The organism is Ilumatobacter sp., from assembly GCF_039969435.1.
Lineage (GTDB): Bacteria > Actinomycetota > Acidimicrobiia > Acidimicrobiales > Ilumatobacteraceae > Ilumatobacter_A.
Map to the genome: position 1 here is coordinate 1 of NZ_JBDVNU010000017.1, position 57412 is coordinate 57412.

53 protein-coding genes and 3 tRNA genes are annotated in these 57412 nt (G+C 66.2%); 34 read left to right on the forward strand and 22 right to left on the reverse strand.

Annotation, left to right across the window (positions count from 1 at the left end; genetic code table 11):
- Window positions 1–352: 352 nt before the first annotated feature.
- A complete protein-coding gene (locus tag ABJK40_RS08925; protein WP_348480412.1) occupies window positions 353–655 on the forward strand; it encodes a metalloregulator ArsR/SmtB family transcription factor in 303 nt (100 codons plus the stop codon).
- The gene (locus tag ABJK40_RS08930; protein ID WP_348480413.1) at window positions 645–1316 is read left to right on the forward strand and encodes a cation transporter; all 672 of its coding nucleotides are present in this window, start codon (window positions 645–647) and stop codon (window positions 1314–1316) included. The genes ABJK40_RS08925 and ABJK40_RS08930 overlap by 11 nt, the downstream gene beginning before the upstream one ends.
- Before the next feature lie 698 nt (window positions 1317–2014).
- Here ABJK40_RS08930 and ABJK40_RS08935 read toward each other — a convergent pair.
- Window positions 2015–3103 carry a GGDEF domain-containing protein gene (locus ABJK40_RS08935; RefSeq protein WP_348480414.1) on the reverse strand — a complete coding sequence of 363 codons (1089 nt, stop codon included), beginning with the start codon at window positions 3101–3103 and terminating at the stop codon, window positions 2015–2017.
- A gap of 503 nt (window positions 3104–3606) precedes the next feature.
- Between ABJK40_RS08935 and ABJK40_RS08940 the strand changes: the two genes are divergently transcribed.
- The 6 genes from ABJK40_RS08940 to ABJK40_RS08965 all read left to right on the forward strand — a co-directional run bounded on the left by ABJK40_RS08940 (window position 3607) and on the right by ABJK40_RS08965 (window position 11270).
- Window positions 3607–4020: a hypothetical protein gene (locus ABJK40_RS08940; protein WP_348510238.1), complete on the forward strand. Its 414-nt coding sequence runs from the start codon at window positions 3607–3609 to the stop codon at window positions 4018–4020.
- Window positions 4021–4586: 566 nt separating this feature from the next.
- Window positions 4587–7154: an ATP-binding cassette domain-containing protein gene (locus tag ABJK40_RS08945; RefSeq protein WP_348480416.1), complete on the forward strand. Its 2568-nt coding sequence runs from the start codon at window positions 4587–4589 to the stop codon at window positions 7152–7154.
- Window positions 7151–8299, forward strand: coding sequence for an ABC transporter permease (locus tag ABJK40_RS08950; RefSeq protein WP_348480417.1), 1149 nt, complete (start codon window positions 7151–7153; stop codon window positions 8297–8299). The genes ABJK40_RS08945 and ABJK40_RS08950 overlap by 4 nt, the downstream gene beginning before the upstream one ends.
- On the forward strand, window positions 8296–9432 hold the full coding sequence (locus ABJK40_RS08955) for a substrate-binding domain-containing protein (protein ID WP_348480418.1): 1137 nt from the start codon (window positions 8296–8298) through the stop codon (window positions 9430–9432). The genes ABJK40_RS08950 and ABJK40_RS08955 overlap by 4 nt, the downstream gene beginning before the upstream one ends.
- A 73-nt stretch (window positions 9433–9505) precedes the next feature.
- Window positions 9506–10189, forward strand: a complete 684-nt coding sequence (locus tag ABJK40_RS08960) for a nucleoside/nucleotide kinase family protein (protein WP_348480419.1) — start codon at window positions 9506–9508, stop codon at window positions 10187–10189.
- 73 nt (window positions 10190–10262) lie between these two features.
- Window positions 10263–11270, forward strand: a complete 1008-nt coding sequence (locus ABJK40_RS08965) for a LacI family DNA-binding transcriptional regulator (RefSeq protein ID WP_348480420.1) — start codon at window positions 10263–10265, stop codon at window positions 11268–11270.
- 674 nt (window positions 11271–11944) lie between these two features.
- Here the strand turns inward: ABJK40_RS08965 and ABJK40_RS08970 are convergent.
- The 5 genes from ABJK40_RS08970 to ABJK40_RS08990 all read right to left on the reverse strand — a co-directional run bounded on the left by ABJK40_RS08970 (window position 11945) and on the right by ABJK40_RS08990 (window position 16961).
- The gene (locus ABJK40_RS08970) at window positions 11945–13222 is read right to left on the reverse strand and encodes a dienelactone hydrolase family protein (protein WP_348480421.1); all 1278 of its coding nucleotides are present in this window, start codon (window positions 13220–13222) and stop codon (window positions 11945–11947) included.
- A gap of 110 nt (window positions 13223–13332) precedes the next feature.
- Window positions 13333–14775 (reverse strand): DUF4389 domain-containing protein, encoded by a 1443-nt coding sequence (locus ABJK40_RS08975; RefSeq protein ID WP_348480422.1) that lies wholly within the window; start codon window positions 14773–14775, stop codon window positions 13333–13335.
- Between the two features lie 33 nt (window positions 14776–14808).
- Window positions 14809–14976 (reverse strand): hypothetical protein, encoded by a 168-nt coding sequence (locus ABJK40_RS08980; protein WP_348480423.1) that lies wholly within the window; start codon window positions 14974–14976, stop codon window positions 14809–14811.
- A gap of 244 nt (window positions 14977–15220) precedes the next feature.
- Window positions 15221–16081 (reverse strand): hypothetical protein, encoded by an 861-nt coding sequence (locus tag ABJK40_RS08985; protein WP_348480424.1) that lies wholly within the window; start codon window positions 16079–16081, stop codon window positions 15221–15223.
- Between the two features lie 169 nt (window positions 16082–16250).
- Complete coding sequence (locus tag ABJK40_RS08990) at window positions 16251–16961, reverse strand: hypothetical protein (RefSeq protein ID WP_348480425.1); 711 nt, start codon at window positions 16959–16961, stop codon at window positions 16251–16253.
- A 489-nt stretch (window positions 16962–17450) separates the two neighbouring features.
- Here ABJK40_RS08990 and ABJK40_RS08995 point away from each other — a divergent pair, with 489 nt between their 5' ends.
- From ABJK40_RS08995 to ABJK40_RS09010, 4 genes are all read left to right on the forward strand, one after another.
- Window positions 17451–18593 carry a sensor histidine kinase gene (locus tag ABJK40_RS08995; RefSeq protein WP_348480426.1) on the forward strand — a complete coding sequence of 381 codons (1143 nt, stop codon included), beginning with the start codon at window positions 17451–17453 and terminating at the stop codon, window positions 18591–18593.
- Window positions 18590–19255 carry a response regulator transcription factor gene (locus ABJK40_RS09000; RefSeq protein ID WP_348480427.1) on the forward strand — a complete coding sequence of 222 codons (666 nt, stop codon included), beginning with the start codon at window positions 18590–18592 and terminating at the stop codon, window positions 19253–19255. Before ABJK40_RS08995 ends, ABJK40_RS09000 begins: the two co-directional genes overlap by 4 nt.
- 140 nt (window positions 19256–19395) lie before the next feature.
- Window positions 19396–20301 (forward strand): ATP-binding cassette domain-containing protein, encoded by a 906-nt coding sequence (locus ABJK40_RS09005; RefSeq protein WP_348480428.1) that lies wholly within the window; start codon window positions 19396–19398, stop codon window positions 20299–20301.
- A 32-nt stretch (window positions 20302–20333) separates the two neighbouring features.
- Entirely contained in the window at window positions 20334–21191 is an 858-nt protein-coding gene (locus ABJK40_RS09010) for a hypothetical protein (protein WP_348480429.1), read from the forward strand.
- Between the two features lie 911 nt (window positions 21192–22102).
- Here the strand turns inward: ABJK40_RS09010 and ABJK40_RS09015 are convergent.
- A complete protein-coding gene (locus tag ABJK40_RS09015) occupies window positions 22103–22996 on the reverse strand; it encodes a hypothetical protein (protein ID WP_348480430.1) in 894 nt (297 codons plus the stop codon).
- The gene (locus ABJK40_RS09020) at window positions 22993–23445 is read right to left on the reverse strand and encodes a sigma factor (protein WP_348480431.1); all 453 of its coding nucleotides are present in this window, start codon (window positions 23443–23445) and stop codon (window positions 22993–22995) included. Before ABJK40_RS09020 ends, ABJK40_RS09015 begins: the two co-directional genes overlap by 4 nt.
- Before the next feature lie 63 nt (window positions 23446–23508).
- On the opposite strand from ABJK40_RS09020, the gene ABJK40_RS09025 reads away from it, so the two are divergent.
- Window positions 23509–23664: a hypothetical protein gene (locus ABJK40_RS09025; protein WP_348480432.1), complete on the forward strand. Its 156-nt coding sequence runs from the start codon at window positions 23509–23511 to the stop codon at window positions 23662–23664.
- 866 nt (window positions 23665–24530) lie between these two features.
- Here the strand turns inward: ABJK40_RS09025 and ABJK40_RS09030 are convergent.
- A tRNA-Ser gene (locus tag ABJK40_RS09030) sits at window positions 24531–24618 on the reverse strand.
- 33 nt (window positions 24619–24651) lie between these two features.
- Entirely contained in the window at window positions 24652–25935 is a 1284-nt protein-coding gene (locus ABJK40_RS09035) for a DUF445 domain-containing protein (RefSeq protein ID WP_348480433.1), read from the reverse strand.
- A 64-nt stretch (window positions 25936–25999) separates the two neighbouring features.
- Between ABJK40_RS09035 and ABJK40_RS09040 the strand changes: the two genes are divergently transcribed.
- The 6 genes from ABJK40_RS09040 (at window position 26000) to ABJK40_RS09065 (ending at window position 31604) form a co-directional block, all read left to right on the forward strand.
- Window positions 26000–26084 (forward strand) — tRNA-Ser (locus tag ABJK40_RS09040).
- Between the two features lie 169 nt (window positions 26085–26253).
- Complete coding sequence (locus ABJK40_RS09045) at window positions 26254–27873, forward strand: LysM peptidoglycan-binding domain-containing protein (protein WP_348480434.1); 1620 nt, start codon at window positions 26254–26256, stop codon at window positions 27871–27873.
- 81 nt (window positions 27874–27954) lie between these two features.
- Window positions 27955–28027: transfer RNA gene (locus tag ABJK40_RS09050), tRNA-Arg, on the forward strand.
- Between the two features lie 102 nt (window positions 28028–28129).
- Entirely contained in the window at window positions 28130–29629 is a 1500-nt protein-coding gene (locus ABJK40_RS09055; RefSeq protein ID WP_348480435.1) for a GGDEF domain-containing protein, read from the forward strand.
- A gap of 11 nt (window positions 29630–29640) precedes the next feature.
- The gene (locus ABJK40_RS09060) at window positions 29641–30816 is read left to right on the forward strand and encodes a pyridoxal phosphate-dependent aminotransferase (RefSeq protein WP_348480436.1); all 1176 of its coding nucleotides are present in this window, start codon (window positions 29641–29643) and stop codon (window positions 30814–30816) included.
- Window positions 30813–31604 (forward strand): nitrilase-related carbon-nitrogen hydrolase, encoded by a 792-nt coding sequence (locus ABJK40_RS09065; protein WP_348480437.1) that lies wholly within the window; start codon window positions 30813–30815, stop codon window positions 31602–31604. The genes ABJK40_RS09060 and ABJK40_RS09065 overlap by 4 nt, the downstream gene beginning before the upstream one ends.
- A 16-nt stretch (window positions 31605–31620) precedes the next feature.
- Here ABJK40_RS09065 and ABJK40_RS09070 read toward each other — a convergent pair whose 3' ends face one another.
- A complete protein-coding gene (locus tag ABJK40_RS09070) occupies window positions 31621–32118 on the reverse strand; it encodes a GNAT family N-acetyltransferase (RefSeq protein ID WP_348510239.1) in 498 nt (165 codons plus the stop codon).
- A gap of 252 nt (window positions 32119–32370) precedes the next feature.
- On the opposite strand from ABJK40_RS09070, the gene msrA reads away from it, so the two are divergent.
- Entirely contained in the window at window positions 32371–33027 is a 657-nt protein-coding gene (msrA, locus tag ABJK40_RS09075) for a peptide-methionine (S)-S-oxide reductase MsrA (RefSeq protein WP_348480540.1), read from the forward strand.
- Between the two features lie 123 nt (window positions 33028–33150).
- On the forward strand, window positions 33151–33348 hold the full coding sequence (locus ABJK40_RS09080; RefSeq protein WP_348480439.1) for a hypothetical protein: 198 nt from the start codon (window positions 33151–33153) through the stop codon (window positions 33346–33348).
- 72 nt (window positions 33349–33420) lie between these two features.
- Here the strand turns inward: ABJK40_RS09080 and ABJK40_RS09085 are convergent, their stop codons facing one another.
- Together ABJK40_RS09085 and ABJK40_RS09090 are read right to left on the reverse strand one after the other, a co-directional pair.
- Complete coding sequence (locus ABJK40_RS09085; RefSeq protein WP_348480440.1) at window positions 33421–34578, reverse strand: CoA transferase; 1158 nt, start codon at window positions 34576–34578, stop codon at window positions 33421–33423.
- A 418-nt stretch (window positions 34579–34996) separates the two neighbouring features.
- On the reverse strand, window positions 34997–36874 hold the full coding sequence (locus ABJK40_RS09090; RefSeq protein ID WP_348480441.1) for an ABC transporter ATP-binding protein: 1878 nt from the start codon (window positions 36872–36874) through the stop codon (window positions 34997–34999).
- 76 nt (window positions 36875–36950) lie between these two features.
- Here ABJK40_RS09090 and ABJK40_RS09095 point away from each other — a divergent pair, with 76 nt between their 5' ends.
- The gene (locus tag ABJK40_RS09095) at window positions 36951–38546 is read left to right on the forward strand and encodes an alpha/beta fold hydrolase (RefSeq protein WP_348480442.1); all 1596 of its coding nucleotides are present in this window, start codon (window positions 36951–36953) and stop codon (window positions 38544–38546) included.
- A gap of 158 nt (window positions 38547–38704) precedes the next feature.
- On the forward strand, window positions 38705–39823 hold the full coding sequence (locus tag ABJK40_RS09100; RefSeq protein ID WP_348480443.1) for a phosphotransferase: 1119 nt from the start codon (window positions 38705–38707) through the stop codon (window positions 39821–39823).
- 27 nt (window positions 39824–39850) lie between these two features.
- On the opposite strand, the gene ABJK40_RS09105 is transcribed toward ABJK40_RS09100, so the two are convergent.
- A complete protein-coding gene (locus ABJK40_RS09105; protein WP_348480444.1) occupies window positions 39851–40855 on the reverse strand; it encodes a nucleoside hydrolase in 1005 nt (334 codons plus the stop codon).
- 159 nt (window positions 40856–41014) lie between these two features.
- Here ABJK40_RS09105 and ABJK40_RS09110 point away from each other — a divergent pair, with 159 nt between their 5' ends.
- From ABJK40_RS09110 to ABJK40_RS09120, 3 genes are read left to right on the forward strand one after another with little or no spacing between them, the layout of a single operon-like run.
- Window positions 41015–41701, forward strand: coding sequence for a TIGR04283 family arsenosugar biosynthesis glycosyltransferase (locus tag ABJK40_RS09110; RefSeq protein WP_348480445.1), 687 nt, complete (start codon window positions 41015–41017; stop codon window positions 41699–41701).
- Window positions 41698–42315 carry a TIGR04282 family arsenosugar biosynthesis glycosyltransferase gene (locus ABJK40_RS09115; RefSeq protein WP_348480446.1) on the forward strand — a complete coding sequence of 206 codons (618 nt, stop codon included), beginning with the start codon at window positions 41698–41700 and terminating at the stop codon, window positions 42313–42315. The genes ABJK40_RS09110 and ABJK40_RS09115 overlap by 4 nt, the downstream gene beginning before the upstream one ends.
- A complete protein-coding gene (locus tag ABJK40_RS09120; RefSeq protein ID WP_348480447.1) occupies window positions 42312–43364 on the forward strand; it encodes a phosphotransferase in 1053 nt (350 codons plus the stop codon). The genes ABJK40_RS09115 and ABJK40_RS09120 overlap by 4 nt, the downstream gene beginning before the upstream one ends.
- Window positions 43365–43421: 57 nt before the next feature.
- Here ABJK40_RS09120 and ABJK40_RS09125 read toward each other — a convergent pair whose 3' ends face one another.
- Entirely contained in the window at window positions 43422–44075 is a 654-nt protein-coding gene (locus ABJK40_RS09125) for an FMN-binding negative transcriptional regulator (RefSeq protein WP_348480448.1), read from the reverse strand.
- A 124-nt stretch (window positions 44076–44199) separates the two neighbouring features.
- On the opposite strand from ABJK40_RS09125, the gene ABJK40_RS09130 reads away from it, so the two are divergent.
- Both ABJK40_RS09130 and ABJK40_RS09135 read left to right on the forward strand, forming a co-directional pair.
- A complete protein-coding gene (locus ABJK40_RS09130; protein WP_348480449.1) occupies window positions 44200–44679 on the forward strand; it encodes a glutathione peroxidase in 480 nt (159 codons plus the stop codon).
- 174 nt (window positions 44680–44853) lie between these two features.
- Window positions 44854–45246, forward strand: a complete 393-nt coding sequence (locus ABJK40_RS09135; protein ID WP_348480450.1) for a VOC family protein — start codon at window positions 44854–44856, stop codon at window positions 45244–45246.
- Window positions 45247–45414: 168 nt separating this feature from the next.
- Here ABJK40_RS09135 and ABJK40_RS09140 read toward each other — a convergent pair whose 3' ends face one another.
- Genes ABJK40_RS09140 through ABJK40_RS09150 form a run of 3 tightly spaced genes read right to left on the reverse strand, consistent with a single transcriptional unit; the run spans window position 45415 to window position 48398 of the window.
- Complete coding sequence (locus ABJK40_RS09140; RefSeq protein WP_348480451.1) at window positions 45415–46950, reverse strand: AMP-binding protein; 1536 nt, start codon at window positions 46948–46950, stop codon at window positions 45415–45417.
- Complete coding sequence (locus tag ABJK40_RS09145; protein ID WP_348480452.1) at window positions 46947–47399, reverse strand: hypothetical protein; 453 nt, start codon at window positions 47397–47399, stop codon at window positions 46947–46949. Before ABJK40_RS09145 ends, ABJK40_RS09140 begins: the two co-directional genes overlap by 4 nt.
- A gap of 9 nt (window positions 47400–47408) precedes the next feature.
- Window positions 47409–48398, reverse strand: coding sequence for an LLM class flavin-dependent oxidoreductase (locus ABJK40_RS09150; protein WP_348480453.1), 990 nt, complete (start codon window positions 48396–48398; stop codon window positions 47409–47411).
- A gap of 222 nt (window positions 48399–48620) precedes the next feature.
- Here ABJK40_RS09150 and ABJK40_RS09155 point away from each other — a divergent pair, with 222 nt between their 5' ends.
- Entirely contained in the window at window positions 48621–49352 is a 732-nt protein-coding gene (locus tag ABJK40_RS09155; RefSeq protein ID WP_348480454.1) for a response regulator transcription factor, read from the forward strand.
- Window positions 49349–50629: a GAF domain-containing sensor histidine kinase gene (locus tag ABJK40_RS09160; RefSeq protein WP_348480455.1), complete on the forward strand. Its 1281-nt coding sequence runs from the start codon at window positions 49349–49351 to the stop codon at window positions 50627–50629. The genes ABJK40_RS09155 and ABJK40_RS09160 overlap by 4 nt, the downstream gene beginning before the upstream one ends.
- A gap of 8 nt (window positions 50630–50637) precedes the next feature.
- On the opposite strand, the gene ABJK40_RS09165 is transcribed toward ABJK40_RS09160, so the two are convergent.
- Window positions 50638–51036: a hypothetical protein gene (locus ABJK40_RS09165; protein WP_348480456.1), complete on the reverse strand. Its 399-nt coding sequence runs from the start codon at window positions 51034–51036 to the stop codon at window positions 50638–50640.
- Between the two features lie 246 nt (window positions 51037–51282).
- Between ABJK40_RS09165 and ABJK40_RS09170 the strand changes: the two genes are divergently transcribed.
- Window positions 51283–51876 carry an SRPBCC domain-containing protein gene (locus ABJK40_RS09170; protein ID WP_348480457.1) on the forward strand — a complete coding sequence of 198 codons (594 nt, stop codon included), beginning with the start codon at window positions 51283–51285 and terminating at the stop codon, window positions 51874–51876.
- Between the two features lie 482 nt (window positions 51877–52358).
- Here the strand turns inward: ABJK40_RS09170 and ABJK40_RS09175 are convergent, their stop codons facing one another.
- Genes ABJK40_RS09175 through ABJK40_RS09185 form a run of 3 tightly spaced genes read right to left on the reverse strand, consistent with a single transcriptional unit; the run spans window position 52359 to window position 53175 of the window.
- Entirely contained in the window at window positions 52359–52655 is a 297-nt protein-coding gene (locus ABJK40_RS09175) for a DUF2442 domain-containing protein (protein ID WP_348480458.1), read from the reverse strand.
- A 9-nt stretch (window positions 52656–52664) separates the two neighbouring features.
- Window positions 52665–52925, reverse strand: a complete 261-nt coding sequence (locus ABJK40_RS09180) for a DUF4160 domain-containing protein (protein WP_348480459.1) — start codon at window positions 52923–52925, stop codon at window positions 52665–52667.
- Window positions 52926–52929: 4 nt separating this feature from the next.
- Window positions 52930–53175 (reverse strand): helix-turn-helix domain-containing protein, encoded by a 246-nt coding sequence (locus ABJK40_RS09185; protein ID WP_348480460.1) that lies wholly within the window; start codon window positions 53173–53175, stop codon window positions 52930–52932.
- Window positions 53176–53635: 460 nt separating this feature from the next.
- Between ABJK40_RS09185 and mobF the strand changes: the two genes are divergently transcribed.
- The 3 genes from mobF (at window position 53636) to ABJK40_RS09200 (ending at window position 57406) form a co-directional block, all read left to right on the forward strand.
- The gene (gene mobF / locus ABJK40_RS09190) at window positions 53636–56374 is read left to right on the forward strand and encodes a MobF family relaxase (RefSeq protein ID WP_348480461.1); all 2739 of its coding nucleotides are present in this window, start codon (window positions 53636–53638) and stop codon (window positions 56372–56374) included.
- A 503-nt stretch (window positions 56375–56877) separates the two neighbouring features.
- The gene (locus ABJK40_RS09195; RefSeq protein ID WP_348480463.1) at window positions 56878–57087 is read left to right on the forward strand and encodes a heavy metal-associated domain-containing protein; all 210 of its coding nucleotides are present in this window, start codon (window positions 56878–56880) and stop codon (window positions 57085–57087) included.
- A gap of 7 nt (window positions 57088–57094) precedes the next feature.
- Window positions 57095–57406, forward strand: a complete 312-nt coding sequence (locus ABJK40_RS09200) for a metal-sensitive transcriptional regulator (RefSeq protein ID WP_348480541.1) — start codon at window positions 57095–57097, stop codon at window positions 57404–57406.
- Window positions 57407–57412: the final 6 nt, after the last annotated feature.

Sequence of the window (57412 nt, forward strand, 5' to 3'; positions counted from 1 at the left end):
CACCCCCTCCTCGCGGTTCTGGGCGACTCTCACGACATCGTCGCGGAACTCCTTCGGGTATGGCTTCGGCACAGCAACATCCTTCCAGGCCCACCCCGAGGGCAAGCCAGATCAGATGTCACCGAACCGTGCAGCAGCCCCCAATCCGCTCGGAATGCTCTAGATATAGCGTCCACACAGACGCTCGTGAACGGCACCTCGGCGCTCGGGCAGGCGCTCGATATGAACTCGATGCGGTGACGTTTCCGTGTCACCACGGAGAGGGTTCGGTGAAGGGCAGGCGGTCAGCAAGACGGCATGGATTGCTTCCACGGGCGAAGCGGCATTCAGGCGTCGCTGTATAGTTCAGGCTGTGCTGACGCTTACGGATCGCCATGAAGCGCTGCATCGGATTGGGCGAGCGCTCGCTGACCCTGGCCGCTGCAACATCCTCGTTGCCCTTCTCGACGGGCCGGGCTACCCGGGTGAGTTGGCCGCAACGCTCGGCTTGACCCGATCCAACATGAGCAACCATCTCGCGTGCCTGCGGGGGTGCGGGCTCGTGAGCGCAACCGCCGAGGGACGCCAGATCCGTTACGACATCGCCGACTCGAATCTCGCTCATGCGATCCGCAACCTGCTCGAAGTCGTCGTGGAGACCGACTGTGAGCACTGACCTCGCCGCCGTCGACACCGTCGACCGAACGGTGACCCTGCAGCGCCGGGTTCGCTGGCTCGTCGGCGCCGTGATCGTCTACAACGCTCTGGAAGCGGCGACCGCGATCACTGCCGGCGCGCTTGCGTCGTCGACTGCGCTCATGGGTTTCGGCCTCGACTCCATCGTTGAGGTGACATCGGCCCTCGCGATCACGTGGCAGTACGCCCACCACACACCGGCTGATCGCGAAGACCGCGCCCTGCGCATCGTGGCGTTCTCGTTCTTCGCGCTCGCCGCCTACGTCAGCATCGATGCTGTGCTGTCCTTGGCGGGAGGTCGCGAGGCAGCGCACAGCTCGCTCGGGATCGGCCTTGCTGCGCTCAGCCTCATCATCATGCCGATCGCCTCGATTCTGGAGCGCCGCACCGGTGAGGAACTGGGGTCAACCAGCGTGGTCGCCGACTCCAAACAACTCCTGTTGTGCAGCTACCTGTCCGCCGTCCTTCTCGTCGGCCTGGTGATCAACTCGAGGCTGGGGTGGAGTTGGGCCGATCCTCTGGCCGGGCTCGTCATCGCTGGACTCGCAGTGCGCGAAGGGCGCAACGCGTTGGGAGGCGATGTTTGCTGCGCCCCGCCCACAGCGTTGCTGACAGAGTCCGCCGACGAATGCTGCTCATGAACACCGACGGGGCCGATCAGCGCGCCGCTTACCGGAACGAACGAGATCGTGCTCGTCGAGCGTTCGCTCGAGACCAGACAGCGGACGGATGGCACCATCTGGAGCGGGCACACGTTCTCGCTCAACCTGACGCGATCATTCACATCAGCAGTCACCTGGCGATGCTTCGCCGTGGAGTCATCGAACGCGATCCGACAGAGATCGTCGGACAAGTCGTGCGGGCGCTCCTTGCCGGGCCAGCGTCGCTGACCGGCCGAATCCCGATCGGGAACGACGGACGAGCCCGAACTCCACTCTCGAAGCGAGTGACCATCCCTGCCGACCTCGAACAGCACGCCGTAGACCGCGCCCTGCCGCCCCGGTGACGCCGACGCACCGGCAAGGAACGCACCCATCGGGTGGCAAGCCGTTCACGCCGCAGCCGACCGAGACTGGCACGCCAAGATCGAGCAACTGCTGGGCATGAATTGGGCCGTCGAAGATTGTCAGGCACCCACGCACAACAACACCGTCAGGGATTGGCCATGACCCCTCAGGATCGGCACCTCGGAGCTCGGCCAAGTGCTCGAGATTGTGCGACGACCCGACGACCTCATGGATGCGATTCTCACTGCCGGATCCAGGATGGGTCCGATCAGGGTCGGTCGATGTCGATATGCGCCCTGATCCGGCGTCATCCACGTCAACGTCGTCGAAGGTCAGGTGTGGATCGTGTCACCGGGCCAAATGTCACGAATTCGTCGCCCCTGCGGCGGATCTAGGGTCTCGATGCTTTCGCTCAGCTCCTTCGCATCCGGTCCGATCACACGGTTCCGACCTGACTTCTTGGCGCTGTAGAGCGATGCGTCGGCCCGGGCGAGCACCTCATCGATCCCATCTGATCCGACGGCAACACCGAAAGAAGCGGTGACGCTGATTCCATCGGCCAAGGTCGTTTCGATGCTGCTCCGAAGCTTCTCCGCGATCGTCAGTGCATCGACGGGCTCCGTGTCGGGCAGCACCACGACGAACTCCTCGCCGCCGACTCGGAACATCAGCTCAAACCGTCGAAGTTGTTTACGAGCAACGTACGCGACGTTCTCCAGCACGTGGTCGCCCGCAGCGTGGCCCCATTGGTCGTTCACCGCTTTGAAGTGATCGATGTCGAAGCTGATGATCGCCACCGCTGCACCGGTCAGGCGGGCCTGCGCATCGAGCTCAGCAGCGTGATCTTCGAACGAACGCCGGTTGAGGCAACCCGTGAGAACGTCGAGGACGGCGCTGCGACGTTGGATCTGCTCGACCTGGACCAGTTGTCGAACGATCAGCGGCAGGTATCCGGCAATCACGGCCGCAGCCGTGAAACCGAACGGTTCGATCGCCTCGCCGCGGGCGAGGTCGACAACGGCGATCATCAAGAACGCAACGAGGCCACCGACTTTCGAGAACAGGACATTCGGAAACGTGGCTTGCGCGAACAGCCCAATGAGACCGGCGAAGTAGACGACGGGACTGCCGAGCCCGCCCGACGTCGCGGCGCCACCCACGACCGACGCGGTGATGATGCTGATCAGTGCGGCGTTCCACCTGCGAAGTCCGATCAAGCGTTGCAGGCGGAGGAAGCGCCGCCCGATCCACCACAGCAGTGGAAGGGACGCGAAGGCAAGGAACTCCGCACCGAAACGACCGAAGAACAGCACGGCAGCTCCGGCCACTACGACGGCAATCGTCATGTTCAAACGCTTCAACGCAGAGTCGATCTCGACGAAGCGTCGTTCGTCGACGCTCTCGATCTCTTCTGCTCGCATGTCTGTTCATCGGACACGAAGAGCTCGGCTTGAATCAGACTCGCTTCAATCCGCAACTGGCTCAGACGTGAGACGTTCAAGAGACGGCGCAATGCCGGGTTCCGACGACGAACACAGCGTCAGCCCGCCAGTAGTGGCCTGCGCTCGGCCATTTCCGATCGCATCCACCGACACGCGACCCGCTCGATATCGCGCTCCGATCTCAACGCACCACTGCTCGCGATCGGCAGCTCGGCGAGCGGGTACCCGCTCGGTCGTGGTCGTCGGCGGGCGCGGCGAGAAGTGTGTGAGATCGCAGAACCGGTGGGTGCTGGGGAACGTCTGAGAAGGGGCGCCCCGACTTCGACATGCTCGAGTCACCGCGACGATGCCAAGGCGGAGGGTCGTTGGCTGACGGTCCGATGTACACGACAGTTGATGAGATCGTCTCCGACGCCCGACCGGACCAAGAGGTGGCGATCATGCAGGTCGTGTCAGCGAGCGATGGAGTGATGCTCACATCGATGCAAGAAGTGGACGCGATGCCTGACGTTGCTCCCGATGAACTCGGTGTCGACACCGTCGACGTTGTGTACCGGGTCCTCGAGTTGCTGTCGCGAGATCCACCCGTGAATCCGGGCGACACGCTCCGGATGGCTTTGGCCAACGATTCTCGTGACAACAACGACTGCACCGGTGACCAGCCCGACGTCGGAACCGTCGAGATCAACTTCTTCACCCGCGACCTCTCGAGTTGCAGCGGGGTCAGCCCGGCGGTCGATGCCGATGCGATCACACTCTCGCGTGTGGCGATTCACTGCGGCTCGATCAACGCCTTCATTCCGCTGATGTTCAGGTTTCAGTCGATGGCGACCTTCGACAGGACCAACGCCGCAGACTTCGTCGACGATCTCGCTGCCGCACTCGCAACAACGTGATTCGTCGACGATTGTCACCGAGAGCCCAAGGCCGCCTACGCCGTGCCGCGACACGAGGTCAGGTCCGGCATTCGCTGACTCTGCTGGTCACAGCCTGATTGACCGAACCCACGCATGTTCACGTCTCTCCGCACGGCGGTATGCCGATCAGTACGGCACGTCGGTGCTCGGCCGGGCGCTCGGGAATGCGCGGGAGCTGCGTGCGGGTTGCCGGTTGGACGCCGTCGGGCGACTGAGCTCTGACGAGGCAGGTCGACTCGTCGAGACGCTGCCGAAGTAGCTCTCACGCACGCTTCGTCACTGATCGCTCGACGCGCAGGGCGATCAATCGCGGGGCCATCCCACACAAACTTGGCCCTGGCTGGCGGATACGACGCCGAAGCATACGTTTGCGCAACCGTATGCTTTCTGTTATCTTCACATCTGTTGCCCAGCTCGGCCCCTGAAATTGGGAGGTGCTGGAGCGGCGATGGGGAAGCTAAGGGGAATGTGCGATGGGGAAATCATCGACTTCGGTCATCGATTCGAGCCGGAAGACGAACCGTTCGACGCGACCCGTCGCCGGGGTGCGCGACGTCTGGAAGATCTTCGGGCCGACGGTCGCTGTGTCCGAGACGACATTCGACTTGTACCCGGGCGAAGTTGTTGCGCTCGTCGGTGAGAACGGGGCCGGCAAGAGCACGTGTGTGAAAATGCTCGCTGGCGTGTATCCGCCCGACGTGGGCAGCGTCACCCTGGACGGCGACGACGTCTCCTTCCACTCGCCGCTCGATGCGCAGGCACACGGCATCGCCATCGTGCATCAGCACCCGAGCCTGTTCGGTGATCTCAGTCTCGCCGAGAACGTGTTCGCTGGCCACCCACTCACCGATCGCTTCGGCCTCGTCGATCATCAGGCGATGCGCGTCCGCTCACAAGAACTCCTGACGATGCTCGGCGTCCGCTACGACCCGTCAACGCCAGCCCGTCAGTTGCGCACATCGGAGCAGCAACTCGTCGAGATCGCCAAGGCCTTTGCCGCCGACGCAAAGGTACTCGTGCTCGACGAACCCACGGCAGCGCTGACCTCCGGTGAGGTGGAACAGCTCTTCCGCGTGGTCTCGCAACTGCGAGACAAGGGCGTGGCAATCATGTTCGTCGGCCACCGCCTGGAGGAGGTGTTCGCCATCTCAGACCGCGTCACGATCCTGCGCGACGGCACGTTCGTCACCGAGCTCCGCACTGCTGAGACCACCCGGAACGAGGTTGTTCAACACATGGTCGGGCGCCACGTCGATCTTGACGCCAAGCGTGCCGCGTACGCCCCAGGCGACGTGGTGCTGTCGGTCGATTCGCTGTCTGTCGACGGCGAATTCCGCGACGTCTCCTTCGAAGTTCGAGCCGGCGAGGTGCTCGGTCTCGGTGGGCTCGTCGGCGCCGGTCGCACTGAGATCGCTCGGACCATCTTCGGAATCCAGCAGCCCGATGCCGGGACCATCCGGCTGTTCGGCGACCACGTCCAGATCACCTCGCCCGCCGACGCAATCCACCGGGGAATCGCCTACGTGTCGGAGGACCGGCGCGGCCAGAGCATCATCAACGAGTTCCCGATTCTCGACAACGCCTCGCTGCCGATGATCGACCACACGACCCGGCAGGGTCTGGTGCGCCGCTCGGAGGAACTCGACCTGGTCGGGGACTCGCTCGACCGGATGAAGCTCCGCTTCCACAGCTTCCTGCAGCCAATCAGTGCGTTGTCGGGAGGCAACCAGCAAAAGGTGGTGCTGGCCAAGTGGCTCGCTTCGAATCCGAAGCTGCTGATCCTCGACGAGCCGACCCAGGGCATCGACATCCAGGCGAAGGCCGAGGTGCACAAGATCATCGACGAACTGGCGTCGACCGGAATCGCGATCATCGTGATCTCGTCGGACATGCCCGAATTGATCGCCAACTCCGACCGGGTGCTTGTGCTCAAGCACGGCGACGTGACCGCCGAGTTGGAAGGTGACGACATCACGCCGATCAACATCGGGCTTGCCGCCACCGGCTCCGCGCCGGACGACCAACTCGACGACCTCACCGGCGTCGCCGATCGTTCATCGTCAACTACCGACCCGGTCATCGACACACCCGACACGGCATCGTCGTCGAGCGCTGAAGCGACGTCAACTGCGACATCGCTGGTTCGTCGATTCGTCAAGCAGCGCGAGTTCGGCCTTGCCGCCGCCCTGGCGGTGATCGTCGTTCCGCTCACGCTGTACAACACGAACTTCTATACCGGCGCCAACGTACGTGACTTGTTCATCTACGCCTCGCTGATCGGCATCGTCGGCATCGGGGAAATGATGGTGATCATCACCCGCAACATCGACCTGTCGGTCGCGTCAACGCTCGCGCTCGCCGCGTACGGCGCTGCGGCGACCATGCGGAGCTCACCGAATTCTTCGATCTTTCTCGGCATCGGTGTCGCACTGGCGATCGGGCTGGCGGCCGGCCTCGTCAACGGCTTGCTCGTTGCATACGGCGAGGTTCCATCGATCGTGGTCACACTCGGCACGCTCGCCGTCTATCGAGGGATCCTCTCGGAGTGGTCGAGTGGGGACCGTGTGACTCCGGGAGACGTCGAATCGGGTGGATGGCTCGACTGGACCCGCCACGAACCCTTCGGCATTCCGATCATCGCCATCATCGGCCTCGTCGTGTTCGTCGGTGTCGGCTTCGCCATGCGCCGATTGCGACGCGGACGTGAGACCTACTGCGTCGGATCGAATCCGGAGGGCGCTGCACTCGTAGGAATTCGGGTGAAGCGTCGAGTGCTCGGCTCCTTCACCGCCTGCGGTGTGCTCGCTGGCCTTGTCGGAGCGATGTGGGCATCGTTCTACCCGTACGTCGACGGTCAGGTCGCCTACGGGCTCGAGCTCACTGTCATCTCGGGTGTCGTCGTCGGCGGCGTTGCGCTGCGTGGTGGTGCCGGCACCGTGGTCGGTGTCGCCGTCGGCACGCTCGGCCTGCTCGCCATCCGCAAGTCCCTCACCATCGCCGGAGTCGACGACCAATATCTCCTCGCGATCTACGGTGCGGCGATCATCGTCGCCGTCTCCGTCGACGGGATCATCAAGTGGTTCAGCGACACGAGAAAGGCGGTCGCGCGATGAGCTCCGACACCCCGACCGTCACCCCGCCAACAGCCACCCTGCCCGCCGATGCGGAGACCCCCGCCCGGGAGGTCCCCCGAATCGGTTTCGTCGAGCGAGCCACCTCGTGGGACTGGCTACTCGGAGCGTTCGCGATCCTCGTCATCATCGTCGCCGTCTTCACCACCGACAACTTCACCAACTCGTTCAACCTGGAATCGTCGCTCACCCGAATGGCGGCCAAGGCGCTGATGGTGCTGCCACTCGCAATGCTCATCATCGCTCGCGAGATCGACATCTCGGTGGCGAGCATCGGTGGCCTGTCGGGCATCTCGTTCGGGATGAGCGTCGAGGCCGGAGCACCGTTCCCCCTCGCCATCGTCGTCGCCCTCCTGACGGGAGCGGCGTGCGGCTCACTCAACGGCGTCCTCGTCACCAAGCTCAAGTTGCCGTCGCTCATCGTCACCCTCGGCACGCTCGCGATGTTTCGTGGACTGTGCTACGTCCTCGTCGGTGGCAGCCCCGTCAGCGGGATGCCCGAGCCACTGACCGACTTCGTCAACGGGTCGGTGCCCGGCACGTTCATCCCGTACGCGATCGTCCCGTTCCTACTCCTGCTCCCGATCGCCGGGATGATCCTGCACCGCACGGTCTTCGGGCGGCGGGTGTATGCGATCGGTGGCAACCCCGACACAGCCCGCTACTCAGGCGTGCGCACCGAATCTGTTCTGTTCCGGCTGTTCGTCGCATCCGGCCTCGCCGCCGCGATCGCAGGAATCATCCAGACCGGCATCACGTCGTCAGCATCACCCGACGGACTGTTCGGCTTCGAGCTCGACGTCGTCACCGTCTGTTTCCTCGGTGGCATCAGCTTCCTCGGGGGTCGTGGTCGCCTGACAGGGGTCGCCTGGGCACTCGTGGTCGTGATCGTGCTGCGCAGCATCCTGCAACTCCGAAACGTCGCCGCCTTCGGCCAGGCCGCCGTCGTCGGCGTGGTCTTGATCGTGTCGCTGTTGCTCGTCAACGTCGCCGCGAAAGTCGGCGCCGCTCGCGCCACCAAACGAACCGTCGCCGAGCGTTCGTTCGACAACACCAGACCGCATGACATCGGACCTGATGTCGCGTCCACCGCCACACCAACCCATAACCAGAGGAGCACCTCATGAATCCCACGAAACCACACCGGCGCCGGCTCAGCGGAGTCGCCGTCCTCGCCACGCTCGCACTTGCGGTCGCAGCGTGCGGCAGCGACGCCGACACCGCCACCGAATCATCCGACGCTCCCGCCGACGACGTCGAAACCACCCAGGAGCCGGCCGACGACGCAGGAGTCACCGAGGAAGCAGGAGACACGGAGGCCAGCGGGGAATGCGAGTCCGGCCCGATCACGGTCGGGATCATCCCGAAACTCGGTGACGACCCGTACATGACGACCGTGCGTGACGGGATGCAGAAGGCGGCGGACGAACTCGGCCAGGGCGACGAGATCATCTACACCTCGCCGAGCGAGGCGACCGGCGCCGCGCAGATTCCGTTCGTCCAACAGTTGATCAGCTCCGAAGTCGACGTGATCGCAATCGCGGGGAGCGACCTCGACAGCGCCAGGGCAGAACTCGCCGAGGCTCGTGAACGTGGAATCGACGTCATCGCCTTCGACTCCGATGTCGCCACCGACTCCCGGACCCTTTTCATCAACCAGGCCGAGGCGTCTGAGCTCGGGACGAAAATGCTCGACAGCATGAACGAACTCCTCGACGGTGAAGGACAGTTCGCGATCCTCTCGTCGACGCAGACCGCAGTGAATCAGAATGCCTGGATCGCCAACATGGAGGAACGTCTCGCGGCCGACGAGTTCCCAGGCCTGGAGTTGGTCGACGTCGTCTACGGCGAAGAGAAGGCTGACCTGAGCGCCACCCGCGCTGTCGAACTGGTCACCCAATATCCCGACCTCGGGGGCATCATCATCCCGGCCGGGATCAGCCTGCCGGCAGCGGCGACCGCCCTGTCCGACTCCGGAGACCTCGGTGACGTCAAGCTCACCGGACTCGCTCCAGCCTCACTCATCTCGGACTTCATCAAGACCGGCGACGTGCAGGACATCTGGTGGAACGTCACCGACCTGGGCTACCTGACGATGTACGCAGCCAAGGCGGTCTCACAATGCGGCGTCGACGGCAGCGCCGGCACCATGTTCGACGGCGGCGAACTCGGCGAATTCGAGGTGGGTGACGACGGCGAGGTCATCCTCGGCCCGGCTCAAATCGTTACTCCCGAGAACGTCGACGAATTCGCCTTCTGATCGAGACGATCCTGCAGCCCACGAGAGGGTCGACGGCGCAACTGCGCCGTCGACCCGTCAGGCTTCGACCCACATGACACCACCCCCCGACATCAGCGCACTGATCCACCGACTCACCCGGCTCGAACCACATGAACGCCATCTGATCGGCCTGACCGGGGCGCCGGGTGTCGGCAAGTCAACCGTCAGTGCGCGTCTCGTCGACCAACTCGGTTCGAAGCTCGTGGTGGTGCCGATGGATGGATTCCACCTGGCGTCGTCGGTGATCGCAGGCACGCCGCGCGACAGGCGTCGCGGCGCACCCGACACCTTCGACGCCGACGGATTCGTCGCTCTACTGCGTCGTCTACGCGATCAATTCGAGCCGGTGGTCTACGCCCCACGGTTCGACCGAGGAATCGACGACCCCATCGCCGGGTCGATCGCAGTGCGCAAGGAGGTGCCCATTGTCTTGGTAGAAGGCAACTACCTTCTCCACACCGCTCCGCCATGGTCAGACCTCTCAGAGATCCTCGACGAGACCTGGTACCTCGAACTGAACGATGACTCGAACCGAGTCGATCGGCTGATCGCCCGCCACGTCGAGTTCGGGAAGACGGTCGAAGAGTCGGAACACTTCGTACGGGGCAGTGATCAATCGAACGCCGATCTCGTCGCCGCCACACGCAGCCGCGCGGATCTCGTCATCATCGAGCACGGAGATGGCACACTGACTACAGCGAGACCAACGTCCCCGAGCGACGAACGACAGGGATGATCGAGACAACCAAGCGGAACGACATCGGCACTGCGACGGAACATCGGTAGGAGACAACGGCGAGATGGTGACAATGCACGACGTGGCCAAGCGCGCAGGCGTCTCCCAAACCACCGTTTCCCATGTCATCAACGGGTCCCGCCATGTCAGCCCCCAGGCATTGGAGGCAGTACAGCGCGCAATCGAGGACACCGGCTACGTCAACGACAGCATTGCCCGCTCTCTGCGCACGGGTAAGACCGGCACAATCGGGTTGAGCATCTCCGCGATGTCGAACCCGTACTTCGGGACCTTCGTACACCTGATCGAACGTCAGGTCACCGACGACGGGATGAGCTTGATCCTCGTCGACACCCACGACGATCCACAGCGCGAGTTGAAGGTCACCAGTGAATTGTTGGCCCGGCGCCCTGACGCAATCCTGCTGGCACCGTCAGCCGAACCGGAACGCACCATCGACGCAATCGCCAGGCGCTCGATCCCGATGGTCCTCATCGACCGGGTGCCTCCCTGGGCGCCCGACGATCGGTTCGACGCAATCGGGGTGGAGAACACCGAAGCGATGTCGGCAGTGGTGGAGCACCTGGTCGCACTCGGCCACCAACGCATCGGTCTCATCGCCGGCAAGCGCGGGCTCTACACGACCGAAGAACGCGTCGCCGGATTCGAAACGGGTCTGTCAGTAGCCGGCAGAGCATCGCAGGGCACGGTGGAAAACGGTGTCGAAGATGACGAACTCGACACCCACGCGGTCGAGCGACTGTTGGCGTCGGCCGACCCACCGACAGCGATCATCGGTGGAAACAACCTGATCACGATCGAGGTCGTACGTCAACTGGTATCGCTCGGCAAGAAGATCCCGGACGACATCAGCCTGGTGTCGTTCGACGACTTCGAATGGGCCGACCTGTTCCACCCGCGCCTGACTGCCGTCCGCCAGCCCGTCGAGGAGCTTGCGGAGCGAGCGGTCCAACTGCTCCGCGATCGGTTGACTGAACCCAATATGGCCGGCCGGGTCGAGCGCATCGCGCCTCAAATGATCGTACGCAGCTCAACAGTGCCGCATCCGGCTGACGCCTGAGTGGTCGGCCAGACGGCGTCGACTGGTGGTGATTGGCTGATCGGACAACAGTCTGATCTGCGTATCGAGCCCTCGATCGTTGGAATGGAGTTGACCTGATTCCTTCGCACCGACTCACCGAACGCCGCCACGTCACCCGACCGCGGGCGCGACAACAGAACAGGGTCCTCATACTCAGCAAGTTCGACAGGACGCACCAGTTCTCACAGTCTGATACCCATCCGACACCACCACCAGCCCGCCGGTTCCCAACGAGTCGACCATCGCCGCCGACGCAGGAGCGCACAGCAATGCGACCGAAAGAAGTAGTGCATCTTCGCGGACGCCACATCCCCCGCCGACCGAGCTCGTGGACGTCTCGAACCGCAAGAGTGACGGGAAGGTCGGTAGGTGTGATGCCGTAAAGGAGGTTCGCGTCGAGGACCGCGGTGAGCCGACTCACTGTGGAGTGGCTGCCCACAGGTCCATGCCGGTGTCGTCGGCGAGCTGCTGAATCTCTGCAAGCGCGACCCAGCTTGCAGCGTCTCGTGGCGCCTTGCACGGGAGGCCGGGCCGTCCGGCGTCACTGGACGGCGCATGAAAGCGGACGGCGAACACCCGGCGATTCAATGGAGAGCCCCATCCGACGCCTTCTACGCAGCGATGTCTTCGCGGGCCTCGATCGGCGGGTCTGGTCAGATTTCGCAGACGACGTCGAGGTCGCCGAGATCACTCAGCGGTCCGGTGATGTCGTCGCTGTTTCCTCGTAGTGTCGCATCGAGGAAAAGCAGCGTTGCACGCGATGTGATGTCGTGCGCGTGGCGTCTTCCGCCCGAGCCGATCAGAGAAGGGAGTGGTGGCAGGATCATCGGTGCATCGGTGAATGACAGGTGAGAGGCCCCGTCGACGGTGAGGCAGAAGCCGCCGCCGTCGCTGTTGCGGAGCACGTCGTTGAGCGTTCGACGATACGTGGCGTCGCTTCGTTCGTTGCCAGTCCCGCGGCCTGCGACGACGGCCAGTATCGGCTGCGGGAAGCGTTGGGGCACGACGTTGCGAGGGAGTCCGTCGAGATTGATGATGGCATCGACGCGTGGGTCCTGCTGTGCGACTTGAATTGCGGCCGCACCGCCGACCGAGTGTCCGACGGCAGCGATTGATCGAGTGTCGAGCAGACCGGTGAAGGATGATCGAAGCGCACCGCCCTGCAGTGCGTCGATCTGGTCGAGCACATAGCTCAGATCTGCGGCTCGCACGTCTGTCAGCTGATCGGTGACCTGATTGTCGGTCGTGCGGTTGCCGGTGCTGCGTACGGTCGTGGCGATGACGCTTCCGTCGTCGAGGACCACCGCAGGCGAGTCGTACGGGTGGTCGACTGCGACGACGAAGTAGCCGTGGCTGGCCAGTTCCTGCGCCCAAGCTGTGTTCTGGGCGCGCGAACCAGCGAGGCCCGGTGAGAACAGGACGATGGGCCACCGCTGCTCATTCCGCTCGGGTGCGGCGTCGAGGTAGGCGCGGGTGCGAGCGACAGCGGCTTCGTGGAGCAGCAGAGCGGGCACACCGTAGGTTGCTGCGATGCCAGCCGCTGTCGTGGCGGCTTCTTCAGATGTCCGGCCGAGGTACAGCGCACGACGGTCGTCTGGGCGCGGGCGGGCCGGGTACCACGCCTGCACGACGACCGTGCGGTGATCGTTCGGGTTCGATGTCGCAGGCTCGCCTCTGCTCTCGTCGGTCCACTCGAACCGGGTCGTGCCGACTTGGGCTGGACCCGTCGTCTGCGGAAAGGTGACGCGTGGCAGCGCCCACAAACCCAGAGCAGCGAGAGCCGTCAAGACGACCGAGCCGGATACGGCGAGCGCGCGCCGCACCCGGTGATGGAGCCTGAAGGCCGCCAATGCGGCGACGAGCAAGCCGACGGCGAGGAGGGCGAGAGGGAACCGGAGGCGATCGATCACCGCGACAAGGACTCCGATCACGACCGCACTTCCAATCGCGAACGCGCAGACGCGACGGCGAACGGCAGCGCTGAGGCACCCCGAGGTGCCTGCAACAGCAGCACACAGCACGATGAGAACCTCCGCCACGGTCATGACACACCATCCGCGAGTTCGAGGTCAGCAATGGGCAACGGACTGGGACGCCCGTCGACGGGCGGTTCCGAGCCGCCCTGGTCGAGTCGGAACGGCGGGTAGTCGTCCGTCATCAGCGCCACATAGATGACGACGCGGTACGACCAGCGCATTGCCCCCATGATCAGGTCGTACAGCCCGATCGGAGAGCGTCCCGTGAAGAGGAGGATGAACGCGGCGATCGTGACCGTCAGACCGAGCAAGCCCCCGCTGAACACGAATGGCGCTTCGTCGTCGCCCCAACTGGTCGTCGCTGCCCACACGATGAGGAGGTGCGGAATCGCGAGAAGCCATGACTTGACCAACACGAGAGGCCGTGACAGGCGCTCCGGGTAGGCGACATCGAGCGTTGCCGGGTACTCCACGTCCTTCAGGGTGAAGGGCGGATACCGATCGGTCCCGAGAACGTTGGTCGCGTAGTACGCCACCCGCCAACTCCATCGCAAGACACCGACATTGAACTCGAAGATCGAGCGCGGATATCGACCCGTGAACAGGATGGCGAAGAATGCAACCAAGGTGAGCGCCACGAAGGCGGCCCAGAGGAACACGAGTACCACGAAGTGGGGGATGGCCAGGAACCACTTCACCAGCCATTTCCAGCGGCTCAGGTCAGGGTCGAGTCGGCCCTCAATGCGTAGCGGGGACGCGACCAACGATGTGTGTCGAGCAACAGGCTGAGCCGTTCCGATGGGCAGCGGGACAGCCGGTTCGGTGTCGGAGGCCACCTTGGCGCGCCCGACGCCGACGATGATCATCGCCGCTGCCATCGCGAGCAGCACGATGCCGCCGATCACCAGACCGATCGCGATCGGAACGAGGTAGCCGACCTGCCAGCCGAGTTCGATGTCGGCGACGACACCGGGCGTCGCATCTGGGTTCATCACCACGATTGCCCATCTGCCGGGCTCGAGGTCCCAGGTGAGGCTGTGGCCGGGCTCGCCCGTCGCCTGGGCAACCCAGAATGTCTGGTCGGTTGGAGGTGCCGGCGTGGAGGTCCCACCGCCGTTCTCCCGGCGGTAGTCGACCGAGAACGGATCAAAGCCGACCTCGGTGATGTCGTCGTGGGGGATGCCGGCGAGGAAGGCCTCCACATCGGATGCGGGTCCGATGCCAACGAACACGGGGCGAGTGGCGGCGTCGTCGACGGTGATCCGAACCGTCGCGAGGTGGCGGTCGGCCCACCAGTCATCGCGACCTGGCTGACCGAGGTCGATCTGGTCCGAGGTCAGCGCGTAGCTGTCCGTCTCGAACCGCTCGTTGGATGTCGTGAAGAATCCGGCATCGTCGCGCTGGGTGCCGTACGCCCAGCCGACGCTGGCCCCCGCAGCGAGCAGCCCCGATCCAACCACCGCGATGATCGACGCCAGGACAAGTGCGATGACGCGTCGTGGTTTCATGAAGTAGCTCCTACTGTCGTAGCCCGTCGCCGGTCAGGGCTGATTGGTCGTGACGTACTCGACGTTGTCGAGGCGGGGCTGCCGGCCGGCGAGTGCGGCCCGAGCTTCGGAGTCGGCGTCGGGCGTGTCGCGATGGAACGCGGTGGTGTAGTGCGCGACGATGTCGAGAGGTCGTTCGTCCCAGATGGCATCGGTGCACATCGCGTCGCCGTAGACCGAGTTCCGGACCCAGGGCAGGTTCTCGCACGGGTCGACGAAGAGAAAGTGGCCGGCGCCGGGAAAGGTGATGAGCGTCTTGTTGTCGCCTGTTGCGTAGTCGTAGGTGGGTTTCGCACCCCACGAGTAGGGAGTGCTTCGTCGACGGTTCCGCCCATGGCCATGACGGGAACCTCGAGCTCGGCGAGGCCGCGTTGGTCGAAGAGGTATGAGTCGCCGGCCATCGAGATCACGGCCGTGATTCGCGGGTCTTCGAGCGACGGCCACAGACCGGGGGGACCTCGTCGAGTCCGGCTCGCATGGCCATGTCCGCCTCGTTGGGAACGGGAGCGCAGAAGAAGTTGAGGGGATCATCTGTTGCCAGTGCCGCGCAGCAGACCGTGAAGGCGGCGAAGTCGAACCGTGCACCCCCGGCCGCGAGTGCGGTGCACCCGCCGTAGGAGTGGCCGACGACGGCGACGTTGTCGATGTCGATCAATCCGGCCAACGGTGCTCCGGGCTCGGTGAGTCGTTCCGCCTCGTCGATGGTTCGACCGATGTCGACAGGCCTGTCGATCAGTTCCTCACAGAATCCGTCGAGCGACCCGTCGAGGGTCTCGTTGTGTTCGGGAGCGAGCACGACGTAGCCGTTCGACGCGTAGTGCTCGACCAGCGTGCTGTGGACGATCGGGCTGAGCGCGTCGCCGTGGGAGAAGACGACGAGCGGGTACGGCTCATCGGTCTGTTCCGGTTGAGCGTCGGCGATCGCGCAGCCGACGCTGGTGATCTCCTCGCCGGGCGTGATCTCTTCGCCGAACTTGTCGGGCGCCGTGTACGTGATCGTCGCAGGCTGATCGTCGTCGGGACGAAGTGCCGGGTACCACGTGCGCAGCGTGAGGGGTTGCTCCTGGGCGCCGGTGGTGGTGAGGACCTGATAGCCGACCGCATGCGTGCCCTGTGTTGCGTAGGTGAGCGAAGGCGTCGAGGGCTCCGCCGTTGCTGAGGTGGTGGCTGATGTGGCGGAGAGTTCGTCCGATCCGCACCCGGTCAGAAGCGCGAGGGCTGCGAGGCCGTAGACGGCTGCGACGAATCGGTCGCGGTGGTGATTCATGGGTGTCCCTTCTGGGCGATCGTGTTGGAATGGAGTGGAGATGCCAGAGGTGGAGTCGGTCGGTGACACGAACCCGTCGATCAGGGCTGCTGCAGACGAGACGTGCGACGCGTGATTCGTGTCGTCGAGTTCCGTGCCGAAGCACAGTCACCGGCCGTTCAGCAGTCCCCTAGTCGTCGGAGCAGCCGAGGTCGAACACGCCGCCGTTCGTGTCGAGGCTGATCGTGAAGGTGCCGTCGACTTCGTCCACGCCGAGGTCGATATCGCCGAGGTGAATGTCCTTCCAGTCGAATCCTTCCTCGGTGAACTCTGCGCTGAGCTCGCAGTGACCGTCATCGGTCGTGAGGTCGAAGCTTGCCTCGCCGTGGAACACGTCGTCCGGGTCGATGCCTTCCCCGAGCGCGACCCCGAGGTCGCATTCGACACCTTGGAACTCGGCCGTGAAATCAGCATCGTCGTCGAATGACACGTTCGGGTCGTCGATGGCGACGGTCACGGCGTCGATGACATCGGAGCGGCGGGTCTGGTCGACCTCGACGACGATGTACGTTGCTGCGCTCCACAATGCTCCGACGGACACCCGGTCCTGCTCATCGACGATGGAGAGTTCGACGCCATCGTGGACGATCGATTCGGTGGCCTCGGTCGACATCGCCGCACTGAGTTCACGTGAAGCGTTCCCGCCGGCGACGGTGACGCTGTACATGCAGTCGGTGTCATCGATCGCGGCAACGTCGCTGGTGCGGGCGATGTCGGAGCTCTGCGTCGCACTGGCGGTCGACCTCGTACCCGATGACGCATCGGCGGCAGCTGCGATCGAGATCGAGACGATGGCGGCACCTGCGATCAGCGGAGCCCAGCGTGTCGCGTTCTGCCGCAATGATCTTGCCGATCTCGTCGATTTCGGGTGTTCGTACATGGTTCGGTCTCCTGAAGGTCCGTTCGGAGCCGTGTGCCCCGTTGCGTGCCATGATCCCGGGAGGCCCGGCAGTGCACATCAGCCGATTGGTCAGAAGGCTCCTGGCCGGACGGCCAGGAGCGCCTGTTGGTGGTGATCCGTTCGAACCCTGCGCCCAGCAGTGCGCGAGTACCCGGTCCGGTGAGTCCCGATGACGCCGACGACACCATGATCGGCTGAGAGTCCCTCCCGATCGACGTCAGCCGGGCCGGTCGGCGGTCGCGTCCCGTCGATGGGGCGTCGATCTTGTCGTGAGCGGCCCGGGAGGCGGCGAGCTCAGTCATCTGAATCGTGCCGACAGGCTGCGGCGGTGTCAGGCCTCGGGTCATTGCCCCTCCTGGCCGATCGGCCAGAGCGGACCCTGCACTTTTGGCCGATCCGCTCGTCATCGGAACTCTCTACTCTGGAGTCGTGGTAGCGAACATCGTGCGCGACGTGTGGGCCGAGCCGGCTGCGCCTGACCCGCCGGGCGCATCTCGCTGGGACACGGTTGTCGTTCCGGGTCTGATGGCTGTCGGCCTTGCCGAAGGACTGCTTTCCTCGGAGGTCGCGTGGCGTGCGGCAACGATTGCGGTCGTCGTGCCGATCTCGGTCGCATTGCTGTGGCGGCGAACTGATCCGCTGCGCACCGCCGTGATCGTGTTCGGCGCGTACACCGTCCTGTACGGCGCGATGCTGGCAGCGGGCGTGACGAGCACGTTCGTCAACTTCGGCGTGATCACGCTCAGCGTGTACTCGTTGGTGCGTTGGGCCTCGGGACGCGACGCGATCATCGGCCTGAGCGTTGCCAGCGTGGGGACGGGGGTGGTGGGCAGCACGGGGGATCTCCGTCAACAAGACGGCGCAATCGGTTTGCCGGTGGTGTTCATCCTGATCGTGCTGACCGGCTTCGCGGTCCGCTCGATGCGCGACAGGCGCGCGGCTGGGATCCGTGAGGTGAAGATGTCGGAGCGCAATCGCATCGCTCGGGAACTGCACGACACCGTCGCCCACCACGTGTCGGCGATCGCGGTGCAGGCTCAGGGTGCTCAGGAAGTGCTCTCGAGCGATCCACAGGCTGCGGCGCGGGCCTTGGCAGTGATCGAGGAAGCGGCGTCACAGACGCTGGCCGAAATGCGAAAGATGGTGGGCGTCCTCCGCGACGGTGAGCGACCCGAACTCGTTCCTCAACCCGGTCTCGACGACATCGTTCGCTTCGGTCAGAGCACCGGGCCCGGGCCTCGCGTCGATGTCGAGTTGTCTGGCGATCTGGGCAACCTGAGCCAAACACTCGAAGCGGGCCTGTTCCGCATGGTCCAAGAAGGGGTCACGAACGCCCGCCGCCACGCCCGCCACGCGACCTCCGTGGCGGTTCGCGTCGTCGGACGCGCCGGTGACGTGCACCTGACCGTGTCCGATGACGGCGACCCGAGCATGCGGAGCAGTTCGGGCTACGGACTCATCGGGATGGCGGAACGAGCCTCACTGCTCGGAGGCACGTTCCAGGCCGGACCGTCACCCAACCGCGGTTGGACCATCGAAGCAACACTTCCTCGAGCGGTCGTCTCCACGTGACGATCCGGGTGCTCATCGCCGACGACCAGGACATCATCCGCAGCGGGCTCAAGATGATCCTCGACGGCCGACCCGACATCGAAGTCATCGCAGAGGCCGACAACGGCCGCGAAGCTGTCCATCTCGCTCGCAAGCTGCGCCCCGACGTGTGTCTGTTCGACATCCGGATGCCGGTGATGGACGGAATCGAAGCCACCAACCAGTTGGCAGGTCGCGACGTCGATGACCCCCTCGCGATCATCATCATCACCACCTTCGACCTCGACGAACACGTCCACGGCGCCCTCAAGGCCGGAGCGAGAGGCTTCCTGCTCAAGGACGCCGGCAAGGAACTCCTCGTTCAGGCAATTCATGCAGCTGCCGAGGGCGACGCACTGATCGCCCCCAGCATCACCGCCCGTCTGCTCGCCACCTTCTCCCGAACACCGACCACGACGGCGCCACCGCAGCCGATCGAACCACTCACGGCACGAGAGGAAGAAGTACTGACAACAGTCGCACGGGGCCGAACGAATGCCGAGATCGCCGACGAACTCCACATCAGCCTGAGCACCGTCAAGGCCCACCTCGCCAGTCTCATGAACAAGCTCGGCGCCCGGAACCGCGTCGAGATCGCGATGTGGGCGTCCGAAACCGGACGGACGCAAGCCCCGCCCGACTAGGTGTCAGGGGCCGACGAGCCAGCATCTCGCCGCACCTGGATGCGGCGGCACCTTCGCTCGACCGGTTGGCCGAAAGGACAACTCCGATGGGGCCGATCAGCCGATGTGTCGACGATCCCACCTCGTGATCATGGAACCCCATGATCACCGTCTCGTCTCTCACCAAGCACTACGGCGACCGGGTCGCCGTGGACGACATGTCCTTCGACGTCGCAGCGGGCCGTGTCACCGGCTTCGTCGGTCCGAACGGCGCCGGCAAGTCCACCACGATGCGCATGATGGTCGGGCTCACCCGACCCGACCATGGCGGCGTCCGGTATCAGGGCGTCGACTACACCCGGCTCCTCCGCCCGGCAAGGGTCGTCGGTGCCGTGCTCGACGCTCGGTGCATGCACCCGGGCCGCACCGCCCGGAACCACCTGCGCGCGACCGCAGCACTCAGCGCCATCCCCGTCCGGCGAGTCGACGAGGTACTCGCCGAGGTCGGGCTCGAGAAGGCCGCCGACCAGCGCGCCGGCACCTTCTCCTTGGGGATGCGCCAACGTCTGGCGCTCGCCGGGGCCTTGCTCGGCGATCCCGAGGTGCTGTTGCTCGACGAGCCGTCCAACGGTCTCGACCCCGATGGGATCCGTTGGCTACGCAACTCGCTCACGGCGTTCGCGAAGGCCGGTGGGACCGTGTTCGTGTCGAGCCACCTGATCGGTGAGCTCGAGATGTTCGCCGACGACCTCGTCGTGGTCGGCGGTGGACGGTTGCTGGCCGCCGAGCCCGTCGCCCGCACACTCGCCCGGGGCCACTCAACGGTAATGGTCCGCACACCCCGGTTTGCCGAGCTCGCCGAACTGCTCGAGCGTCGCGACCTCGAGATCGAGGCGATCGATGTGATCGACCAGCGACTCTCGATTGGCGGTACCACGACCGCCACGGTGTCCCAGATCGCGTTCGACCATCGCATCCACGTGATCGAGATCAGCGAGACCTCACGCTCGCTCGAAGAGATCCTCCTCGACATGACCGGCACCACCGCCGAGTACGCCTCCGCGTGAACCCCCACCCGAAACAACCACTCGAGAGAACGATGACCATCACCACACCCCCCACCATGTCGTCGGCGCCACCCGACTCACTCCCGTTGCCGAAGCACTCAGTCGGCGAACGTGACCGACGCGACGAGGTCGCATCGATGCCCACCGCCCTGCGAAGCGAGTGGATCAAGCTCACGACGCTCCGGTCCAACGTCAGGATCGTCGCGCTGACACCGGTCATCGGTTTGCTCCTGTCGTGGATCCTCGCCGTGTTCGTCGAGATCGACCCCGACACGGACCAGCCGTACAACATCGCTGAGACGTTCGTCTTCTCGACGTGGCTCACGATCGTGCTGGCGGCCGTCGCCGGCGCCTTGATGTTCACTTCCGAAGTTCAGCACGGCACGATCGCGACGTCCATGACCGCGCAGCCAGCCAGATGGGTGAACGTCGCCGCCAAGGGCTCGATCGCAGCGTGCTTCGGCCTGACGATGGGCGCACTGGGAATGATCGGCGGCCTGAGTGGAACGCTGCTCGGCGGCCTCGGCAGCGGCGACACCTCCACGATGCCGGCCAAGGCACTATGGGGGCTCTTCGTCGCCGCACTCGCCCCGCTCCTGGGTCTCGGGATCGGGATGATCCTGCGCCACAGCGCATCGGCGGTCTCGATCCTGCTCATCTGGGTGTTCGTCGTCGAGATCACCATCAGAGCCCTCATCCCGGCCGACGTCCACCGGTTCCTGCCGTTCAGTGCCGCCAACGGTCTGCTCGGCACCGCAACAGGAACCGACAGTCCCGAGATGATCGCCGCCGAACTGAGCAAGTTGCAGAATGCGTTCCTGTTCGGTGGCTACGCAGCATTGGCACTGGCGGCCGGGACGGTGCTCCTCTACCGACGCGACGTGTCCTGATCACGGTCGATCGGTGCCGAACCTCTGGGAAAGCCTCCCGCACCGCCACACGGTGCGAACCCTGGTTGTGGAAGCACGCGTCATGACGAGCCGCAAGAAGATTCGCTCGAAGGCGACCGATGCGACACCGTCGACTCGGGGTTGGCTCGTCGATGGCATCGCATGGGAAACTCACACGACACTGGTTGCCATTCCAGCGCTCATCGTGGCGGGAATCGCAACGTTGCTGTTCGATGTGTCGATCACCATGATCCTCGTCGTCGCAGTTGGCGCAGCGCTGGTGATCCGCTTGGTGCTGGATGGTTGGCGGCGACTCGAGTCAGCTGACCCCGACCGAACTCGGACACCGGACGAGGATCGGTAGCGCATCGCCGCTCACACGTCCGTCGCCGGGCCCGTCCGACCGGATGGTTCGAATTGTCGACCGGCTGTGGGCCAGTGACCCGACTGCGTCTGCCGCGTCGCTGTCCAGTGTCGCCGAGTTACCCCTCAGGTTTCGAGCCGGCATCGTGACGTGCACCATCACCGTGACCCTCCCGAGGGTTGCAGCGACGGTTTCGTACACGCCGTTCCACCCGTGGCTCGACGACGACGGCTGGGGCAAGTTGCCGCTCAGCGGCACCGTCCAGGCGATCGGCTTGAGTTGGCGCTGGTCGACGGGCTGGTTCCGGCCGGCCCTTTGCTCGCAATCGCTTCGCTCCGCGTCATGATTGCGTTCGCGCGCGCTACGGCCGCTTGACGTCGCTCTCATTGGCCCGGTGAGGCTCGGGTCATCGGCACGACCGGGCAGTTCTGACGGGCACACCGGCGAGATACGCGTGCGAAAGACGTGAACGATCCGACCGGTGAGGAGCCGGGTGATCCCGACGCTGCTACGACCTGGCTGTGTGTGAGGTGAGCGGTTGGCGATGTCAGCCCGGTTGCGGGGCACCGGGCTGATCGATGCCGGTCAGCGTGCCGTTGTCGAACGTCAGAAGGAAGCCGTAGCCGCTGCTGAACATGAAGCCGTCGGGCGCGGACGGTGAGGCCGTCGATCCGTTGACGAGTGCGATCAACTCCGTACCGGAGATGCGGTAGTTCGCATCGCTTGCGACGTTGCGAACCGAAATGGGGATGTCGGTGACTGCGAGGTCGAGTTGATCGACCCGTCCGGTGACGTCGGTGCCGAACGGAGTGCAGACATCGGGTGAGTCGTCGCCGAACCGGTCGATGCAGGCTTGACCTGAGTAGGCCTGGACGACGTCGAATCGGAGTTGCAGCGGACCGTCGGGCATCGGACCTTCGTGGAGGTAGGCGAAGTGGACGCCGTCGTAGTCTCTGCCCAGCGCCGGAATCGGTTCGGTCGCTTCGGGGAAAGTGGGCGACGGGACGACCTGGTACTCGCCGCTCGGGCTCGGCTCGAGCGCTGTGACCGGGGGGTTGCTGTCGACGGGCTCGACGGACGCGATCGACTCGGTCGATGTGACCGGGTCCGGGCTTCCTCCGGTCTCCTCTCGGATGAGGATCGGTTCGGAGTTCTCCGCCGTTGGTGTCGTGGCGGCGGACGGTGCTGTCGTGGCGATCTCGGACGAAGAGGGCTGGTCGGAGGTGGAGATCGTCGGGGCGGGGCCGTTGCGCTGTGTGTACGCGACCATTCCGAGTGCGGCGACGACCAGGACCGACGCTGCGACGGCGAGGAGTCTGGTGCTGCGTGGTTCGCGGTCGGACGTGAAACGCACGATGGGGCTCGGAGCCGAGGGTGGTGGGGGAGCGGCGTCGACGAGTTCGTCGAATGCGCGGCGGATCTGGTTGTCGAGGTCGTTCATCGAAGGAGCGCTTTCATGTGGCGGCGGGCGGTCTGGGACTCGCGTTGGACGGTTCGGGTGGAGAGGTCGAGCCGGTGTGCTGTCTGGAGAACGTCGAGATCGAGCCAATAGAGACAGAACAACACGGCGCGTTGGCGTGTGGTCAAGGCGTTCATGACGGCGAGCACCTCGGGTCGGACACCGCTGTCTGACGTGTCGTCGGTCCGGTGCGTCGTAGCTTCTCGTCGTTGCCGACGGCTGTTGCTGCGGTGGCGGTCTCGGACCTGGTTGAGTACGGCCTGGTAGAGGTAAGCGCGTCGGTCCTCGATGGCGGGCCACCGCGATGATGCGAACGCGGCGGCGAAGGCGTCGGCGACGACATCGTCGGCGTCGGTCGGGCCTGCAATCGCAGCGGCGTAACGGGTCAGTTCGGCGGCGTGTTCACGAAACGTCGCTTCGTCATCGGTCATCGTCATCGATCGCATGCCTGTTGGAACGGCACCGCCAGGGGATCTGCGCCAAACTTTCTGAACGTGGTGTCGCTGGCCACGGTCTACCGCTCCTTCCACGAAGTCGACCGCATCGTCGATGTCGCCTTCGTCGCACGTGCAGATGCCTCCACCAAAGTCGTGGAAGCAGGCTCTGGCGACCCCCACCGACTGTTCGCCTTGATGGACCTGGGGGCCTGACCATCGAGTCGGCTCGTCCCTTTGGATCTATCACGAAGTGACTGCATGGCCGATCGGCCGTAGCTGCACGTTCCATCGCATGGAGTTCGTGGTCGACGAGCTCGAGACGCCGGTCAGCGGGTTCCTTCCTTCTCGCTCGATGATCGTTCTACATGGAAGGACAGCGTCTGTGCGGAACAGCTACTCTCACAGGCGACTCTGATCGCGGCGTCGGTGGAGTCCGAGAGCTGCGCCCGCAGTCGCGAGCAGTTTCCAGATCACCGCCCCCGATCAAGGCCGGGTCGAGCAGCCAGATCAGGAACAGAACTGGCGCACCGCTGATTGCAGATCCGGTCAGAACGCGAAGGGCGATCGACGATGGGGATGCCTGCCGCTGTGAGACAGAGAGCAGCGATGACCAGTCGGTTCGGAATCCGGCCGCTCAGTTCATCGACGAGCGCCGCCGCGAGCACGACAGTGGACACTGCGAGCAGCGGTGCGACGACGAGGCCGAGCCGGAGCAACAAGAGTCCGAACGAACCTGCGATCACGACGCCGATGGAAACGAGGCGAGGCGACACGACGACACCCGAGGGTGCGGTAGTTGTGGTCTCTGGGATTGGTCGAACCGTCATCGCTCCTCCTGCAACCCAACATGAACGTCCTGCGCCCGTCAGATCTGAGAAGGGAATTGACTATCGGCTTCCCACGAGCCGATCGCTTGGCACCTCGGCAGGGTCCAGCGAGATGTTCGCACGCTCGACGGTCCGGTGCAACCGGGAACCCGAAGAAGATTCCGGGTCGGTTTCGAGCGAGAGACAGTGCCAGATCGTGCCTGTACCGATGGCTCTGCCATCGGTTCAACGCCTGGTCACAGCACTACTGATTGGCGGAACGGGGGGGATTCGAACCCCCGGAGCCTGTCGACTCGTCCGCTTTCAAGGCGGGTGCATTCGTCCGCTCTGCCACCGTTCCGTCCACCACGCTAACGGCTCGCAGTGGCAACCTTCAGAGGAGTTGACCGACGGCGTGGATGACGAACCCGGCCATGCCGCCGACGATCGTGCCGTTGATCCGGATGAACTGCAGGTCGCGGCCGACCTGGAGTTCGAGCTTGTCGGCGGTGGACTCCGCATCCCACCGCTCGACGGTCGACGAGATGATCTCGCTCACCTCGGTGCGGTAGTTGACCACGAGGTGTCCGAGCGCCGAGGCGACCCACTCGTCGACCTTCGTCTGCAACTCCGGTTCGGTTGCCAAGCGGTGGCCGAGTTGCTGCAGGCTCCCCACGATCCGACGTCGCAGCTCGCTCTCGCGGTCGTCGGCGGCCGACAACATCCCCTGCTTCACCTCGCCCCACAGCGATTCGATCCAGCGCCGGACCTCGGGGTGGTCGAGCAACTCCTGCTTCCACACCTCTCCCTTGGCGTGCATCTCGGGGTCGTGTCGGAGGCGATGGGCGAGATCGGCGACCCGGACGTCGACGCTGCTGCGGAGTTCGTGGTCCGGTGAGGAGCGGACATCGGTGATGAGGCGCTCGGCGATGTCGTAGACCTTGGCGAAGACGCGGTCGTCGATCCGCTCGGGCACCCAACGCGGTGATTCGTCGTGGAGGCGCTTGCGCAACGTCTCCCGGTTGTCGTCGAGGTACTTCCCCAGCCCGCTGAGCACACCGTCGAGCAGGCGTTGCACGTACCCGCCGTCGGCCGTCAGCTCGACCGCCCGACCGACGAGGGGCGCGACCTGCGTGGCGTCGATCCGCGTCCGCACGACGTGTTCCAGCCCGGCCTGGATCTCCCCGTCGTCGAGCACTTCGAGCCCACCGCGCACGACGTCGGCGATCGCGTCGCCCGCGCGCTCGGCGTGGGACGGGTCGGCGAGCCATTCGCCGGCGCGCCGACCGATCTCGGCGCCTCGGAGTCGCTCGTCGATCACCTCGACGGTCAGGAAGTTGGACTCGACGAAGTCGCCGAGGCTGCGGCCGATGTCGTCCTTGCGCTTGCGGATGATCGCGGTGTGGGGGATCGGGAGTCCGAGCGGGTGGCGGAACAGAGCCGTGACCGCGAACCAGTCGGCAAGTGCGCCGACCATCGCCGCCTCGGCCACCGCCCGGACGTAGCCGACCCAGGTCGCGGAGTCCTCGTTGATCTTGGCCACGACGTAGATCACGGCAGCGACGACGAGCAACGCGGTGGCGACTGTCTTCATGCGACGCAGATCGTGGCGACGACCTGCGTCGACAGGACTGTCGAGCAGAGCCTGATCGGAGGTCGCGGCCATCGAGGCGGTCATCGCCCGGACGGTAACGGCGAGCGGTACACTCGCCGCTTCGAGTCGTCCCTCGGGTCGGCCCGATGGAGAGGTGCCAGAGCGGCCGAATGGGATGCCCTGCTAAGGCATTGACCCTCCGGGGTCCGTGGGTTCAAATCCCACCCTCTCCGCTCCAGGCGAATGACATCGATGTGGTGTGTGTTTCTGTCAAATGACATCCATGTCGCGTCGGTGTCAGCCGCGTTGCGGTTTGATGACGAACCGACTAGACATCCCGGAGCGCACGCGACTCAGCGGCCCGAACGGGGCCGGGAGCGAGCGTCATTCGAGACCCACCCCATGATCGATGTTGGGCACGAGCAGGCAGCAGGTGACGAGATGAAGCACGAAGACATGGACCGGAACGCAGCAACGGGTCGCGACGAGTTCTGGGGTGGCACACCCGACTGGAGCAACACGCCGCAGCGTCCCCGACGCACGAAGCGTTCCGGTGACGTGACCGGCGCGATCAAGGGCCTGTGGGCGAGTGCGATGTCCGCCGGAGCGGACGGCACCCGCGAACATCGTGTGCTCGACGCCACCGCTCCGCTCCCCGCCGACGAGTTCGAGGTCGGCCCGCAGATGTTCGACGACCTCGACGACGACTCCTCCGATCGCTTCTCTCCGAGCGACTCCTTCCACCGGGACGTTCCGCACGCCATCCCGAGCGAGCGGGCGGTGCGGAACACCAGAGATCTTCCCGTGATCGACGTGTTCCGCGACGAACACTTCGACGACGACCGGTTCGACGACGACCGGTTCGATGATGACGCCGTGGCCGCGATGACGCCGGTCTCCGTGAGCGAGCGGGAGGCTCGCACGAGGCGGTCGAGCGCGATCGACCCGCTTCTCGTACGTGTCGGCGCCGTCGCCCTCGCAACGACTCTGCTGGTCCCGTTGGCGATGGGACTCTCCTCGGGCGGCGACGACACGGGTGACACGCTGGCGTCCGCAACGACGCAGGTCGCGGCGACCACCGAGACCCTCGACACCACGCCGATCGCCGATGTGGCGGACACAGCCGCCGAGGTCACCACCACTCCCGCCGTGCTCGACCCCGAGTCGCTCCCTCGGGCGGTTCCCGTCAACGGTGATTCGACGACCTCGTCGACCACCGACGCCTCCGCGGAGTCCGACGCGGCCGACGAACTCGCGACCGAATCGTCCGACAGCGACTCCGCCACGGCATCGGTGGGAGTCGACGCCATGCAGATCGAGTCGGCGAACACCGACGACGCGGACATCGACGAGGCGGCGAGCGCCGGCGACGGTGCCGAGCGCGTGACCAACTGTGCGACGGAGTACACCGTGGTCGCCGGCGACTTCTGGTTGCGGCTCGCCGACGCAGCCGACGTGTCGCTGGCGGAACTGCTCGAAACCAACGGTGCGACCGTCGAGACACCGCTCTACCCGGGCGCAGAGATCTGCCTGCCGGCGGGAGCGACCACCCCCGCCCCTCCGTCCGAGACCACCACGGCACCGACCACGGACGCGCCGACGACGACGGACGCGCCCACTTCGACGGCGCCGACCACCACCGAACCCCCGAGCACGACGACGCCCGCCACCACGACCCCGGTGACCTCCACCCCCGACACGGCGGTGCCGACGACGGGAACGCCGAACACCGGCGCATCGGCCGACGAGGTCAAGCAGATCATCCGCGACGTGTGGCCCGACGAACTCGAGGAGCGCGCACTCGAGATCGCGTTCCGCGAGAGCCGATACGTGCCGACCGCCAAGAACTACTGCTGCTACGGCATCTTCCAGATCTACTGGAGCGTCCACCGGTCGTGGCTCTCCGGCATCGGCATCACCAGCGACCAGCAGTTGTTCGACCCCGCCACCAACGCCCGAGCTGCCTACGCCCTCTACCAGCGGGCCGGCGGATGGGGCCCCTGGTCGCAGACCAACTACTGATTTCTCGTCGATCGCGATCGATGCAATTCGACGTTCGCATCGCGAAGGTTCGGGCGTAGACTCCCCGACGCCGACGGCACTGCGCCCGTAGCTCAATGGATAGAGCATTTGATTACGGATCAAACGGTTGGGAGTTCGACTCTCTCCGGGCGCGCTGAACCGATCCCCCGCCTCGAGCGGGGGATCGCTTCGTTTTCGTCGCCTTCGTGTCACGATTCGTCCTCAAGCTCATGCCTCGATCTGCCGATAGCCGCTCATGAGGTTCATCCGGCTCGCCGCGCTCGTCGGCAGTCTGGTGCTGCTCGTCGCAACGGCGGTGTCGGTCGTCCACCGACGAGGCGACCTCCGTGACGATCAGGTGGCGCGAGTCGAACAGTCGTCGTTGCTGTTGGCCCAGTCGGTCCGGACGAGCATCACCCGCGCTCGTGAGGACGTCCACCTCGCGGCGATCGCCTCGGAGGACCCGACGCTCGACGATCGTGCGCTCGCCGAGGAACTGGTCCGCTTCTTCCCCGAGGCGGAGGCGTGTGTGGCTGATGCGGCGGGCTGTACCGGAACCGACCTGTTCGCGCTGAGCGACGTGAACGACCTCGCCGAGCTGTCGCTCGAGTCCGACGCCGCCATCGACGGTGTGGTGGCCCGAGCTCAGATCGGAGTGGACGACGCGAGCGAGTCACTGCTCGTGGTCCGCAGGGTGTCGACCGGCGACGGTGAGGGAGTCGTCGCGATGCGGATTCCGGTCGCCGGTCTGGTGTCCGACGCCACGCAGAGTTGGATCGACGAGGCGGACGTGTCGTCGACCGTCGTGACCCGGACCAAACGCTCCGCCGACGTCGTGAACGATCTGGAGGTCGACGGCAACCGACGCTCGATCGACCAGACCGTCGGGTCCCCGTTCGCGTTCGGGTCCCTGGACCTCTCCGTCGAGGCGACCCGCTCCGTCGGGATCGCCGGGGAGGCCACCGCCCGCTACGCGACGCTGCTCACGCTGGGATCGGTCCTGCTGCTCCTCGCGGGGTGGACGGTTCTCCTCGAGGGTCGCCAACTCGAGAAGCGTGCCAGCACCGACGAGTTGACGGGCCTCGTGAACCGGCGCGAGTTCGAGCGCATCAGCGAGGAAGCGATCGACATGGCGGACCGGTTCAACACCGGACTGTGTGTGATGGTGATCGACCTCAACGGGTTCAAGCAGGTGAACGACACCCTCGGTCATCAGTTCGGTGACCTGGTCCTGGCGGCGTGCGCCGAACGTCTGGTCGAAGCCGTGCGCGACACCGACGTCGTGGGCCGGTGGGGCGGCGACGAGTTCGTCATCCTGCTGCCCGGGCTCGCCGAGCGCACCGCGGTGCGCAACAGTGCCGAACGGATCTGGAACCGGCTGTCGGGAACGCCGGTGGTGGGTGACACGACGATGACCGCCAGCATCGGCGCCTCCATCTTCCCCCGCCACGGGACGTCGCTGGACGCTCTGATGCGCACCGCCGACCTCGCGATGTACGAGGCCAAGTCCACGGGGGTGAGTCATCGCATCGCCGACACGATCGAGGCCACCGAAGCGCTCCTCGCCGAGCAGCACCACACCACCGGCAGCGGTGAACCGGCACCTGTCGATGCGGCACCGCCGGTCGTGTCCGACGACTACGTCGGCGCCGACCGCCGGCGCTCGCCGGTCCCTCCGCCGCCGATGCCGCCAACGGCTCCGATGCCCCCGCCGGACACGGTTCGCAGCCCGGCGTCGACGACATCGGAGTCGTAGACTCGGGCGCTGTGCCGCGCGACGTCCTGACCACCAAGCTCGCCGGGTTCGGGACCACGATCTTCGCCGAGATGTCGGCGCTCGCCAGCTCCACCGGTTCGATCAACCTCGGCCAGGGCTTCCCGGACACCGACGGCCCGAGCGAGGTGCTCGACGCCGCCGTCGATGCGATCCGCTCCGGTGTCAACCAGTACCCGCCCGGGCTGGGTGACCCCGACCTGCGTCGCGCCATCGCCGAACACCAGCAGCGGTGGTACGGCCTCGATGTCGACCCCGATACCGAGGTCGTGGTCACCGCGGGAGCCACCGAGGCCCTTGCCGGCGCCATGCTCGGGATGCTCGACACCGGTGACGAAGTGGTGCTGTTCGAGCCGATGTACGACAGCTACCAGGCAGGGATCGCACTCGCGGGTGCCACGCCCGTGCCCGTGTTGCTCGCACCCGGTGGTGACGGACGGTGGACGTTCGACCCCGACGCGCTGCGCACGGCCGTGTCTCCGCGCACGAAACTGATCCTGCTGAACACACCACACAATCCGACCGGGAAGGTGTTCGATCGCAGCGAACTCGAACTGATCGCAGCCGTCGCGATCGAACACGACCTGACGGTGGTGACCGACGAGGTGTACGAGCACCTCGTGTTCCACGGGTCGCAGCACCGTCCGCTGGCCACGTTGCCCGGAATGTTCGAACGGACCCTCACGATCTCATCGGGTGGCAAGACGTTCCACACCACGGGGTGGAAGATCGGGTGGATGACCGGTCCGGCCGAACTGGTGACCGCAGCGCGACTCGCCAAGCAGTACCTGACCTACGTCAACGGCGCTCCGTTCCAGCCGGCCACCGCCGTGGGTCTGCGCCTCGGCGACGACTACTACGACCGTCTGAGCGCCGGCCTCCAGACCGCCCGCGACGGCCTCGTCGACGGCCTGGAGCGAGCCGGGTTCACGACGTACCGACCCGAAGCGAGCTATTTCGTCACCGTCGACATCGATTCGATCGGATTCGAGGGCGACGCCATGGACTTCTGTCGGGCCCTGCCGGCGACGGCCGGCGTCGTGGCGGTGCCGGCGTCGGCCTTCTACATGAACCCCGAACACGGATCGCACCTCGTGCGTTTCGCCTGTTGCAAGCGACTCGACGTGATCGAGGCCGCGGTCGACCAGTTGGTCGGAGCCTTCCGATGAGTCTGCGGGTCGCCGCGATCCAGCACGACATCGAGTGGCACGACCGCGAGGCCAACTTCGCCCGGCTCGCCCCGACCATCGCCGGCGCGGTCGCGGGAGGCGCCGGGCTCGTCGTGCTCACCGAGACGTTCTCCACCGGGTTCTCCTTCGACACGCCCGGCATCGGTGAACCCGAGGGCGGACCGTCGTCGCAGTTCCTCTCCGAGCAGGCCACGACCCACGACGTGTGGGTCGGAGGATCCTGCCCCGAGATCGATCCGACCTTCTCGGGGGCGGACCCTGCGGGCGACGACGAGCGGCCGTCGAACTCGTTCGTCCTCGCCGGACCCGACGGCACGGTTCACCGGTATCGCAAGATCCACCCGTTCACCCATGCCGGGGAGGAGAAGTACGTGCGGGCGGGCACCGAGTTCGTGACCGTCGAGGTCGCAGGTGTGCGCCTCAGCCTGTTCGTCTGTTACGACCTCCGCTTCGCCGACGAGTTCTGGGCGCTGGCTGCCGACACCGATGCCTACCTGGTCGTCGCCAACTGGCCCGCGAAGCGGCGACTCCACTGGCAGACGCTGCTGCGCGCCCGGGCGATCGAGAATCAGGCGTACGTCGTGGGCGTGAACCGTGTCGGCACCGGTGGCGGCATCGAGTACGTCGGTGACAGTGCGATCATCGATCCTCTCGGCGAAGTGCTGGCGTCGGGCGCGGGCGGTGAGACGGTCCTGTTCGCCGACCTCGACCCCGAGCACGTCGTGTCCACCAGGTCGCACTTCCGTTTCCTCCAGGACCGTCGCTGACCGACTGCGGGTGGCGTCAGGTCAGCGGACGGTGCATGAGTGACACCTCGATGCCCTTGGACATCTGGCGACCGACTTCGGTGAAGCCGAGCGCCGCGTGGAACGCGAGCGAGGGTTCGTTCGGTGGGTCGATGTTCACCTCGAGTGTCAGCCCCGTCGCATCGGGGTGACGGGCACGGATGCGTCGGTCGACCTCGGCGTACATCTCCGTTCCGAGGCCGCGTCCGTGGAACCGCTCGTCGAACGCCACCCGGTCCAGGTACATCGTGGTCGAGTGGTGCTCCATGAACCACCGATAGTTGATCGAGTCGTAGTCGGCGCCTGCCGCGAACACGATGCAGAAGCCCGAGATCCCGCTCGTGGAGTCGCCGTCGGTCTCCGAGACGAGCGCAATCGCACTCTGCGCCACCAGGTGCGCGAGGTGGCTCCGCGTGGCGGAGCCGACCGCCGGGACGTTGGCCTGGTTGATCTCCAGGACGCGGTCGAGGTCGGTGTCGGTCAGGTCACGGAGCACGAGGCGAACGTAGCCGGATGCGGGCGGGCCTGGTGTCGGTGTGAGGATCGCCCCGTTCCAGGGCGGGGTGATGCTCACGTCAGGGTCGGGCCTGGTGTCGGTGTGAGGATCGCCCCGTTCCAGGGCGGGGTGATCCTCACGTCGGGGTCGGGCCTGGTGTTGGTGGTGGTGTTGGTGGTGGCGATGGACAACACCGTGGAAACTGCGGGTGCGGCCCGGATCCCGCAACCGGACCGGGCGTATCCTGAGCACATGTTGTTCCGCAAGAGTGCCACGATGGTTGCCCCCGAAGACGCACTGCCGGGTCGCACCGATCAGACCATGCCCGTTCCCGATGCCCACTTCGTCAACGGCAACACGCTCACCGCGCCGTTCCCCGACGGCATGGAGATCGCCGTCGTGGGCATGGGGTGCTTCTGGGGTGCCGAACGGATCTTCTGGCAACTCGACGGGGTGTACAGCACGTTCGTCGGATACGCCGGGGGCTTCACCCCGAACTGCACCTACGAGGAGAACTGCACGGGACGCACCGGGCACGCCGAAGTCGTGGGCATCGTGTTCGACCCCGAGGTGATCAGCTTCGAGCGGATCATGCAGGTGTTCTGGGAGGAGCACGACCCGACCCAGGAGATGCGCCAGGGCAACGACATCGGCAGCCAGTACCGCACCGGCGTGTGGGCCACCCAGGAGAGCCAGCTGCCGATCATCGAGGCAACCAAGGCGAGGTTCCAGGAGCGGCTGACCGAAGCGAAGAAGGGCGAGATCACGACCGAAGTCGGCCGGATCGACTTTCACACCGACTTCTACTACGCCGAGCCGTACCACCAGCAGTACCTGGCGAAGAACCCGAACGGCTACTGCGGGATCAAGGGCACCGGCGTCAGTTGCCCCATCGGTACCGGCGCCTGATCACGGCGTCGACGGCTTCGTCGACGCCCGGATGCTCGTGAACTATCGTGTGGGCGACCCCCGACACCGACGGGTGAGCACCATCGACCCCGTCGATCGACCGACACGAAAGCGAGCACCCTCATGAGCATCTTCGACAAGGCCAAGGACGTCGCCGGCAAGGCCAAGGACATGGTCGACGACCAGGTCGAGAAGCACAGCGACAAGATCCCCGACAAGCTCGAGAAGGCCTACGACAAGGCGAGCGACGCCGCCGAGAAGGTCATTCCCGGCAAGGACGGCGAACCATCCGAGTCGGAGAAGCTGATCAAGGGCGACTGACCCCGAGAGATCGGGGCCGAGATCCGGGCCGTATCAGGCGGACGGTGGCCGACTCCCGAGGTGCTCGGTGGGTCAGTGCCAGCCGGACTCACGGATCTCGTCACCGTCGGCGTCGAGGCTGCGGCCGGCCCAGCGCAGCACACCCGGTGTGGCCGACAACCGGGCGATCACGCTCTGCATCGGGGTGCCGTCGACGAGTTCGACGGCACCCCGCTCCGCGTAGTGGGGGTCGATCGAGATGTCGGCGATGTCCATCACCGGGCCGATCGCGGCGTTCGCTGCGTCGAACGTGGCCACCACTTCCGCTCGGTCTCGGGCGGCACACCAGTCGGTCATCAGCGCTTCGAGTTCGAGGCGATGTTCCGTGCGGCCGTCGAACGTGGCGAAGCGGTGATCGTCGCCCACGCCGAGCAGATCCATGACCCGTGCGGCCACCGAATCGCTGCTGGTGGAGATCGCCACCCACCTCTCGTCCGCACATCTGTAGGTGCCGCGCGGAACCGTGTAGGGCAGACCGGAACCGAGGCGCGGCTGCTGCTCGCCGGTGAGCGCGAAGAGCGACGCCAAGGGGCCCATCAGGTGGAACATCGTCTCCAGCAGGTTGGCGTCGACGACCTGCCCGACGCCCGTGGCCGTGACGTGGTGGAGTGCGACCATGGTCGCGAAAGCGGCGGCGAGGCCGGTGACCTCGTCGGTCAGGGCGATGGGCGGGAGCAGGGGAGCGCCATCGGGCTCCCCGTTGAGCGATGCGAACCCGGACATCGCCTCGGCGATCGTGGCGAACCCCGGGCGCTGTGCGTAGGGGCCGGTCTGGCCGAAACCCGACACCCTGGTCATCACCAGCGACGGGCGTCGGGTCAGCAGTTCGTCGGGACCGAGGCCGAGACGTTCCATCGTGCCCGGCCGCGAGTTCTCGACGAGCACGTCCGCGTCGTCGACGAGTCCGAGGAAGACCGACCGATCCGCCTCGTTCTTGAGGTCGAGCACCACGGTCCGCTTGTTGCGGTTGACCAGCTTCCACCACAGGCCGGTGCCGTCGCGCGGGTCGCGCCACGCCATGTTTCGCAGGCTGTCGCCGTCGGGTCGTTCGAGCTTGATCACGTCGGCCCCGAAGTCGCCGAGATACCGGGCACAGTTGGGTCCGGCCAGGACCGTCGACATGTCGATCACGCGCAGGTTCGACAGCGGGCCGCTCGCGTTCGCTCCACTGTGCGTCGGGTCGTCGATCATGGCGTTCATCATCGCACGCTGCACGAAATCCACGGTGACCTGGCCTTTCGTCAAGTCCGCTCCACCACCACGACGACCACCACGCCGTTGCCGCCGACCACGTTGCCGCCCGGCACCAACTACTGCAGCACCTTGCCGAGTGGCGGTTGGACGTACGGCGGATGGGGTCCGGGGAACTGGACGGCTCAGCACTATCGACGACTGGGGTGACCACTCGTACCAGACGAGGGAAGCGAGCGTCACCCTGTCGCCCGGGGTCCACACCCTCGTCTTCGAGTTCTACGAGAGGGGCGGAGACGCCCGGGCCACCCTCGAATGGCGTCGCAACTGACAGCCGACTGAACTCGGCCCGACGAACTCGGCGGCCCCGACATCGACCTGCACGGTCGGTGTCGGGGCCGTCGTGCGTCGTCGGACGTCAGCCGGGAACGACCAGTTCTCCGGCGGCGAGCTGTCGGGCGTACTTGCCGCCGGCGGCGAGCAACTCGTCGTGGGTGCCGATCTCGACGATGCGACCGGCCTCCAGGAACGCGATGCGGTCGGCCGAGCGGATCGTCGACAGTCGGTGCGCGATGACGAGAGCGGTGCGACCCTCCAGGGCGTGTTCGAGCGCCTCCTGGATGTGGGCCTCGTTGTCGTTGTCGAGGTGACTCGTCGCCTCGTCGAGGATCATGATCGTCGGGTTCTTCAGCAGGAGGCGGGCGATCGCCAGACGTTGCTTCTCCCCACCGGACAGGCGATACCCGCGCTCGCCGACGATCGTGTCGTAGCCGTCGGGCAGCGCAGCGATCGTGTCGTGGATCCGGGCGGCCCGCGCCGCAGCGATCAACTGGTCGATCGTCGCGTCGGGGTCGGCGTACCGCAGGTTGTCGCCGATCGTCTCGTGGAACAGGTGCGGGTCCTGGGACACGACGCCGATCGACGTGCGCAACGTGTCGAGGGTGAGGTCGCGGACGTCGATCCCGTCGATGCGCACCGCACCGCCGGTCACGTCGTAGAGCCGGGGGACCAGCGAGATCGTGGTGGACTTGCCGGCACCCGAGGCGCCGACCAGCGCCACCGTCTCGCCGGCCGCGACCGACAGGCTGAGGCCACGCAACACGTCGACGTCCGGGTCGCTGTCGCCGCCGAGACCCGCGTTCTGCTCCATCGAGGCGATCGCGGTGGCGTCGGCCGCCGGGTAGCGGAAGACCACGTCGTCGAACTCGATCGTGCCGGTCGCGTCGACGAGGTCGACGGCGCCCGGCTTCTCCCTGATCGCCTCGGGCGCGTCGAGCACCTCGAACACACGCTCGAAGCTGACCATCGAGGTCATCAGGTCCACCCGGGCGTTGGTCAGCCCGGTGAGCGGTTGGTACACGCGGGTCACCAGCGCCGCCAGGGCGACGAGCGTGCCCGTCTCGATGGTCCCGTCGACCACCATGACCGCGCCGATGCCGTAGATCGCTGCCGTGCCGATCGCAGCCACCAACCCGAGCGCCACGAAGAACACGCGGCCCACGATCGCGGCGCGGATGCCGGTGTCGCGGACGCCGGCTGCACGCCTGTCGAACGACGAGCGCTCGCGATCGCCCGATCCGAAGAGCTTCACGAGCATCGCTCCCGACACGTTGAAGCGCTCGGTCATCTGCGTGTTCATCGCTGCGTTGTGACCCATCTGCTCGCGGGCGATGCCCTGCAGTCGCATCCCGACACGTCGTGCCGGGACGACGAACAGCGGCAGCACGATCAGCGTCAACAGCGTGAGGCGCCATTCGAGGAAGATCATGGCGCTGAGGGTCGTGACCAGCACGATCACGTTGCTCACGACGCTGCCGAGCGTGCTGGTCACCGCCGACTGGGCGCCGATCACGTCGTTGTTGAGCCGTGACGTGATCGAGCCGGTGGGAGTGCGGGTGAAGAACGCGATCGGCAGGCGCTGAACCTTGGCGAACAGCGTGCTGCGCAGGTCGAAGATCAACCCTTCACCGACGCGTGCCGAGCACCAACGTTGGAGGATGGCCAAACCCGCGTCGGCGAGCGCAGCGGCCACGGCGAGGGCGGCGAGGATCGCGATGGGGCGGCGGTTGCCGTCGGCGATCGCGTCGGGGATCGCATCGTCGATGATCGCGCGGATGACGAACGGAGGGACGAGCGCGAGGAGTGCCGAGGCGACGATCGCCCCGAGGAAGACGATGATCGTGGTCCTGTACGGCTTGGCGAACTGCCACACCCGACGGAACGTCCCCTCCGCCAACCGCACGTCCTTCACCGAATCCGAGTCACCGGGCATCATGCTGTGGGGGGACATCCGCATGAGGCAACGCTACGGGCGCACAGGAGTGGGTGGCGGCCGATCCGGGTTGCGGGTCGTGACCTCGTACGCTGGCGGGGTGCGGTCGACACGGAATCCAGCGCTCGCCGCGACGTTGCTCACCGCCGCGATGCTTCTCGTCGCGTGTTCCGGCGGGTCGGACGAAGCCGAGCCTCCACCGGCCACCAGGGAGACGATCGCGCCACGGGTCACCGCGGCCGAGCCCGAACTGGTCCCGGCCGACAGCGCACCGCAGGTCGAATCAGAGCCCGACTCCACGGTCCCGCCCGTGCCCCTCGACTATGCGATCGAGTTCGAGGATCTCGGCGCAGGGGTCGACGGTGGTTGGTTGACCGTGCCCGTGGACTATGCCGACCCGCAGGGTGCGACGCTCGACCTGTGGGTCACGCGTCACCGCACCACACAGACCGACGACCGCATCGGCATCCTCTTCACGAACAACGGCGGGCCCGGCGTGCCGGCGAGTTCGATGGCGGCCAGCGTCCGCGGGTGGCTGATGGACCCGCTGGTCGAACGCTTCGACGTCGTGTCGTGGGATCCTCGCGGCACCGGGGTGAGCGGCGGTTCGGTCGACTGCATCGAGGACTCCGAGTACGACACCTACTTCGGATCCAGCGACATCACGCCGGAGACCGACGAGGAACGTCAGGCGTTGGTCGACCTGGCGCAGGATTTCGCCGCAGCGTGCGAGGCGCAGGACGGCCAGTTGCTCCCGTTCATCGGGACGAACAACTCGGCGCGCGACATGGACGCCATCCGCCAGGCGCTCGGCGAGGACCAGGCGAGCTTCCTCGGCTACAGCTACGGCAGCGAACTCGGCGCCGTGTGGGCGACCCTGTTCCCCGACACCGTGCGCGCCGCCGTCCTCGACGGTGCTGCACACCCCGACTCCGAGGGCCTCGAACCCGTCAAGCAGCAGCAGGTCGGATTCGAGCAGGTGTTCAACGGCTTCCTCGCCCAGTGCAGCGCCGAGCCGACGTGCCCGTTCCACAACGACGGTGACGCCGAGGGGGCCTTCGACCGACTGCTCGCCGATCTCGACGAGAACCCGGTCCCCGGACCGGAGGGGCGACCGCTCGTCGGCCAGGAGATCGCCATCGGTGGAGCGGTGCAGGCGATGTACTCCGATCGGCGATGGCCGGCACTCGAGCGGGCGCTCGACGACGCAGCCAACGGCGACGGCTCGGGTCTCCTCGCGTTGCACGACAGCTACTTCCAGCGCGATCCGGACGACGGCAGCTACACGGATCTGCTCGAGTCGTTCCAGGCCATCACGTGCGCCGACGACCCCGAGCGCCTGACGCCCGAGGAGTCCGACGAGCGCGAAGCCGAACTCATCGGCATCGCCCCGCGTCTGTTCCCGTACACGACCGGCTCGTACACGTGCGACTTCTTCCCGGCGTCGGCCGACCCGCGTGCCGCGATCACCGGCGAACGAGCCGGCCCGATCGTCGTGATCGGCACCACCGGCGATCCGAGCACCCCACTCACGTCGAGTGCGGCGATGGCCGAGGCGCTCGATGAGGGGACGCTCGTCACCGTCGAGGCGAACCAGCACACGGCGTACCGGTCGGGCGACTGCATCAACGACCTGGTGCACCAGTACCTGATCTGGCTCGAGGTGCCCGCACCCGACGCCCGCTGCGCCTCCTGATCACGCCCACCACCCGGAGCTCCACGCCTCGCTCCGCTCGGCGTTCGCTTGCAGAATGAGCAACCGAGGGATCGTCCTTGCCGTCCCGGCACGTGCGTGACCAGGTCCCCCGATCGTTCGTCTCGTCTCGGTCGTACGGTGCTCCGTACGTTGGGCCGATGGGGACGACGGGGAACATCGCGGGCATCGAGATCGGGTTGCCGAGTGGCATCGGGGAGGTGACCGCCGAGTGGATGACCGCGGCGCTCCGCGCCAGCGGTGGGATCGGCGCGGAGTCGACGGTCGCCTCGGTGCGCAACGAGCCCTTCGTCGCCGGTGGGCTGCTCAGCCTGCTGTACCGATCGACGATCGAGTCCGAGGATCCGGACGCTCCGGCCACCGTGATCGTCAAGTTCCCGACCGACGTTCCCCAGTTGCGCGCGATGGCCGACGCGGTGAACGTCTACGGACGCGAAGTCGCGTTCTACCGGGACATCGCTCCGCGGTCGACGATCGCCATGCCGATCGTGCACGCGGCGATGTCGGCCGACGACCACTCGAATTCCTGCATCGTCATGGAGGACCTGGCTCGGCTGCGCCAGCCCGACCGGACCGCGGGGATGACGTGGGACGACGCCGTGCGCGGCGCGCGTGCGCTGGCCGCGTTCCATGCGGGTTGGCAGGGGTCGCCGGAACTCACCGAGTTGATGGACACGTACATGTCGATGGGCTCGCCGCTCAACCGGACCGTCCTGCCGGGCGTGGCAGGAGCAGGCTGGCCGGCCGCCAAGCTCCACCGCGGACACACGCTGTCCGATGACGTCGTGGCGGTGGGTGACATGTGGGTCGACGTGCTGCCGAAGATGCTCGATCGGATGGAGCTGCGACCCACGCTGTGCCACGAGGACTGGCGCGCCGACAACATGTTCTTCGATGCGAACGACGACGTGGTGATGATCGATCCGCAACTCGCAGGTGTGTGCAACGGTGCATTCGACCTGGCGTACTTCATCAGCCAGTCGACCGAACGCGAGATGCTCGACGGTCGTCATGCGGAACTGGTCGCGGAGTACCTGTCCGTCATGGCCGAGAACGGCCACGATCTGGACCCCGAGGTGTTCTTCTTCGACACCCGCGTCGCTGTCGGACTGGTGCTGATGTACGGGTTCGCCTCGTATCCGGACTACGAGGCGCTGACGGACGAGGGCAAGGCCATGACCGACAAGATCCTGCGGCGCGGCGCCGAGGCGATCGAGGACTTCGAGTCGCTCGCCGCCTTGCGCTCACTCGTCGACTGACGAGCATCGCTCACCGGCTCGTCGGGCTCACTCCGCGGCGTGGAGTCGGGTGACGAAGTCGCCGAAGATGTCGTTGCGGCGCGCCCGGTACGCCTCGGTCATCGTCCCCGGTGCTGCCTCCCAGGTGTGATGTGGGGTGATCTGCGCTCGAGGCGTCTCGAATGTCGGCGACCAGGCGGGATCGAGGAGCCACGCGACCGGAAGGATGTCCCACATCACCCAGGCACGACCCGGCCGAGCCACGTTCCGGTCGATCGGGTTCGCGACGTAGAGCTCGTGGAGGAAGTCGCCGAGCCGGCCGTGGCCGCGGAGCCAGCGCTCGCTGTCGGCGAGGGAGTATCCGAGCACCTCGGCCACCTGGTAGCCGGGTTGGTAGAGCAGATGCGTGGCGTGAGCGAGCACGACATTGGTCGCGTGACGATCCTGGACCAGGTTGAAACTCTCGTCGACGTGAGGTGTGCCGCTCGGGTACCCGGCGACGAAGATCACCACGATTCTCTCGGCGATCGTCGGATCGACGAGGAGCGATGCGGCGACATTCGTCGGCGCGCCGATCACGACCACGTACAGCGGATCGATCGGGGAGGCATCGGCGGCGAGTTCGACCAGGCGGTGTGCTGCGTCGCTCTCGACCAGGTCGTCGGGTGACTCCATGAAGCGACCCGACCCGGCGACGACCGGGGGTGGATCGTCGAGATCCATCGCCGCCAGGACCCGATGGATCTCGTGACGAGAACGTTGCTCACCCATGGCCGGCGGGTTGCGTTCGATCATGTCGCGATGCTGTTCGGCGGTGAACAGCGATGCCAGATCCTCCATGGGCGTGCGCTCGCCGCCGCGCGACCTGGCCGCCTCGGTCAGACGTCGGAAGTAGTGGCCGTGGCAGAACGGTGCGGCGTGGATGCCGACGACCTCGAGGAGGTCCGGAGCGAGCAGTGCCCAGGCGATCGCGAACTGGTCGTCGATCTCGTTGGCGGCATCGGTGTCGATGACCACACGCAGTCGACCGGTCGGGCGCGGAGGCAACGTCATCCGACCATCTTGCGTCATCGATCGCCTGGTGCGGCGATGCGGTCGGAACGGCAACGTCCGGACGGTGGTCCGAGCGGGATCGAGGGTGGGCGCCGAGGCCGGACTGGTACTCTCGGCGACGGCCTGAGCGACCGAGCTGCGGCTGTCGGAACCGCAGCCATGCCCACCTCTCCAACGCTCAGCATCGTGGTCCCGGTCCTGGACGAGTCGGCCGGCGTGGTCGCGACGCTCGACGCGCTCGCGCCTCTGCGGCGGCGCGGCGCCGAGCTGATCGTGGTCGACGGCGGCAGCACCGACGACACCGTGGCGCTCTGCGAACCGCGCGCCGACGCGGTCGTCGTGGCGGAGCGTGGTCGTGCCCGGCAGATGAACGCCGGGGCAGCCCGAGCCCGCGGTGATCGACTTCTCTTCCTGCACGCCGACACGCGGCTGCCCGCCGGTGCCGACGCGTCGATCGCCGCCGCCCTCGCCGGATCCGATCTCGGCTGGGGACGTTTCGACGTCGACATCGAAGGGAGCGCCCGCATGTTGTCGATCATCGCGGCGCTGATGAACCGGCGTTCCCGGTGGAGCGGCATCGCCACCGGGGACCAGGCGATGTTCATGACCCGCGCCGCGTTCGACGCCGTCGGCGGCTTCCCCGATCAGCCACTCATGGAGGACATCGAGATCTGCAAGCGTCTCCGCCGCCTCGGGCGTCCGGTCTGCCTGCGCGAGCGCGTCACCACGTCGGGGCGACGGTGGGAACAGCACGGCGTCTGGCGCACGATCCTGCTGATGTGGCGGCTGCGGTTCCTGTACTGGGTCGGTGTGAGCGCACGACGTCTGGCGCCGCAGTACCGATGAACGGGACGAACGCGGTGGTCGTCGTGATGGCCAAGGCTCCGGTTCCGGGCTTCGCGAAGACGCGACTGATCCCGGCGCTCGGGCAGGAGCGGGCCGGTGCTCTCGCGACATGGCTCCTCGACCGGACGATGGCGGCGGCGTTGGAGGCCGGCATCGGCCCGGTCGAACTCCGCTGCACGCCCGACACGGCGCACCCGGCGTTCGGCGCGTGGGCGCAGCGCAGCGGAGTGACGCTCGAGGTGCAGGGCGAAGGAGACCTCGGCGCGCGCATGGAGCGCGCGTTCGAACGGTGGCAGGGCGTCGCGTCGCAGGTGCTGGTGATCGGCACGGATGCCCCGCATCTCGACGCCGGTCTCCTGCGCGACGCAGCGGACGCACTGCTGGAGCACGACGCGGTGTTCGTCCCGGCGTACGACGGCGGGTACGCACTGGTCGGACTCCGCCGGCCCCAGCCGTCGTTGTTCGACGACATGGAGTGGAGCACGCCGGACGTGATGGAGCACACGCGCCGTCGGGTCCGATCGTGCGGGCTCCGTCACCGGGAACTCGCGACGATCCACGACATCGACGAGCCCGACGATCTCGCGCACCTCACCGGACTGGGCTGGCGGTGAGCACGGAGGATCTCGCCGAGGCGCTGCGGCGGGCGCTTCGTGATGCGGGGGCTCCCGGCGCCGATGCTCCGGTCGAGATGCTGCCCGATGCCGGTCTCGCCCACTCGCACCTGCGCCTGAGCGGTTCGGGTCTGTTGGCGCGTCTTCCGAAGCAGAGTCAGATGGATCTCTCGGCGAAGGACAACATCGCCTACGAGGCGGCGTGCTTCGAACGAGCCGCCGCCAGTGGACACACGCCGCACCTGCACGGCGTGCTGTCGCCGTCGGCGCTCCTGCCACGAGGTGCACTGCTGGTCGAGGAGATCGTCGGCCGGCCGGCTCGGTTGCCGGGCGACCTGCCGTCGGTCGCCACGGCACTCGCGGCGATCCATGCGCTGCCCGTGCCGTCGCCGGCCGAACGGGCACCCCTGCTCGACCCGTCGGATCCGCTGACGCTGTTGCGCGAGGAGATCGGCCGTCAGGCCGAGCACCTCGACGGTGCGGGCCTGTCCACCGGCACTCGGAAGGCCGTCGAACGGACGCGCGCCGCCTTCGCCGAGTGCTGCGAGCGGACCGACCGGCCACCCCGACGCCTGATCACCTTCGACGCCCACCCGGGCAACTTCGTCATCCGTGCCGGTGACGGCGTCGCGATCCTCGTCGATCTGGAGAAGGCCCGCTACAGCTACCCACCGCTCGACCTCGCGCACGCCACGCTCTACACGTCGACCACCTGGGATCTCGCGAGTTCTGCCGTCCTCGAGATCGACGACGTGCTCGCCTTCTACCGCGACTGGTTGGCGAACACAGCTGACGATGCGGCCTGGAGGGGCTGGCTCGTGCCGTTGCGGGCGGCGATGTGGCTCTGGTCGGTCACGTGGTGCGCCAAGTGGCGTGCGCAATCCGGGCTGGCGTCTCGTGCTGGGGTGGACGGTGAGGACTGGTCGGGTGAGCGCAGCGATCCCGAACTCATCGCCCACGTGCGCGACCGTGTCGACGACTTCCTGTCGCCGAGCGGCGTCGAGCGGGTGACCGACGAGCTCGACCGGTTGACCGACCTCGGCCTGTAGCTCGTCCAGCGGCCGCCCGAGCGGTTCACGCGAGACGAGTCCCCGAGACCCGGCGCGCTATCCGCGTCGTTCGCGCATCCGGTCCGAGATGTCGGTCGCACCGTGATCTCGTGACCTGCCGAGTCCGTCGGTCACTCCGAGGCGATCCTGTTCCGAACGGTTCTGGCTCAGCTTCTGTTTCGCCTCGACCCGCTGCACGTGGAGTTCGATCCCGACGATCGCCTCGAGTCGTGCGTCGATGTACGACGCCGGTGCGTCGGACACGCTCCACGGTTCGGCCGACTCCGGGTCGTCGACCCGACTCTCGTTCTCACGGGTCAGGTCGTCGACGAGTCGCCGCTTCCATTCGGCGTCGTGGTGGATCTCGACGACTCCGTGGAGGTGGACCAACTCGTAGTTCGACGTGGGCACGACCCTGCCGTGTTCGGCGGTGGACGCGAACCAGCGTGGGGAGACGTAGGCGTCGACGGTCGGGACGATCAGCAGAGCGTGGTGACCGTCGACGTGCCCCCAATGCGGATTCGCTCGGGCGACGTGCGCACGGAGCCGCGAGATGTCGTCGTCGACGACGAACGGGAGCGCTGTCGCGAGCAGTCCCGAACCTCCGTCGGCGTCGTCGCTGTGTGAGACGAGATGACCGAACCCGGCGCTGCGCAGCACGTCGGTGACCGCCGGTCCGGTCGCCATCTCGAACGCTTCGGGCGTGTACACGTCTCGACCGTAGTGTCGTGACGCAGGGCGAGGTGGACGGGTATGTGCACCATCGCTTCGAGCGTGAGCCGACTGTCCGTGCCGACACGACGATCCGTGCCGATGTGCACAAGAATCGTCGCTCATGAAGCTCACCGACGCACCGATCAACACGCTCCAGGGCGAACCCACCTCTCTCTCGGCCTTCGCGGGCACGACCGTGCTCGCGGTCAACGTCGCGTCGAAGTGCGGGCTGACACCTCAGTACAGCGGCCTCGAGCAGTTGCAGGCCACCTATGGCGACAAGGGGTTCACCGTCGTCGGGTTCCCGTGCAATCAGTTCGGTGGCCAGGAGCCCGGAACGGCGGAGGAGATCGAGACGTTCTGTTCCACGACGTACGGCGTGACCTTCCCGATGATGGAGAAGATCGACGTGAACGGCGACGATCGCCATCCCATCTACGACGCGCTGACCGAGGTCGCCGATGCCGAGGGGCACAGCGGAGACATCCGCTGGAACTTCGAGAAGTTCCTGATCTCCCCCGACGGGACGATCACCCGGTTCTCACCCATGACGGCCCCCGACGACCCGGCCCTGATCGCCAGTATCGAAGCCAGCCTCTGACGCGTGTGCGTGCCCGCTGCGTCGGACGCAGGGTGAGCACAGGACAGCAACCGGGCACCGGGGTGCCGTTCGCCGAGCTGAGGGTGGCTTCGCAGCGAATGCCGACGTCGCACGGCTCCGAGGACGAGTGAATCGACCGCACGGACGCGGACGAGCTGTGTGTACGTTCGCCTCATGTCCTCACGCGTTTCCCACACGACGATCGACTGCCTCGATGCGTTCGTTCTCTCCGAATGGTGGAAGCGCGTCGTCGGCTACATCGACGTGCCGGGTGATCCGAACGAGGTGGGTCACGACGAATGCATGATCCTGGACCCGTCCAGCGGTCATCGACTCCTCTTCATCGAAGTCGGCGAGCTGCGCCCCGCCAGCGGACGCATCCACCTCGATCTGGCTCCGAACGATCGCCGGCGAGACGATGAGATCGAGCGCGTCATCGCACTGGGTGCGCTCGAGGTCGCCGATCGTCGGAACGCCGACGGGACGGGATGGATGGTGCTCGCCGATCCCGAGGGCAATCACTTCTGCATCGTGCGCAGTGACGAGGAGCGGGCCGAAACCGCGTAGCGAAACGATCGCCGAGCAGCTCCGTCGACTCGCTGCGTCGGATCACCGGATCCGAACATCGACCGTCGAGATCGGACCGCCGGTCGAGTCGCACCGCCCCTCGGCCTCGACGCAGTCCGGAGGGCGGAGGCGCTGGACAGCGGCACCGATGAGGGCGCCGCTGTTTCCTCAGGCCGTGTCGTCGAGTTGCTGGCGGAGCTCGCGCTTGAGAACCTTTCCGTAGTTGTTGGTCGGGAGGCTCCCGACGAAGCGGTAGTCCTTCGGTCGCTTGTACCGGGCGATCTGCTCCAGGCACAGCTCGTCGAGTTCCTCGACCGACGGAGCGGTCATCGTGTCGTCGGCGACGACGAAGGCGACCACTGCTTCGCCCCATTCCGGGTCGGGACGACCGACGACCGCGACGGCAGTCACGGCGTCGTGGCGGAGGAGCGCTTCTTCCACCTCGCGCGGGTAGATGTTCATCCCTCCGCTGATGATGAGGTCCTTGGACCGGTCGCGCAGGGTGAGGTAGCCGTCGGCGTCGAAGCTCCCGACGTCGCCGGTGCGCAGCCACCCGTCGCGAATCGCGTCGGTGGTCGCTTCGGGCTGTTCCCAGTAGCCCGACATCACGACGTCGCCGCGCACGACGATCTCGCCGACCTCGCCGGCTGGCAGAGCGGTCCCGTCGTCGTCGACCACGCGGACCTCGACGTCGGTGCGGGGCACGCCGACGCTCTGGACACGCTCCCTCCAGCGGGGGTGATCGCGGTCGGAGTGGTCGGCCTTCGACAGTGCGGTGATCGTCATCGGCGTCTCGCCCTGTCCGTAGATCTGTGCGAGCTTCGGTCCGAACACGTCGAGAGCGTCGGTCAGGTCCGACAGGTACATCGGTGCCCCGCCGTAGATGATCGTCTTGAGACCGGACAGGTCGGCACTCACGATCGCCGGGTCCGTGGTCAGTCGCTTGACCATCGTCGGTGCGGCGAAGAACGACACGCCGGTCCATCGTCCGAGCACGGCTGCGATCTCGTCGCCGTCGACACCACCCGAGGGCGGGATCACACTGACCGCACCCCGAGCCACGTGGGGCAGGCCGTAGAGGCCGGCCCCATGCGAGATCGGCGCGGCGAGCAGCACGGCGTCGGCCGGATCGATCGGATCGATGTCGGCGAAGTAGCTGAGCGACATCATCAGCAGGTTGCGATGGGAGAGCGTCGCACCCTTCGGGCGACCGGTCGTTCCGCTCGTGTAGAACAGCCATGCCGCATCGGTCGGCGCACGGTCGACCAGTGGGATCGGCTCCGATCGGACGAGCGCATCCCACTCCGACCCCGGCGCCACCACCAGTGCGTCGAGGGTGTCGACGGACTCGACGAGCGGCTGTGTGTCGGCGACGTGTTCGTCGTCGACGATCATCACTCGCGTTCCGCTGTGACGAGCGATGTGGGCGATCTCGTCGAGATGCAGGCGGGCGTTCACCGGGACGGCGACCAGACCGGCGTGCCAGATCGCGAAGAGGGCCTCCAGGTACTCCGGGCGATTCCGCATCACGATCGCAACACGGTCACCCGGTTGCAGTCCCTGCCCGGAACGGAGGCCGCCGGCGACGGCGGCGACGCGTCTCGCACACGTCGCCCAGTCGGTCCGAACGAGGTCACCCGACGCGATCGCCGGGCGCTGCGGCCAGCGTCTGGCGTTCCGTTCGATCCACACCGCCAGGTTCATCTCGTGCCTCCGTCACCACGCTCCATCGACTCGCTCGCTGCCCATCCGCTGACGCTCTCGATGTCGAAGACGTGCACCGACGCGAAGGGCTTGTCCCGGTACTGGACGAACAGTTCGGACAGCCGATCGGCGATCGGCTCCGTCTGCTCGTGTGGGCCGTGTCCCGTCCAACGGAGCCGGGCACGGACCCACCACAGTTTCGACCAGTCGTCGCGATCCCAGCACTCGATCGCCATCGTCGCACGCTGGTCGTGTTCGAGGTTCCGCTCGCGTTGGAGCCGCGTCGACGACTTGGGCTTCACCAGGTCGACCGGCGAACCCAGGTGTTCGCCGACCACGGCGTACACCGTTGGGCCGACGTCGATGCCGCGCTCGGGATGCTGCGTGGCCATGAAGCCGTGGCTGTTCGCCCGCAGCAGTTCGAGCGCTCGATCCTCGGAGAGCCGCATCGCACGAACCTACGCCGCGTTGACCGCCGGCAGGATCTCGTCGTTGAGGATGCGCAGGTCCTCCAGCGTCTTCGAAGTGGGTACGTCGGCGAACGGCGGCCAGATCAACGGCATGGTCATGCCGGCCTGCTTGAGCTCGATGAGGTTGGTGGTGATCTGCTCCTGGGTGCCGACGAGCAGATTGGTGAGCTTGCCGTTGCGGGTCTGGTCGGTCGGCTCGTCGGTGATCGCGAACCAGAGCATGCTGGAGACCTCGAGTTGGTCGACCGACTTGGCGCCGAGCTTGTCGAGTTCCTCGCCGATCGCCTGCAGCCACACACTCAGGTCTTCGGGTGTGTCCTGGATGCCGATCCAACCGGCCAGGTCGTACTTGGCGACCCGCTTCGCCGAGATCTCCGGGTTGACCAGACCACTCATGAAGATCGGTGGATGCGGCTTCTGCACCGGCTCCCATCCGAAACCGCTCGGTCCGAAGTCGGCGAACTCACCGTGGTACTCGAAGGTCTCGTTGGTCCAGATTCCCTGGCAGATCTCGATGGTCTCGCGAACGTGGGCGTGTCGTCGCGGGAAGATGTCCGTGGCACTCGCCGCAGCGAACTCCTCGGGCATCCATCCTGCGCCGACACCGACGTTGACTCGGCCGCCCGACAGGTGGTCGATCGTCGCGATCTCGGCGGCGAACACTCCGGGGGAGCGGTACGGGGTGTCGGTGATGCTCATCCCGATCCGGCACTTCTCGGTCTTCGCGGCGAGCCACGGGATGAGTGGCCAGCCCTGGAACCACTTGCCGCCCGACGACACGGGCATCTGCAACGGGAACTCCTTCATCATGCCGAACGGGTATTGCATCTCGCCTCGGTCGGAGGCCTCGGGCACGATGATGCGGTCGAGCGTCCAGATCGAGTCGAACTCGAGCTCCTCCGCGAGGTCGGTCAGGTCTTCGAGTTCCTTGATCGTGACGTGATCGCGAAAATTCGGAAGATAGAGCGCGAGCTTCATGTCGGACATGGTGAAATCCCCTCGTTTCGTGTCCCGAGCCCCCAAGACTCGGCGTGGATGCGCACTCTGGGGTCCGCAGTTCCGACCGTACGGACGGAAGTTCGTGGATCGAACAACCCGATCTCAACAGTTGCTCAACGACTGCTCCGCTCCGGTCGTTCGGACGGGTCGCGGGGACGCAGTTGAGAATCCGATGTCTGCTGTTTGGCTACGGTCTGGAAGGTGGGGTTGCGTCGACACGACGGTCCGCGGCGAGTGCTCGTCGTCGACGACGACGAGGGTGTCCGCACGAGCGTCACGTGGGCGCTCGAGGCCGACGGCTTCGCCGTCGAGTCGGTGCAGGACGGCGTCAGCGCGATCGAGAGAATCGAATCGTCGCCACCGTCGCTCGTCGTACTCGACCTGTCGCTGCCCGGTATCGGGGGTCTCGACATCCTCCGTCGTGTCCGCGAACGCGAGCAGCGGAACGACGCCTTTCCCCTGCCGATCATCGTGCTGTCGGGCCGAGACGGTGAGACCGACCGCATCGTCGGCCTCGACCTCGGTGCCGACGATTATCTCGTCAAGCCCTTCTCGCCCGGCGAGCTCGCGGCACGGGCGCGCTCGGTCCTGCGACGATGCGGCGACCACGGCGGTGGTTCGCCGGATCGATTCGTGCCCCGAGGTGTGGATGTCGAAGTCGACGTCGAGTCACGAGAGGTCTGGTTGGACGGCGAACCGGTGACGCTCGCAGCCAAGGAGTTCGAGCTCCTCCTCTACTTCGTCGACCATCCTCGGCGCGCGTGCACCCGCGACGAGTTGCTCGCGGCGGTGTGGTCGAGCGGCGAAGGGTGGCAGACACCCGCGACCGTGACCGAGCACGTGTACCGCCTTCGCCAGAAGTTGGAGGACGACCCGGGTCGGCCGAAGCGTCTGACGACCGTTCGAGCAGTGGGGTATCGATGGGAGGGGTGACGGTGCTCTCCGGTGACGAGGCGACCGCCGTTCTGGACCGACAGACGTCGGTCATGGAACAGCTCGCCACCGGTGCTGCGCTGACCGACGTACTCGAGGGCATCGTGGTGGCACTCGAGGAGTTGATTGCGGGGAGCCGGTGTTCGGTGCTGCTCCTCGACGCCGACGGCGTGCTCCGGCACGGCGCAGCACCCACGCTGCCACGTGCGTACTCGGACGCGATCGACGGACTGGAGCCGGGTCCACTCGCCGGGTCCTGCGGCACCGCGGTCCACCTCGGCAGGCAGGTCGTCGCGTCCGACGTCGTGTCCGATCCACGTTGGGCGCCGTTCCGGGACTTGGCCGTCGAGCACGACATCGGGGCGTGCTGGTCGAGTCCGATCCGGTCGCAGGCGAAGATCGTCGGAACGTTCGCCGTCTACGACCGTCAACCGCACGAACCCGACGCGCGTGAGCGGGAACTCGTCCGGCGCTTCACCCACCTCGCCTCGATTGCGGTGACTCACGACGGCGCGGCCAACGAGCGCGAGGCGCGCCATGCGGCCGAGCTGGCGCGTCAGACGGCGGAACGGGCAAACCACGCGAAGTCGCAGTTCGTCACGTCGCTCAGCCACGAGCTCCGCACCCCATTGCAGTCGATCACGGGATTCACCGAAGGCCTGAAGACGCTCGACCTGTCACCCGATCGACGCCAGCAGGCCCTCGACGGCATCTCGCATGCGTCCGCCCACATCCTCTCGATCGTGGACGACGTCCTCGACCTGGCGAGGGTCGAAGCGGGAGCGATGCCGATCGCTCTCGAACCGGTCGGCGCCGCGGACGTCGCAGCAGCGACCGTGGCGCTCACCCGACCGTTGGCCGATGCATGTGGCATCACCGTCGAACTCGTCGGTCGACCCGTCGACGTCATCGCGGACCGGCGCCGGTTGCAACAGGTCCTGCTGAACCTCGTGTCGAATGCGCTCCGATTCTCGACCTCGGACACGGTCGTCACGATCCGAACCGAACCCGCCATCCGACACGGTTCTCGGGTGGCGCACGTCCACGTCATCGACCAAGGTCCCGGCATCCCCGAGGAACTCCTCGCCCGGCTCTTCGTGCCATTCGACCGCCTCGGGGCCGACGCCGGTCGGGAAGGTGGTGCCGGCCTCGGGCTCGTGCTGTCCAAACGGTTGACGGAGGCGATGGGTGGCGCACTCGACCTCGACAGCACCGTCGGTGTCGGAACCCACGTCCGAATCACGCTCCAACCATCGCCCCGGACACCGAAACCCTGACGGTGTGGTCAGGCGCAGAGGTCGGAGTCCTGCCACTCGCTGCCGGCCGCCACGTAGGTCACGTCGGTGCCGTTCAGCGACGCAGTGATGGTCGATTCGTCTTCAGCGAGGACCAACCGGATGGCGACGCGCCCATCGGACGTCGAGCTGTCTGTTCTCCAACCGCCTGGGAACCAGTCCCCGTCCGAAGCACCCTCGGCTCGCCAGACCTGTCCGTTGATCATTCTGCTGAGAACTCGAAATCCGCAGTGCGTGCCCTGCTCGAACTGACGTGGCTCGCCAACCGCGAGCGATGAGTCAACCAACGGCAACTGTTCCACTTCCGAAGTTGACGGAGAATCGCCACAGGAACTGATCGACAGCACGAGAACCGCCAGGAGACCGGCGCGGCACGTCAGGCGCTTCATCATCCGAGCGTAGAACCGATCCGCTGATGGCTGGGCGCACACGCTCAGCAACCGGAGCCGGGCCGGGCGCAACGAACATCCAGGAGCGGGACGTCAGGCCGATACGTGCTGATCGCGAGCGGCATGAGTGCGGGACTGGCCGTGTTGATCTGAGCGGTTTCAGGATCGTCTCGACGACGCATCTGGCTCCAGTTCCGTCAGTGCGATCACATCGAGACGGGCCCACTGCTCGGGTAGTTTCGCGCCGTGCCCCTGCTCGCCGCGAACCTCACGGACGGCGACGTCGTGATCGAGTGGGTGATCGCCGCCGGTCGCAACGCTGTGTGGGCGAGCCTCACGGACCCCGACGCGATGACCGCATGGCTCGGCACGCCGAGCGTTGCCGAGATTCGACCCGGCGGCATGCTGATCGTGGACCACGGCGGGGGCTACAGCTGCCAGAGCACGGTGCGCGAGGTCGAAACCCAGGGCCGATTTGCTCTCAGCTGGCAATTTCCGGACGAGCATGAAACCGGCGTGCTGTTCGAACTCACCGATACCGATTTCGCGAGCCCCGACGTCGGTTGCCAACTGACTCTTCGACACTCGCAACTCGGAGCGTTGGCCGAGTCGTATCGAATCGGCTGGACGGTCCATCTGACATACCTCGAAGCGGAGGTGCACGGTCACCCGATCCCGATCAGTCAGTTCTGGAACCTGCACGCAACCCTGAATGAGCTGAGCTCCGCCGAAGGCGTCATCAGTCGACCTGCACGATCGTCCCGCCCGGTCGCCGGCGGTCGGCCCCGACCACAGCCCAAGCGACCCGTGGCGGACATCGTCGGCGAGCAGCGCGGCTAAAGGGTGGCGCTCGTCTACTTCGACTCGAGCGCGCTCGTCGCCTGCGATGCTCGAATGAAGCCGAATCGGAGGCAATGAGCATCCTCTCGAGGCCGTCGCGTCGACGCACACTCTCGAGCACCCGGCCGAGCGCGGAGGTGCCGTGCACGAGCATCGACGGCCTGCGTGTCGGCCGCATCCCGAACTGCGCGTGCGGCTGGTTCTCCTTCTCCAGCAGCGATCACGTCGATGCCGTCCGCCTACTCGCGGACGCTCGAGACATCGCAGGGGAGAACGACGACGGGCGTCCATGGATCTCGATTCACGGTTCCCTGCTCAGCAGGCTCTCCGTGGATTTCCATGGACGCCCGTGGACGTACTGGCGGAAGGCGTGGGCTTCCGACCTCTTGTACGTTTTGCCTGGTCAGAGAGCCGGAGCCACCAAATTTTCTCCGTTTGAGAGTAACCCTGAGACTAACCGGCGAGCCGGATCCGAGGTGTGGTCAACCGGTCTGCTGTAGTCGGTACTCGCGAAGAAGGCTCGGCTGCATCGCGACGGGGGCTTCGTGGTCTCCGTGCAGTACGTCAGGATCGAGGTCGACACCGTTCGGCCAGGCGATGGTTCCGGCAACCGGGTCGACCGTGACCGCAGCGAAGGTCTCGTCGTCGTCGATCGTGGCGAGCACGCCCGGCAAGGCGTGGGCGAAGTCGAGTTCGCGCACGAGGCCATCGGAGAATGTGACTCGCAACGAGCGAGCGCCGATGTGCTCGACGGCGCTGACACGGGCGAGGGCGGACATGCTCACAGGTTACTGGAGCGGGTCGATGCCCGAGAGCGCGGCCGGTTCCTGGGCGAGGGTCCAGTTGGCAGCGAGTTCGTCGAGATGCAGCGTCCGCCACTGTTCGACGAGCCGGGCTGCTGTTCTCGGGAGACTGCCCCTGATCATCGAGCCGTCGTCGATGCGGACGAGCGCTTCGTGTTCGGCGTAGATCGCATGGAAGTGCGGCGGGTTGTGATCAGCGAAGTACATGTAGATCGCGATCCCGTAGAACTCGCTGAGCCTTGGCACGTCCTCAACCTACGGCACGACCTTCGTCGGGTGAGTTGCCGCTTCGCGCGGCGACGAACTGCTCCAACTCCTCGACCGTGAAACGAACGCTCCGGCCGATTCGGACCGGAGAGAGTTCGCCACTGTCCATCAGGAGGTAGATCGACGATCGGCTGAGCGCCAGCATCGCGGATGCCTGCTTGATGCTGACGAGCAGCGGTCGAGTTGTCGAGTCGGTGGGTTCGGGGTGCAAGCGTGCATCTGTCGTCATGCCGATGTAAAGGCAGCGGATCAGACGAAGTGGGACAACACCGCACGGCGCAGAACGGTTCTGGACAGCGCGGGGCGGTTGTCACGACGCTCGTGGCGAGCAGCACACGATCGGTGGCTGAAACGTGTCATCGCTGATCTGTCCCGTTTCACGGAGTCGACCGCCTTTACATCGGTATGAGGAATGGCTGCGCGCTCACTTGGCTGGTCTGCCCGCCGGTCGAGCCGCTGGAGTGTGGCCGGCCGTGTCGTGGTTGCTCAGCGGCGGAGCCCCTCGCTCGTTGCTCGGCTCCCGGCGCGCCGGTGTCGGCCGCTGGTCTCGGGCTCCCCGTTCTCGGTGTCTCGGCGCAGGTCCGGCGTCTGGCTCCCGCGTGTGCTGCTGCGGCGCCTGTTGCCTGTCGGGTTGTTGGGGGAGAGCAGTTCAGACATTTGCACCAGGGTGATCGTGGGCGGGTGGTGTCGTGTTGACGGTCGGCAAGGTCCTCCCCGGCAACGCCGGCTACTACCAGTCGGCGGTGGTCGGCGGTGTGGAGGACTACTACGCGGGTGACGGCGACGCGCCGGGTGTGTGGGTTGGTCGAGCCGACATGGTGGGTGCTGTCGCCGGCAGTCTGGCGACTGCCGTTGACTCCAAGTTGTTGCTCGAAGCGAAGTGCGCGCCCGACGGGACACGGCTCGGCAAGACGACGGTGACCGAGCGGTCGGTGACGGCGTTCGATCTCACGTTCTCTGCTCCCAAGTCGGTGAGTCTGCTTCACGCCCTCGGCGGACCCGAGGTGGCGGCTGCGGTCGATGCCGCGCAGACGGCTGCGGTGGAGCAGGCGCTCGAGTCGATCTCGTCTCGGATCGGCTACACGCGCACCGGTCATGGCGGTGCGGCGGTGGTGGACGCGGATGGTGTGTTCGGTGTGCGGTATCGGCATCGCACGAGTCGGGCGTTGGATCCGCAGCTTCATGATCACGTCCTCATTTCCAACGCGGTTCGCACGGTGTCGGATGGTGTGTGGCGCACGCTCGACGCCCGTGGTCTGTATGGGAATGCGAAGGCGGCGGGTGTCGAGTTCCAGACGTTCCTTCGAGCAGAGCTGACCGCCCGGTTGGGTGTCGAGTTCGACGAGGTCGACGCGAATGGTCAGGCCGACATCGTCGGCATCGATCGGGAGTTGCTCGACGAGTTCTCGACTCGGAGTGTCGACATCGAGGCGGCGCTCGATGACTGGACGGCCGGGTTCGTGAACCGTGAGGGCCGGGACCCGACTCCGGCTGAGGTCGGCAAGGCGCACAAGACGATCACGCTCGCCACACGACCTGCCAAACCCGACGAAGCGGGCATGCCGACGGCGACGCTGCGTGCCGGGTGGCGCGCCCGAGCCGACCGGATCGTCGATGTCGATCGTGTCCTCGATCGTGTGCTCGCACATGTGCCTTCACCTGGGGTGATCGTGCGTCCGAGCGTCGATGAGGTGCTCCAGGCGGTGGAGACACGACATAGCGAATGGTCCGAAGCGCAGCTGATCGAACAGATCGCGATGCGCACGACCGGCCCCGACTCGCGCACGATCGCAGACACGATCGAACAAGTCCGCGCCGAGGCAATGGCCTCGGCCGGTGTCGTGGACCTATGCCCGGAGGCGGGACCGGGCGAGGTCGTTCGCGCGTCGGATGGTCGCCCGGTCGGGTTGGCGCCGTCGGCGGTGCGGTACACGACGAGCAGTCATCTGCGTCGTGAGATCGAACTCGTCGACTGGGCGACGACCCCGGCAACGGCAGGCCATCAGCGACGCGAGCCCACGGGCGATGCCTTGGCGGGTCTCGATGCGAGCCAGTCCGTCGCAGTGACCACGATGCTGGGAACGACACGTCCGGTCGTGACGGTGGTCGGCCCGGCGGGTGCGGGCAAGACACGCATGCTCGCCGCCGCGGTGGACTCATGGCGCCACGCCGGCATCGAGGTGTTCGGGGTCGGGCCGTCGGCATCATCGGCCCAGCAACTCGCCGACGGGGCTGGGACGGCGGCGGACACGCTCCACAAGCTCGTCTACGAGCATCACACGAAATGGGTCGAACGCCGGGAGCTCCCGGATCGGGCGTGGGTGTTGCCGGCGGGGTCGGTGGTGATCATCGACGAAGCAGGGATGGTCGACACCCGACTCCTCCACACCTACGCACATGTCGCGCAACGAAGGAACTGGCGCACCGTCCTCGTGGGAGATCATCGTCAGCTCGACTCGGTCGACGCCGGTGGCATGTTTGCCGAACTCGTCGAACACCCCGACGTGCTGAAGGTCGAGCTCGACACGCTCCACCGCTTCGAACACGAATGGGAAGCCGACGCCTCGTTGCTGCTTCGCGACAGTGACCTCTCGGTCGTCGAGGCGTACGAAACCCGCGACCGGCTCCACGGGTACGCCGACGCTCAGGAGGCGATCGAGGCAGTCATCGACGCAGCGGTCGTTGGCAACGTCGATGGCCGCGATGTGCTCGTGATGGCGCCGACCAACCGAATGGTCGAGCAGATCAACGAGGCCATGACCGAACGGCTGCTCGCTGCCGGCCAGCTCGATCCGGCGCAGATGATCGAGATCGGTGGGCATCGGTTCTTCGTCGGGCAGCCGGTCGTGACCCGGGCCAACGACCGCCGACTCACCCACGGAGAAGACGGCGACGAGTGGGTGCGTAACGGCGACCGCTGGACCGTCCTCGCCGGAACCAGCGACGAGTTGTATCTGCAGCATCGAGAGAGCGGCGATCATCAGGCTCTCCCGGCCGAGTACGTCGAGGCAGGACACCTGAGTGTCGACTACGCGTCCACGATCAACCGGGCCCAAGGCGCCACCGTCGATGACGCTCACGTGATCATCGACGAGCGAACCAACTCCAAGCAGATGTACGTCGCGATGACACGCGGCCGCAACGCCAACCACGTCCACGCGGCGCCGCCGGCGTTCGACCTCGAGCAACACGGCCCGACCGACCCCGCCGAGCAATGGACTCCAACGGACGCCGTGACGCGAGCACTGCGACGACACCCCGGCCAGCTGAGCGCTCTCGGGCGTCGACGACAACTGAGAGAAGATGCCCATGAGCGTTCCGAGCAGAACGGCAGTCCGGCGGTCGCGCAACCGTCGGATCATGCCGCCGCAGCGATGCAACGACTCCAACACCTGTCGCGCCGCCCCCCGCAACACCTGGAACGCTGACCTCCGCCGAGCCCTCCAGAACGGTGTGGGGTGGGTCGGCGTGATGGTCAGGCGATGCCAATGCCGTGCTTGGCGGCCAACTCAGTGGGCATCGATTCGAGTGGGATGGCCCCTACGCCCTCACCCAGCCTCGGGAGCCCGCTCGCTGAGCAACGGGTAGCTCCGAATCGCAGGCCCCTTCGGCTGTGGGTCTCGCGCCGGTTCGAAGTCCAGTTCCCGGTTGGAGCGTTCGACCATTGCAGCGATGGTGCGCCGACGATGCCCGTCGAACAGTTTTCGGCGCAACGCCTTCTGCTCGGTGATGAGATCCATTCAGAGGTCGCCGGTGATCGGAGTGTGGTGCACATCTCCCAAGTTGCCTCCCCGAACCAGCAGCGGAAACCGGCCAGGCCCGAGGCGGTGGACGGTCCCTCCTGTCAGGGGTTGCAACATTGGGTACCCCCGTATAGTATCATTTATACCAGGTACCCGCAGGGGGTACCAAGGAACGAAGAGGAGTTGTCGTGTTGAGCACCGAGTACACGGTTCAAGGAATGACCTGCGATCACTGCGCCAGGGCTGTTGCTGCAGAAGTGACCAAGATCCCCGGCGCAAAGAACATCCGTGTCGACGTCGATGCCGGGCGATTGACGATTGATTCCGACGAGTCGATTCCAGTGGACGCCGTTGTCGAGGCGGTCGAAGAGGCCGGCTTCCAGGTCGTCGGCGTCTGAGCCGACGATTTCACATCCCACACGAAAAGGAACATCCATGGCTGGCTACACCCACACCAAAGACGAGCACCTCAAGAGGCTGCGTCGCATCGAAGGGCAGATCCGCGGTCTGCACCGCATGGTCGACGAAGACAAGTACTGCATCGACATCCTCACGCAGGTCTCCGCGGCAACGAGAGCGTTGCAAGGGTTCTCGCTCGTGCTCCTCGAGGAGCACTTGGCCGGCTGTGTTGTCGACGCCGCGGCCCGTGGCGGTCCCGAAGCGGACGCGAAGGTCCGCGAGGCCGCCGAAGCCATCGCCCGACTCGTCCGATCCTGACCACCA

Bases quoted from the DNA above. Each gene is read 5' to 3' on its own strand.
- ABJK40_RS08935 (WP_348480414.1), bottom strand. From the start codon at position 3,103: ATGCGAGCAGAAGAGATCGAGAGCGTCGACGAACGACGCTTCGTCGAG.
- ABJK40_RS08955 (WP_348480418.1), top strand. From the start codon at position 8,296: ATGAATCCCACGAAACCACACCGGCGCCGGCTCAGCGGAGTCGCCGTC.
- ABJK40_RS09100 (WP_348480443.1), top strand. From the start codon at position 38,705: ATGGGGACGACGGGGAACATCGCGGGCATCGAGATCGGGTTGCCGAGT.
- ABJK40_RS09185 (WP_348480460.1), bottom strand. From the start codon at position 53,175: ATGACGACAGATGCACGCTTGCACCCCGAACCCACCGACTCGACAACT.
- ABJK40_RS09020 (WP_348480431.1), bottom strand. From the start codon at position 23,445: ATGACCGATGACGAAGCGACGTTTCGTGAACACGCCGCCGAACTGACC.
- ABJK40_RS09110 (WP_348480445.1), top strand. From the start codon at position 41,015: ATGCCCACCTCTCCAACGCTCAGCATCGTGGTCCCGGTCCTGGACGAG.
- ABJK40_RS09015 (WP_348480430.1), bottom strand. From the start codon at position 22,996: ATGAACGACCTCGACAACCAGATCCGCCGCGCATTCGACGAACTCGTC.
- ABJK40_RS09165 (WP_348480456.1), bottom strand. From the start codon at position 51,036: ATGAAGCGCCTGACGTGCCGCGCCGGTCTCCTGGCGGTTCTCGTGCTG.
- ABJK40_RS09150 (WP_348480453.1), bottom strand. From the start codon at position 48,398: ATGAAGCTCGCGCTCTATCTTCCGAATTTTCGCGATCACGTCACGATC.
- ABJK40_RS09130 (WP_348480449.1), top strand. From the start codon at position 44,200: ATGAAGCTCACCGACGCACCGATCAACACGCTCCAGGGCGAACCCACC.
- ABJK40_RS09135 (WP_348480450.1), top strand. From the start codon at position 44,854: ATGTCCTCACGCGTTTCCCACACGACGATCGACTGCCTCGATGCGTTC.
- ABJK40_RS09065 (WP_348480437.1), top strand. From the start codon at position 30,813: ATGAGTCTGCGGGTCGCCGCGATCCAGCACGACATCGAGTGGCACGAC.
- ABJK40_RS09105 (WP_348480444.1), bottom strand. From the start codon at position 40,855: ATGACGTTGCCTCCGCGCCCGACCGGTCGACTGCGTGTGGTCATCGAC.
- ABJK40_RS09090 (WP_348480441.1), bottom strand. From the start codon at position 36,874: ATGCGGATGTCCCCCCACAGCATGATGCCCGGTGACTCGGATTCGGTG.
- ABJK40_RS09175 (WP_348480458.1), bottom strand. From the start codon at position 52,655: ATGTCCGCCCTCGCCCGTGTCAGCGCCGTCGAGCACATCGGCGCTCGC.
- ABJK40_RS08980 (WP_348480423.1), bottom strand. From the start codon at position 14,976: ATGTGCACCGATGCCATCTGGGACGAACGACCTCTCGACATCGTCGCG.
- ABJK40_RS09080 (WP_348480439.1), top strand. From the start codon at position 33,151: ATGAGCATCTTCGACAAGGCCAAGGACGTCGCCGGCAAGGCCAAGGAC.
- ABJK40_RS08975 (WP_348480422.1), bottom strand. From the start codon at position 14,775: ATGAAACCACGACGCGTCATCGCACTTGTCCTGGCGTCGATCATCGCG.
- ABJK40_RS08965 (WP_348480420.1), top strand. From the start codon at position 10,263: ATGCACGACGTGGCCAAGCGCGCAGGCGTCTCCCAAACCACCGTTTCC.
- ABJK40_RS09045 (WP_348480434.1), top strand. From the start codon at position 26,254: ATGATCGATGTTGGGCACGAGCAGGCAGCAGGTGACGAGATGAAGCAC.
- ABJK40_RS09005 (WP_348480428.1), top strand. From the start codon at position 19,396: ATGATCACCGTCTCGTCTCTCACCAAGCACTACGGCGACCGGGTCGCC.
- ABJK40_RS09115 (WP_348480446.1), top strand. From the start codon at position 41,698: ATGAACGGGACGAACGCGGTGGTCGTCGTGATGGCCAAGGCTCCGGTT.
- ABJK40_RS09145 (WP_348480452.1), bottom strand. From the start codon at position 47,399: ATGCGGCTCTCCGAGGATCGAGCGCTCGAACTGCTGCGGGCGAACAGC.
- ABJK40_RS09140 (WP_348480451.1), bottom strand. From the start codon at position 46,950: ATGAACCTGGCGGTGTGGATCGAACGGAACGCCAGACGCTGGCCGCAG.
- ABJK40_RS08960 (WP_348480419.1), top strand. From the start codon at position 9,506: ATGACACCACCCCCCGACATCAGCGCACTGATCCACCGACTCACCCGG.
- ABJK40_RS09010 (WP_348480429.1), top strand. From the start codon at position 20,334: ATGACCATCACCACACCCCCCACCATGTCGTCGGCGCCACCCGACTCA.
- ABJK40_RS08950 (WP_348480417.1), top strand. From the start codon at position 7,151: ATGAGCTCCGACACCCCGACCGTCACCCCGCCAACAGCCACCCTGCCC.
- ABJK40_RS08940 (WP_348510238.1), top strand. From the start codon at position 3,607: ATGCAAGAAGTGGACGCGATGCCTGACGTTGCTCCCGATGAACTCGGT.
- msrA (WP_348480540.1), top strand. From the start codon at position 32,371: ATGTTGTTCCGCAAGAGTGCCACGATGGTTGCCCCCGAAGACGCACTG.
- ABJK40_RS09035 (WP_348480433.1), bottom strand. From the start codon at position 25,935: ATGACCGCCTCGATGGCCGCGACCTCCGATCAGGCTCTGCTCGACAGT.
- ABJK40_RS09055 (WP_348480435.1), top strand. From the start codon at position 28,130: ATGAGGTTCATCCGGCTCGCCGCGCTCGTCGGCAGTCTGGTGCTGCTC.
- ABJK40_RS08985 (WP_348480424.1), bottom strand. From the start codon at position 16,081: ATGAATCACCACCGCGACCGATTCGTCGCAGCCGTCTACGGCCTCGCA.
- ABJK40_RS09085 (WP_348480440.1), bottom strand. From the start codon at position 34,578: ATGATCGACGACCCGACGCACAGTGGAGCGAACGCGAGCGGCCCGCTG.